The organism is Priestia sp. 53B2, assembly GCF_056099005.1.
Window position 1 is genome coordinate 115343 of record NZ_JBLZXA010000038.1, and the last position, 56388, is coordinate 171730.

65 protein-coding genes and 1 riboswitch (2 of these 66 only partly in view) are annotated in these 56388 nt (G+C 35.2%); of the genes, 36 read left to right on the plus strand and 29 right to left on the minus strand.

Features of this window, described 5'->3' with window-relative positions; genetic code table 11:
• On the minus strand, nucleotides 1-321 hold the 5' portion of the coding sequence (locus tag ACN6NE_RS29625; protein ID WP_474329031.1) for an ArsI/CadI family heavy metal resistance metalloenzyme. 108 nt of this gene lie to the left of the window's left edge; the window shows 321 of its 429 coding nt (coding positions 1-321); the start codon lies at nucleotides 319-321; its stop codon lies off the left edge, out of view.
• Between the two features lie 80 nt (nucleotides 322-401).
• Entirely contained in the window at nucleotides 402-695 is a 294-nt protein-coding gene (locus ACN6NE_RS29630; protein WP_165351647.1) for an ArsR/SmtB family transcription factor, read from the minus strand.
• A 376-nt stretch (nucleotides 696-1071) separates the two neighbouring features.
• Here ACN6NE_RS29630 and ACN6NE_RS29635 point away from each other — a divergent pair, with 376 nt between their 5' ends.
• The 8 genes from ACN6NE_RS29635 to ACN6NE_RS29670 all read left to right on the plus strand — a co-directional run bounded on the left by ACN6NE_RS29635 (nucleotide 1072) and on the right by ACN6NE_RS29670 (nucleotide 7010).
• Complete coding sequence (locus ACN6NE_RS29635) at nucleotides 1072-1560, plus strand: arsinothricin resistance N-acetyltransferase ArsN1 family A (RefSeq protein ID WP_474329033.1); 489 nt, start codon at nucleotides 1072-1074, stop codon at nucleotides 1558-1560.
• A 254-nt stretch (nucleotides 1561-1814) separates the two neighbouring features.
• A complete protein-coding gene (locus ACN6NE_RS29640; protein WP_474329035.1) occupies nucleotides 1815-2165 on the plus strand; it encodes an ArsR/SmtB family transcription factor in 351 nt (116 codons plus the stop codon).
• A 15-nt stretch (nucleotides 2166-2180) separates the two neighbouring features.
• Entirely contained in the window at nucleotides 2181-3479 is a 1299-nt protein-coding gene (locus ACN6NE_RS29645; protein WP_474329037.1) for an arsenic transporter, read from the plus strand.
• A 24-nt stretch (nucleotides 3480-3503) separates the two neighbouring features.
• Nucleotides 3504-3926 carry an arsenate reductase (thioredoxin) gene (gene arsC, locus ACN6NE_RS29650; RefSeq protein WP_349346820.1) on the plus strand — a complete coding sequence of 141 codons (423 nt, stop codon included), beginning with the start codon at nucleotides 3504-3506 and terminating at the stop codon, nucleotides 3924-3926.
• A 117-nt stretch (nucleotides 3927-4043) separates the two neighbouring features.
• Nucleotides 4044-4412 carry an arsenite efflux transporter metallochaperone ArsD gene (gene arsD / locus ACN6NE_RS29655; RefSeq protein WP_474329040.1) on the plus strand — a complete coding sequence of 123 codons (369 nt, stop codon included), beginning with the start codon at nucleotides 4044-4046 and terminating at the stop codon, nucleotides 4410-4412.
• Between the two features lie 13 nt (nucleotides 4413-4425).
• Nucleotides 4426-6198 (plus strand): arsenical pump-driving ATPase, encoded by a 1773-nt coding sequence (gene arsA / locus ACN6NE_RS29660; protein WP_474329042.1) that lies wholly within the window; start codon nucleotides 4426-4428, stop codon nucleotides 6196-6198.
• Nucleotides 6199-6262: 64 nt separating this feature from the next.
• Entirely contained in the window at nucleotides 6263-6691 is a 429-nt protein-coding gene (locus tag ACN6NE_RS29665; RefSeq protein ID WP_474329044.1) for a protein-tyrosine phosphatase family protein, read from the plus strand.
• A 34-nt stretch (nucleotides 6692-6725) separates the two neighbouring features.
• Nucleotides 6726-7010, plus strand: coding sequence for a HesB/IscA family protein (locus tag ACN6NE_RS29670; RefSeq protein WP_129703666.1), 285 nt, complete (start codon nucleotides 6726-6728; stop codon nucleotides 7008-7010).
• An 81-nt stretch (nucleotides 7011-7091) separates the two neighbouring features.
• Here the strand turns inward: ACN6NE_RS29670 and ACN6NE_RS29675 are convergent, their stop codons facing one another.
• Together ACN6NE_RS29675 and spxA are read right to left on the minus strand one after the other, a co-directional pair.
• Nucleotides 7092-7232, minus strand: a complete 141-nt coding sequence (locus ACN6NE_RS29675; protein WP_474329046.1) for a hypothetical protein — start codon at nucleotides 7230-7232, stop codon at nucleotides 7092-7094.
• A 208-nt stretch (nucleotides 7233-7440) separates the two neighbouring features.
• Nucleotides 7441-7842 (minus strand): transcriptional regulator SpxA, encoded by a 402-nt coding sequence (spxA, locus tag ACN6NE_RS29680; RefSeq protein WP_474329048.1) that lies wholly within the window; start codon nucleotides 7840-7842, stop codon nucleotides 7441-7443.
• A 562-nt stretch (nucleotides 7843-8404) separates the two neighbouring features.
• Between spxA and ACN6NE_RS29685 the strand changes: the two genes are divergently transcribed.
• Nucleotides 8405-8614 carry an alpha/beta-type small acid-soluble spore protein gene (locus ACN6NE_RS29685; protein ID WP_013084404.1) on the plus strand — a complete coding sequence of 70 codons (210 nt, stop codon included), beginning with the start codon at nucleotides 8405-8407 and terminating at the stop codon, nucleotides 8612-8614.
• Nucleotides 8615-8749: 135 nt separating this feature from the next.
• Here ACN6NE_RS29685 and ACN6NE_RS29690 read toward each other — a convergent pair whose 3' ends face one another.
• A complete protein-coding gene (locus tag ACN6NE_RS29690) occupies nucleotides 8750-9409 on the minus strand; it encodes an MBL fold metallo-hydrolase (RefSeq protein WP_474329050.1) in 660 nt (219 codons plus the stop codon).
• Between the two features lie 564 nt (nucleotides 9410-9973).
• Between ACN6NE_RS29690 and ACN6NE_RS29695 the strand changes: the two genes are divergently transcribed.
• Nucleotides 9974-10285 carry a hypothetical protein gene (locus tag ACN6NE_RS29695; RefSeq protein ID WP_474329052.1) on the plus strand — a complete coding sequence of 104 codons (312 nt, stop codon included), beginning with the start codon at nucleotides 9974-9976 and terminating at the stop codon, nucleotides 10283-10285.
• 124 nt (nucleotides 10286-10409) lie between these two features.
• Here the strand turns inward: ACN6NE_RS29695 and ACN6NE_RS29700 are convergent, their stop codons facing one another.
• Nucleotides 10410-11417, minus strand: a complete 1008-nt coding sequence (locus ACN6NE_RS29700) for a quercetin 2,3-dioxygenase (protein WP_474329054.1) — start codon at nucleotides 11415-11417, stop codon at nucleotides 10410-10412.
• Between the two features lie 93 nt (nucleotides 11418-11510).
• Nucleotides 11511-12086 (minus strand): TetR/AcrR family transcriptional regulator, encoded by a 576-nt coding sequence (locus tag ACN6NE_RS29705; RefSeq protein WP_474329056.1) that lies wholly within the window; start codon nucleotides 12084-12086, stop codon nucleotides 11511-11513.
• A 168-nt stretch (nucleotides 12087-12254) separates the two neighbouring features.
• On the opposite strand from ACN6NE_RS29705, the gene ACN6NE_RS29710 reads away from it, so the two are divergent.
• The 4 genes from ACN6NE_RS29710 to ACN6NE_RS29725 all read left to right on the plus strand — a co-directional run bounded on the left by ACN6NE_RS29710 (nucleotide 12255) and on the right by ACN6NE_RS29725 (nucleotide 13401).
• Entirely contained in the window at nucleotides 12255-12464 is a 210-nt protein-coding gene (locus ACN6NE_RS29710; RefSeq protein WP_474329058.1) for a YolD-like family protein, read from the plus strand.
• 51 nt (nucleotides 12465-12515) lie between these two features.
• Nucleotides 12516-12665, plus strand: coding sequence for a hypothetical protein (locus ACN6NE_RS29715; protein ID WP_474329060.1), 150 nt, complete (start codon nucleotides 12516-12518; stop codon nucleotides 12663-12665).
• A gap of 73 nt (nucleotides 12666-12738) precedes the next feature.
• A complete protein-coding gene (locus ACN6NE_RS29720) occupies nucleotides 12739-12915 on the plus strand; it encodes a DUF8096 family protein (protein ID WP_474329151.1) in 177 nt (58 codons plus the stop codon).
• A 27-nt stretch (nucleotides 12916-12942) separates the two neighbouring features.
• Nucleotides 12943-13401: an SMI1/KNR4 family protein gene (locus ACN6NE_RS29725; protein WP_474329062.1), complete on the plus strand. Its 459-nt coding sequence runs from the start codon at nucleotides 12943-12945 to the stop codon at nucleotides 13399-13401.
• A 676-nt stretch (nucleotides 13402-14077) separates the two neighbouring features.
• On the opposite strand, the gene ACN6NE_RS29730 is transcribed toward ACN6NE_RS29725, so the two are convergent.
• The 3 genes from ACN6NE_RS29730 to ACN6NE_RS29740 form a co-directional block, all read right to left on the minus strand.
• Nucleotides 14078-14557: a site-2 protease family protein gene (locus ACN6NE_RS29730; RefSeq protein WP_474329064.1), complete on the minus strand. Its 480-nt coding sequence runs from the start codon at nucleotides 14555-14557 to the stop codon at nucleotides 14078-14080.
• Nucleotides 14558-14936: 379 nt separating this feature from the next.
• Nucleotides 14937-15062, minus strand: a complete 126-nt coding sequence (locus tag ACN6NE_RS29735) for a hypothetical protein (RefSeq protein ID WP_474329066.1) — start codon at nucleotides 15060-15062, stop codon at nucleotides 14937-14939.
• A 33-nt stretch (nucleotides 15063-15095) separates the two neighbouring features.
• Nucleotides 15096-15368: a GlsB/YeaQ/YmgE family stress response membrane protein gene (locus ACN6NE_RS29740; protein WP_192100860.1), complete on the minus strand. Its 273-nt coding sequence runs from the start codon at nucleotides 15366-15368 to the stop codon at nucleotides 15096-15098.
• A gap of 699 nt (nucleotides 15369-16067) precedes the next feature.
• Here ACN6NE_RS29740 and ACN6NE_RS29745 point away from each other — a divergent pair.
• Entirely contained in the window at nucleotides 16068-17468 is a 1401-nt protein-coding gene (locus ACN6NE_RS29745) for a sucrose-specific PTS transporter subunit IIBC (protein WP_474329067.1), read from the plus strand.
• Nucleotides 17469-17706: 238 nt separating this feature from the next.
• Entirely contained in the window at nucleotides 17707-17835 is a 129-nt protein-coding gene (locus ACN6NE_RS29750) for a small, acid-soluble spore protein, alpha/beta type (RefSeq protein WP_474329069.1), read from the plus strand.
• A 122-nt stretch (nucleotides 17836-17957) separates the two neighbouring features.
• Here the strand turns inward: ACN6NE_RS29750 and ACN6NE_RS29755 are convergent, their stop codons facing one another.
• From ACN6NE_RS29755 to ACN6NE_RS29765, 3 genes are all read right to left on the minus strand, one after another.
• Nucleotides 17958-18140 carry a YolD-like family protein gene (locus tag ACN6NE_RS29755; protein WP_029324141.1) on the minus strand — a complete coding sequence of 61 codons (183 nt, stop codon included), beginning with the start codon at nucleotides 18138-18140 and terminating at the stop codon, nucleotides 17958-17960.
• A gap of 227 nt (nucleotides 18141-18367) precedes the next feature.
• Nucleotides 18368-18640 (minus strand): HU family DNA-binding protein, encoded by a 273-nt coding sequence (locus ACN6NE_RS29760; protein ID WP_474329071.1) that lies wholly within the window; start codon nucleotides 18638-18640, stop codon nucleotides 18368-18370.
• A 277-nt stretch (nucleotides 18641-18917) separates the two neighbouring features.
• The gene (locus tag ACN6NE_RS29765; RefSeq protein WP_474329073.1) at nucleotides 18918-19178 is read right to left on the minus strand and encodes a hypothetical protein; all 261 of its coding nucleotides are present in this window, start codon (nucleotides 19176-19178) and stop codon (nucleotides 18918-18920) included.
• Nucleotides 19179-19610: 432 nt separating this feature from the next.
• On the opposite strand from ACN6NE_RS29765, the gene ACN6NE_RS29770 reads away from it, so the two are divergent.
• A complete protein-coding gene (locus ACN6NE_RS29770) occupies nucleotides 19611-20840 on the plus strand; it encodes an NAD(P)/FAD-dependent oxidoreductase (protein ID WP_474329075.1) in 1230 nt (409 codons plus the stop codon).
• Between the two features lie 399 nt (nucleotides 20841-21239).
• On the opposite strand, the gene ACN6NE_RS29775 is transcribed toward ACN6NE_RS29770, so the two are convergent.
• The 3 genes from ACN6NE_RS29775 to ACN6NE_RS29785 form a co-directional block, all read right to left on the minus strand.
• Complete coding sequence (locus tag ACN6NE_RS29775) at nucleotides 21240-22319, minus strand: lysozyme inhibitor LprI family protein (RefSeq protein ID WP_474329077.1); 1080 nt, start codon at nucleotides 22317-22319, stop codon at nucleotides 21240-21242.
• Nucleotides 22320-22549: 230 nt separating this feature from the next.
• Nucleotides 22550-22771 carry a DUF3006 domain-containing protein gene (locus ACN6NE_RS29780; protein WP_029324087.1) on the minus strand — a complete coding sequence of 74 codons (222 nt, stop codon included), beginning with the start codon at nucleotides 22769-22771 and terminating at the stop codon, nucleotides 22550-22552.
• A 2-nt stretch (nucleotides 22772-22773) separates the two neighbouring features.
• Nucleotides 22774-23622, minus strand: coding sequence for a ComEC/Rec2 family competence protein (locus ACN6NE_RS29785; protein ID WP_474329080.1), 849 nt, complete (start codon nucleotides 23620-23622; stop codon nucleotides 22774-22776).
• Nucleotides 23623-24138: 516 nt separating this feature from the next.
• On the opposite strand from ACN6NE_RS29785, the gene ACN6NE_RS29790 reads away from it, so the two are divergent.
• Nucleotides 24139-24483, plus strand: coding sequence for a hypothetical protein (locus ACN6NE_RS29790; RefSeq protein ID WP_474329082.1), 345 nt, complete (start codon nucleotides 24139-24141; stop codon nucleotides 24481-24483).
• Between the two features lie 205 nt (nucleotides 24484-24688).
• Here the strand turns inward: ACN6NE_RS29790 and ACN6NE_RS29795 are convergent, their stop codons facing one another.
• Entirely contained in the window at nucleotides 24689-25816 is a 1128-nt protein-coding gene (locus ACN6NE_RS29795; RefSeq protein ID WP_474329084.1) for a 5-methyltetrahydropteroyltriglutamate--homocysteine S-methyltransferase, read from the minus strand.
• An 81-nt stretch (nucleotides 25817-25897) separates the two neighbouring features.
• Nucleotides 25898-25998, minus strand: a riboswitch (SAM riboswitch).
• 332 nt (nucleotides 25999-26330) lie between these two features.
• On the opposite strand from ACN6NE_RS29795, the gene ACN6NE_RS29800 reads away from it, so the two are divergent.
• Genes ACN6NE_RS29800 through ACN6NE_RS29810 form a run of 3 tightly spaced genes read left to right on the plus strand, consistent with a single transcriptional unit; the run spans nucleotide 26331 to nucleotide 28534 of the window.
• Complete coding sequence (locus tag ACN6NE_RS29800; protein WP_474329086.1) at nucleotides 26331-26696, plus strand: hypothetical protein; 366 nt, start codon at nucleotides 26331-26333, stop codon at nucleotides 26694-26696.
• A gap of 12 nt (nucleotides 26697-26708) precedes the next feature.
• A complete protein-coding gene (locus tag ACN6NE_RS29805) occupies nucleotides 26709-27842 on the plus strand; it encodes an FtsK/SpoIIIE domain-containing protein (protein WP_474329088.1) in 1134 nt (377 codons plus the stop codon).
• Entirely contained in the window at nucleotides 27839-28534 is a 696-nt protein-coding gene (locus ACN6NE_RS29810; protein ID WP_474329090.1) for a hypothetical protein, read from the plus strand. The genes ACN6NE_RS29805 and ACN6NE_RS29810 overlap by 4 nt, the downstream gene beginning before the upstream one ends.
• A 372-nt stretch (nucleotides 28535-28906) precedes the next feature.
• Here the strand turns inward: ACN6NE_RS29810 and ACN6NE_RS29815 are convergent, their stop codons facing one another.
• The 6 genes from ACN6NE_RS29815 to hutP form a co-directional block, all read right to left on the minus strand.
• Nucleotides 28907-30238 (minus strand): MFS transporter, encoded by a 1332-nt coding sequence (locus ACN6NE_RS29815; RefSeq protein ID WP_474329092.1) that lies wholly within the window; start codon nucleotides 30236-30238, stop codon nucleotides 28907-28909.
• A gap of 109 nt (nucleotides 30239-30347) precedes the next feature.
• Nucleotides 30348-31331 carry an agmatinase family protein gene (locus tag ACN6NE_RS29820; RefSeq protein WP_474329094.1) on the minus strand — a complete coding sequence of 328 codons (984 nt, stop codon included), beginning with the start codon at nucleotides 31329-31331 and terminating at the stop codon, nucleotides 30348-30350.
• Nucleotides 31306-32601 carry an imidazolonepropionase gene (hutI, locus tag ACN6NE_RS29825; protein WP_474329096.1) on the minus strand — a complete coding sequence of 432 codons (1296 nt, stop codon included), beginning with the start codon at nucleotides 32599-32601 and terminating at the stop codon, nucleotides 31306-31308. The genes ACN6NE_RS29820 and hutI overlap by 26 nt, the downstream gene beginning before the upstream one ends.
• A 19-nt stretch (nucleotides 32602-32620) precedes the next feature.
• The gene (hutU, locus tag ACN6NE_RS29830) at nucleotides 32621-34279 is read right to left on the minus strand and encodes a urocanate hydratase (RefSeq protein ID WP_328247389.1); all 1659 of its coding nucleotides are present in this window, start codon (nucleotides 34277-34279) and stop codon (nucleotides 32621-32623) included.
• 217 nt (nucleotides 34280-34496) lie between these two features.
• Nucleotides 34497-36008, minus strand: a complete 1512-nt coding sequence (gene hutH / locus ACN6NE_RS29835; protein ID WP_328247397.1) for a histidine ammonia-lyase — start codon at nucleotides 36006-36008, stop codon at nucleotides 34497-34499.
• Nucleotides 36009-36320: 312 nt separating this feature from the next.
• Nucleotides 36321-36785, minus strand: a complete 465-nt coding sequence (gene hutP, locus ACN6NE_RS29840) for a hut operon transcriptional regulator HutP (protein WP_028408945.1) — start codon at nucleotides 36783-36785, stop codon at nucleotides 36321-36323.
• A gap of 636 nt (nucleotides 36786-37421) precedes the next feature.
• Here hutP and ACN6NE_RS29845 point away from each other — a divergent pair.
• Nucleotides 37422-38855 carry an amino acid permease gene (locus ACN6NE_RS29845; RefSeq protein WP_474329099.1) on the plus strand — a complete coding sequence of 478 codons (1434 nt, stop codon included), beginning with the start codon at nucleotides 37422-37424 and terminating at the stop codon, nucleotides 38853-38855.
• Between the two features lie 338 nt (nucleotides 38856-39193).
• Here the strand turns inward: ACN6NE_RS29845 and ACN6NE_RS29850 are convergent, their stop codons facing one another.
• The 5 genes from ACN6NE_RS29850 to ACN6NE_RS29870 all read right to left on the minus strand — a co-directional run bounded on the left by ACN6NE_RS29850 (nucleotide 39194) and on the right by ACN6NE_RS29870 (nucleotide 44460).
• A complete protein-coding gene (locus ACN6NE_RS29850; protein ID WP_029325462.1) occupies nucleotides 39194-39418 on the minus strand; it encodes a helix-turn-helix domain-containing protein in 225 nt (74 codons plus the stop codon).
• A gap of 599 nt (nucleotides 39419-40017) precedes the next feature.
• Nucleotides 40018-40911, minus strand: coding sequence for a sigma-70 family RNA polymerase sigma factor (locus ACN6NE_RS29855; protein WP_474329102.1), 894 nt, complete (start codon nucleotides 40909-40911; stop codon nucleotides 40018-40020).
• A gap of 206 nt (nucleotides 40912-41117) precedes the next feature.
• Complete coding sequence (locus ACN6NE_RS29860) at nucleotides 41118-41906, minus strand: ParB N-terminal domain-containing protein (RefSeq protein ID WP_474329104.1); 789 nt, start codon at nucleotides 41904-41906, stop codon at nucleotides 41118-41120.
• 109 nt (nucleotides 41907-42015) lie between these two features.
• Nucleotides 42016-43317, minus strand: a complete 1302-nt coding sequence (locus ACN6NE_RS29865; RefSeq protein ID WP_474329106.1) for a replication protein — start codon at nucleotides 43315-43317, stop codon at nucleotides 42016-42018.
• A gap of 579 nt (nucleotides 43318-43896) precedes the next feature.
• Nucleotides 43897-44460 carry a helix-turn-helix domain-containing protein gene (locus tag ACN6NE_RS29870; protein ID WP_474329108.1) on the minus strand — a complete coding sequence of 188 codons (564 nt, stop codon included), beginning with the start codon at nucleotides 44458-44460 and terminating at the stop codon, nucleotides 43897-43899.
• Between the two features lie 520 nt (nucleotides 44461-44980).
• On the opposite strand from ACN6NE_RS29870, the gene ACN6NE_RS29875 reads away from it, so the two are divergent.
• The 4 genes from ACN6NE_RS29875 (at nucleotide 44981) to ACN6NE_RS29890 (ending at nucleotide 48094) form a co-directional block, all read left to right on the plus strand.
• A complete protein-coding gene (locus tag ACN6NE_RS29875) occupies nucleotides 44981-45238 on the plus strand; it encodes a hypothetical protein (RefSeq protein WP_474329110.1) in 258 nt (85 codons plus the stop codon).
• A 226-nt stretch (nucleotides 45239-45464) separates the two neighbouring features.
• A complete protein-coding gene (locus tag ACN6NE_RS29880; RefSeq protein ID WP_308346158.1) occupies nucleotides 45465-46094 on the plus strand; it encodes an HAD-IA family hydrolase in 630 nt (209 codons plus the stop codon).
• Nucleotides 46095-46180: 86 nt separating this feature from the next.
• Nucleotides 46181-47485, plus strand: coding sequence for a sensor histidine kinase (locus tag ACN6NE_RS29885; RefSeq protein WP_474329113.1), 1305 nt, complete (start codon nucleotides 46181-46183; stop codon nucleotides 47483-47485).
• Nucleotides 47486-47506: 21 nt separating this feature from the next.
• A complete protein-coding gene (locus tag ACN6NE_RS29890) occupies nucleotides 47507-48094 on the plus strand; it encodes a response regulator transcription factor (RefSeq protein WP_474329115.1) in 588 nt (195 codons plus the stop codon).
• Nucleotides 48095-48253: 159 nt separating this feature from the next.
• Here the strand turns inward: ACN6NE_RS29890 and ACN6NE_RS29895 are convergent, their stop codons facing one another.
• The gene (locus tag ACN6NE_RS29895) at nucleotides 48254-48667 is read right to left on the minus strand and encodes a helix-turn-helix domain-containing protein (RefSeq protein ID WP_098563037.1); all 414 of its coding nucleotides are present in this window, start codon (nucleotides 48665-48667) and stop codon (nucleotides 48254-48256) included.
• Between the two features lie 151 nt (nucleotides 48668-48818).
• Between ACN6NE_RS29895 and ACN6NE_RS29900 the strand changes: the two genes are divergently transcribed.
• The 10 genes from ACN6NE_RS29900 to ACN6NE_RS29945 form a co-directional block, all read left to right on the plus strand.
• The gene (locus ACN6NE_RS29900; RefSeq protein ID WP_275212013.1) at nucleotides 48819-49034 is read left to right on the plus strand and encodes a helix-turn-helix transcriptional regulator; all 216 of its coding nucleotides are present in this window, start codon (nucleotides 48819-48821) and stop codon (nucleotides 49032-49034) included.
• Between the two features lie 37 nt (nucleotides 49035-49071).
• On the plus strand, nucleotides 49072-49320 hold the full coding sequence (locus ACN6NE_RS29905; RefSeq protein WP_047933333.1) for a hypothetical protein: 249 nt from the start codon (nucleotides 49072-49074) through the stop codon (nucleotides 49318-49320).
• A gap of 482 nt (nucleotides 49321-49802) precedes the next feature.
• Nucleotides 49803-50267 (plus strand): hypothetical protein, encoded by a 465-nt coding sequence (locus ACN6NE_RS29910; protein WP_474329119.1) that lies wholly within the window; start codon nucleotides 49803-49805, stop codon nucleotides 50265-50267.
• Between the two features lie 28 nt (nucleotides 50268-50295).
• Complete coding sequence (locus tag ACN6NE_RS29915) at nucleotides 50296-50544, plus strand: hypothetical protein (RefSeq protein ID WP_474329121.1); 249 nt, start codon at nucleotides 50296-50298, stop codon at nucleotides 50542-50544.
• Nucleotides 50545-50565: 21 nt separating this feature from the next.
• The gene (locus tag ACN6NE_RS29920; RefSeq protein WP_047933325.1) at nucleotides 50566-50871 is read left to right on the plus strand and encodes a hypothetical protein; all 306 of its coding nucleotides are present in this window, start codon (nucleotides 50566-50568) and stop codon (nucleotides 50869-50871) included.
• A gap of 67 nt (nucleotides 50872-50938) precedes the next feature.
• The gene (locus ACN6NE_RS29925; protein WP_474329123.1) at nucleotides 50939-52066 is read left to right on the plus strand and encodes a hypothetical protein; all 1128 of its coding nucleotides are present in this window, start codon (nucleotides 50939-50941) and stop codon (nucleotides 52064-52066) included.
• Nucleotides 52067-52081: 15 nt separating this feature from the next.
• Entirely contained in the window at nucleotides 52082-52591 is a 510-nt protein-coding gene (locus ACN6NE_RS29930) for a hypothetical protein (RefSeq protein WP_474329125.1), read from the plus strand.
• A complete protein-coding gene (locus ACN6NE_RS29935) occupies nucleotides 52581-55163 on the plus strand; it encodes a VirD4-like conjugal transfer protein, CD1115 family (protein WP_474329127.1) in 2583 nt (860 codons plus the stop codon). Before ACN6NE_RS29930 ends, ACN6NE_RS29935 begins: the two co-directional genes overlap by 11 nt.
• Before the next feature lie 20 nt (nucleotides 55164-55183).
• Complete coding sequence (locus ACN6NE_RS29940; protein WP_029325363.1) at nucleotides 55184-55390, plus strand: hypothetical protein; 207 nt, start codon at nucleotides 55184-55186, stop codon at nucleotides 55388-55390.
• A 23-nt stretch (nucleotides 55391-55413) separates the two neighbouring features.
• Nucleotides 55414-56388, plus strand: partial view of a pLS20_p028 family conjugation system transmembrane protein gene (locus ACN6NE_RS29945; RefSeq protein WP_474329130.1) — the 5' portion only. 1842 nt of this gene lie beyond the right edge of the window; only the first 975 of its 2817 coding nucleotides appear in the window; the start codon lies at nucleotides 55414-55416; its stop codon lies beyond the right edge, outside the window.

Below are 56388 nucleotides of genomic sequence, written 5' to 3' on the forward strand. Positions count from 1 at the left end.
ATCTGTTACCCAAAATTTATCTTGAACAGCATAGCAACAAGTTGTATCCATCTCCTCACGAGCAAAGAATCCTTCTTTCTCTAATCGTTCCTTATGAGCAGTTACTTCTTCTGCGTTATTAACTTGGAATCCAAAGTGGTTGACTTGGTTCCCGTTTACCTCATCACGTACATTTAGAGTAAAGTTAAGTCCTGGTTCATCTAATAGAAACTTCGCATAGTCTTCTTTTACCTTCTCAGGTTTTACACCAAATACCTTTTGATAAAACTCAATTGATTGCTCTAAATTAGTTACGTTAATTCCCACATGAACATATTTCATTTAAAATTCCTCCTTAGTAATATAAGCTCTACATTAAATCAAAAAAAGTTGATGTATATAGTGAAAAAATAAGGATAAAATTATCCTTTTTCATTTTTAAATAAACAACATAGCTCCTCAGACAATAAATGATTTAGCTCTTCGTTGTTTAGATCATAGTAATTCCAAGTTCCCTTTTTTTCTTTTGTAATCAAGTTAGCATCCAATAAAATCTTCAAATGATAGGATAGTTTTGACTGGGATATACCAAAGAATTCAGTTAAATCACACACACATGTTTGACCTCGTTGACAAAGCTCATGCATAATTTCTAGTCTTTTTTGATCCGCAAGAGCTTTAAATTTTTGTTCGTATTGTTCAAATGTTTGCTTCATATCTTTTACTGTATCCATTATCCTTCTCCTTAATCAACTTTTTTTGATCTAATAGGTAAATGTATTGTATGCTTTTTCGAAATTTGTATACGTAGTTTTTCCACGTAACGTTGGATCATTATGAAAAAAACGTTGGAATATAAGGGTTTTAGCTTCGTTTTTGTCTATATTTTGTGTGTTGACGACTAATCGGAAATAAGCATGAAAATACTCTACAGATAGGTTTCCTGAATTGTTAATTCTCATATTTTAACCTCACATTAAATAAATCAAAATTTCTTGATGTATTCATCATATCAATAAAAATTACAGAAATCAATTAATACATCAAAAAAAATTGATATAATAATTAAAGACTTAAGATAGGGGGAGTTTTATGAATGTTCGAATCATGAAAGAAGAGGACTTACCACAAGTTTTAAGTATTTATAACGAAGGAATTGAAGACAGGATCGCTACTTTAGAGGAAGGTGTAAAGGATTTACCTTACATAAAAGAATGGTTATATCATCGCAATGATCGGTATGAGGTTATTGTGGCCGAAAGAGAAGGAGAAATAGTCGGATGGGCTTCTTTAAATCCCTATTCTCATCGTTGTGCATATAATGGCGTAGCTGATGTATCCGTCTATATTCAACGTGAGAGTCGAGGAAAGGGGATTGGAAAAGCTTTATTGCACACCTTAGAAATTATCGCAAAGAAAAATAATTTTCATAAGCTAGTTCTCTCAACTTTTCCTTTTAATAAAGCAGGTCAGAAACTATACCGTAGTTTGGGGTTTCGAGAAGTTGGCATTTTTTATGAACAAGGAGTATTAGACGATCAGCATGTAGATGTGATGGTAATGGAGAAAATTCTTAAATAATTCGTAAAATCCTCTAAGGAATAATCTTGGGGGATTTTTTACATATAGGGAGAGGTTGACGTGAAGATTAGTTATTACATAAATTTATATATATAAGTGAACAGTTAGAGGGGTGCATGATAACAAGATGGGACTGATCTAATTTTTTTAATTAAAGGGGTTGTAAATGTTTTAAAAAGCAAGTATATTAATACACATAAACATATAAGCAAATTATTATATATTAATTCTAGTTAACTAGGGGGTGTATGTACATGGGTGTGAAAACAGTAGTTGAAATTGAAAAAGCAGCTCAAATTCTAAAATTGTTGGGTGATAAGACGCGCCTATCAATGATGAAACTTTTACAAACAAATGAATGCTGTGTTTGCGAATTAGTAGAAATCTACAAGGCTAGTCAGCCATCCATTAGTCAGCATTTACGCAAGTTAAAAGATATTGGTTTAGTGAAGGAAAAACGAAAAGGACAATGGATTTTTTATTCTCTTAACGAAGCGCATGAAAATTACGATTTTATAATCAGTTTGCTTGCTTCATTACCAAGTCAAGATGAACGTTTAACTGAATTAGAAAAACAAGGCTTACGTATTAGTTGTTGTGAGTAATTGGAGGTTTAAAAATTGACATCAGTTGTCCTGGCGTCACTGATCTTTTTAGTGACATTAGTTTTTGTTATTTGGCAGCCTAAAAATCTATCTATAGGTTGGTCAGCCTGTGGGGGAGCCGTCCTGGCTTTGCTGGCAGGAGTCGTTGATTTTCAAGATGTTCTGGATGTAACAAGCATCGTATGGAATGCGACCCTCACATTTATCGCAGTTATTATTATTTCCTTAATTTTAGATGAAATTGGTTTCTTTGAATGGGCAGCGTTGCATATGGCGAGAGCTGCAGGTGGCAATGGTGTTCGTATGTTTGTATATGTTTCGCTACTTGGAGCCGTTGTTGCAGCATTATTTGCGAATGACGGAGCAGCCTTAATTTTAACGCCAATCGTACTGGCGATGGTTCGCGCATTAAAGTTTCAAGATAAAATGGTCTTTCCATTTATAATTGCAAGTGGATTTATTGCAGATACCACGTCATTACCACTTGTGGTTAGTAACTTAGTTAATATCGTATCAGCTGATTTTTTTGGTATTCGGTTTTCTGAGTTTGCATCACGTATGATCGTTCCAGATTTATTTGCACTTTTCGCAAGTATAGTTGTTTTGTATCTATATTTCCGAAAAAGCATTCCCAAAAAGTACAATGTAGCTGATCTGCAAAAGCCAGTTGAGGCAATTAAAGATGAAAAAATGTTCAAGTTATCAGGAATTGTATTAGTTGTTTTAGTTCTTGGCTATTTTGTAGGCGAATTCTTTGATATTCCAGTATCTATCATTGCAGGAATCATTGCTATTTTCTTCTTAGGAATAGCGAGACAAAGTCCAGCAGTGGAAACAAAAAAAGTATTAAAAGGCGCACCTTGGGCTATCGTTTTCTTCTCGATAGGTATGTATGTAGTCGTATATGGCTTACGCAATGTTGGTCTAACGGAAGTGCTAGCTGATGTGATTCAAGCAACAGCCGATCAAGGTCTGTTTGCAGCAACCATTGGTATGGGATTCATCGCAGCTATTCTTTCATCCATCATGAACAATATGCCAACGGTTATGATTGATGCGCTTGCGATTGATGCGACGCATACAACAGGAACCATTAAAGAAGCGCTTATTTACGCTAATGTAATTGGTTCCGATTTAGGTCCAAAGATTACGCCAATCGGTTCTCTTGCCACACTTTTATGGCTTCATGTTCTCTCAACAAAAGGCGTCAAAATTTCATGGGGAACCTACTTTAAAACAGGTATTATCTTAACCATCCCAACATTGTTTATTACGCTTGTTGGTTTATATATTTGGTTACTGATTATTTCATAACACATCATAAAGGAGATTTGACATATGTCTAAAAAAACACTTTATTTCTTATGTACAGGTAACTCTTGCCGTAGCCAAATGGCAGAAGGTTGGGCAAAAAAACATCTAAATAACGATGAATGGGATGTACGCAGTGCTGGTCTTGAAGCACATGGACTAAACCCTAACGCTGTAAAAGCAATGAAAGAAGCTGGCATTGATATTTCAAACCAAACATCAGATGTCATTGATCCTGAAATTTTAAATAATGCAGATTTAGTCGTTACATTATGTGGTCACGCAGCAGATCACTGCCCAGTAACGCCTCCTCATGTAAAACGTGAACACTGGGGATTTGATGATCCTGCAAAAGCAGAAGGCTCAGATGAAGAGAAATGGGCATTCTTCCAACGTGTACGTGATGAAATCGGTGAGCGTATTCACCGTTTTGCTGAAACAGGCAAATAATCATTAAAATTAAATAGGCCGGGAGAATCTCTCTCGGCCTATCCTTTACCTTTTATATAAGTATATTATTATAAACTACTGTTAAAAGGTATGGTCTACATAAAGGGAGATGAAATTATGAAAAAAGTAGAGATTTTTGATCCAGCTATGTGTTGCTCAACAGGTATTTGTGGTCCTAGTGTTGATCCTGAATTAACAAGGGTGGCTTCAGCTGTATTCGCCTTGAAGAAAAAAGGGTTCGATATTACACGTTATAACTTGACAAGCGAACCAAATAAGTTCGTTGATCAAGTAGCAGTTAATAAGATTCTTATGAGTAAAGGTCCAGATGCTTTACCAGTGGTATTAGTGGATGGTGAAGTAGAGAAAACTGGAAGCTACCCAACCAATGAAGAATTTGCTGAATGGTTTGGTGTTAAAACTGAAGAATTAAAGAGCGAAAAACCACGCATGCTGATCAAATTAAACATTAATAACCCAAAATAGGGAGGTAAAAGAAATGTTCAAATCTTTTCAACCCGAAAATGTTGTTCAAACACCCTTTTTATTTTTTACAGGTAAAGGCGGTGTTGGCAAAACGTCCACAGCATGTGCTGTAGCTGTATTGTTAGCAGATAACGGTCATAAAGTACTGATTGTAAGTACGGATCCAGCTTCAAATTTACAAGATGTATTTGAAATGGAATTGAGAAACGAACCTATTGAGATACCGACTGTAAAAAATTTATATGCTTGTAACCTTGATCCTGAAGAAGCAGCAAAAACATATCGTGAGAAAGTCGTAGGACCTTATCGTGGAAAACTCCCTGATGCTGTTATTTCTACTATGGAAGAACAATTATCTGGAGCTTGTACGGTAGAGATTGCTGCATTTGATGAGTTTACAAATTTACTTGCTAATGAGGAAATGGTCAACCAATTTGATTATATTCTTTTTGATACAGCGCCAACCGGGCATACACTTCGGTTGTTACAATTGCCAAGTGCATGGACCGGTTTTTTAGATGAAAGTACACATGGAGCTTCTTGTTTAGGGCCTTTATCAGGTCTAGATGAGAAGAGAGGTTTATATGCAAAAACTGTGGAAGCTTTATCAAACCCAGCCCAAACGACATTAATGTTAGTAGCTCGTCCTGATGTTTCTTCTCTAGAAGAGGCAAATAGAGCTTCAAAGGAATTAAAAGAGATTGGCATTTTAAATCAAAACTTAATTGTGAATGGGTTAATGAGTCAATATGTACAAGGCGATGAAATATCTACTGCTTTTTATACTCGACAACAAGAATCATTAAAGAAAATGCCAGAAGAGCTGAAACAAATGGTTATGTATTCAGTGCCTTATGTATCTTATCCTTTAACAGGCATTAATCATTTACGTCGTTTGTTTAAAGCAGAGTCATTACCAGAAACTGAAATTAAAAATGTAGAGCTTTCTACAGAAAAGTTATCCGAGTTTAAAGATGTTGTAGAAGACTTCTCTACAAATGGAACAAAAGTTATTTTCACAATGGGTAAAGGCGGTGTTGGTAAAACAACAGTAGCATCTGCGATTGCAGTAGGACTAGTTGAAAAGGGCCATCGTGTTCATTTAACTACGACAGATCCTGCAGCCCATTTAGATTTTATTTTTAGTAATAGTGAAGCAAAGGAATTACTAAGCATCAGCCGAATTGACCCTAAAGCTGAAGTAGATGCTTATAAAAAAGAAGTACTTACAAAAGCTAGTGAGGAACTTGATGAAGATGGCATTGCTTATATTCAAGAAGACTTAAATTCACCATGTACAGAAGAAATTGCTGTGTTTCGAGCTTTTGCAGATGTGGTAGTTAAGTCAAATGATGAAATTGTGGTCATCGATACAGCGCCAACTGGTCATACGTTGCTTTTACTTGATGCTAGTGAGTCTTATCATAAAGAGTTGGAAAAAGCTACAGGAGAGGTTCCAGAAAGCGTTAAAACGTTACTACCACGTTTACGCAATCCAAAAGAAACAAGTGTAGTTATTGTAACTCTTGCAGAAGCAACGCCAGTACTAGAAGCGCATCGTCTCCAGGAAGACTTGAAACGTGCTGAAATTACACCAAAATGGTGGGTTATCAACCAAAGTTTGTACGCAACAGATACAAAGGATGCTATTTTAAAGGGAAGATCACAAGCTGAAAAAGCATGGATTAAGAAAATAAGGAATGAATTAACGTCTAATTGCGCTATTATTCCCTGGCAACCAGAAGAGAAAATCGGTTACGAAAAAGTCAAAGAATATATTCAATAATTCAAAGTGGAAAGTAACCTGTTTTAATATTGATTCAGACACTAAAATTATAGAGGTGGACAACATGAGTAACAAAAATTATCAATCATTAATTGACGATCGCATTTTTATCGGTGGTGCAGCCGATGTAAAAGAAATGATGGAAAATGATAAAGTAGATGTCATTTATGACTTACGTGCAGAATCATTAGAACATGATGCTCCAGAAGCACGCGTTCATACACCAATTGTAGATGATGCAGAAAATCAAGATGAATCTATTCAAAATGCAATTAACGAAGTAGTAAAATCGTACAAGGAAGGGAAAAAGATTTACTTCCATTGTGCAGGTGGAAGTAATCGTACTGGTACGGTTGCAATTGGAACTCTATTAGCAATTGGAGAAGCTGATTCCATCGCAGAAGCTGAAGAAAAAGCAAAAGCAGCTCGTGCTAAAATTAATGTTAAACCTGAAATGAAAGCTTCGCTTCAACGTTTATTTCCAGAAGCCTAACCAATAAATATAATTGAAGATAGGGAGAGATTAGATGAATATCACAGATGGAGCTAAAAAGATGTTAGAAGATGTATTCGCTGAACAAGGGGCTAAAGGCATTCGTTTTTACTCTGAGGGTGCTGGATGCTGCGGACCTCAAGTCGGATTATCATTAGACGAACCTACTGAGGATGATACAGTCCAAGAAGTTAACGGTATTCAAGTAGCAATTGAAAATACAGTACTATCTACAACCCAAGGGCTTACACTTGATGTTCAAGAAGGTCCTCAAGGTGCAGGATTTGTATTGGTAGGAATGGATAACAGCTGTTGTTAATTAAATAATTAACTTTAAAACTGTAGAATATATGTGGCTAAAAGAGAGGGTTAAAACCTTCTCTTTTTTATTTACCTTTGTTTACTTCTTTTTAGGACCTGGGAGATATAATTCGTTATGCTGCCACTGATCCTCATTACGTTCAGCCTCAGTCGTTGGAACATCCCCTGCTCTCTTGTCCATTTTATGAAAAATAAAAGCCACTAGTCCAACCTCCAGCATATAAAAACCCATTACTTCTTACATAATTAGCTACCCCTTACCTACTTAGGTAAGGGTTCTTTGTTATTTTTCGATTGGACAGGCAAGTTTACTGCAGCATTTACTCACCTTTAGAATCTGAAATATGTACCTTACTACACTGCCGATGCCTTTTATTACAATCTACTTTTGAAGTTAAGGCATCCGTTGACCACTCTTCTATTACCCTCTACTGATCACCTACTACTGCCTGTTCTGTCATCGTGAAAGTACGAAGTTTCCGAGGAATAAAAGCTCTTATCTCTTCTTCTTTATATCCGATTTGCAGTATTTTACGATCTTGTATGATAATAGGGCGTTTAAGTATAAAAGGATGGCTCTTTATCAAATCATACAGCCCCTGTAACGACAGTGCATCAATCTCTATATTTAACTTTTGAGGGATCTTTGACCTTGTAGAAATAATTTCATCTGTACCCTTTTCTGTCATACTAAGAATATTTTTAATTTCATCTTCTGTAATAGGTTCATACGATAGATTTCTCTCAATATAATCAATTTGATGTTCCTCAAGCCAAGCCTTTGCTTTTCGGCAAGAAACGCAGCTGGTTGTCGTATATAGATTAATCATTTTTTACACCTCGTCTATATGTATTTTTCTATCTTTAATTAATCAATGTAAATAAAAGTATATAGATTTTTAATAAGTAAAAGCCACTTGTATACTACAAGTGGCTTTTTGCTACGTTGAATACACTAGATAATTCACGTATTATTTCCACCACTATTATAACATAGTTTATGTATCTGTTTAATGCATGTGGATCTTATATAACTAAAATATGAAACATATGATTCAGAACGCGAGACTAACCTTCTATGTTTTATAAACTTGTTTCTTCAAATAGATATCCTCCTTGTTATTTAAGTGAGTATGTTCCTTATTCTTATTTAAAAACAGGACTTTGAATAAGAAAAGGGATAACAACTAAAGCTGTCATCCCTTTTCTTACACATGGCAAGTGTATAGGCTTTATAACAAGGAAATGAAACATCTAATCCCACTTTTTACAGTGTCATTTGTTTCTGAGAGTTAGTATGGCGATCACATAAGGTAAAATACATCCACTATTTACCATACATATACCTCTTCTACAATAGGAAACTTAAAAGAAACAAGGAGGTGACACAACATGGCAAACAACAAAAGCAGCAACAACAACGAATTATTAGTATATGGTGCTGAACAAGCAATCGATCAAATGAAATATGAAATCGCGAGCGAATTTGGTGTAAACCTTGGTGCTGACACAACTGCACGTGCAAACGGATCAGTAGGTGGCGAAATCACAAAACGTCTTGTACAAATGGCTGAGCAACAACTTGGCGGTGGACGTTTCTAATAAAATTTTATAATGATGGCCGAAGGAAGAATGGTTTCCCGTTCTTCCTTTTTTCGTTAGTGAAAAAGGAGGATAATAGCATGAGGGTGCAAGAGATTCTTGTATCGTACCCAATAGCCGGGAAAAATTCAGATTTTAAGATGAAATTACTTTTTGAATCTGCTCATCAATATCCCCATTACTTAAGCCTCCGTGATAACAAACCACAGATTCAATATCCAGGTCTAGGTATTTCTTCAAAGAGAGTCGAGCCTCTTTTATATCCAGTACAGTTGGAACATGAATCCCCTCAATTATTCCGTTTACACTGTACATTGAGTCCCCAGCAATCAGTGTTTTACTCTTTTCCAAATAGAGACTGATATGCCCTGGAGTATGTCCTGGAGTATGAATGACACGAATCCCGCCGCAATACGTAAGTTCTTGACCGTCTTTCAAGGTATCGTCCACTTTGCTCTTTGGAGGATTCTCTACGTTCCCGTCTTTCAAAAGAGGTAAATTCCCTTGTATATAAGGCTTATCCAAAGCGTGAGCATATACTTTAATATGATTATACTCTTGTACTATCTCAGGAAGACTACCTATATGATCTATATCCTGATGTGTCAAAATTATAACTTTTAGTTTGTCGAACGATACTCCTACTTTATCCATTGCCACGCGTAAATCTTCCATTTGTCCCGGGAATCCAGTGTCTATTAAAACGGCCATTTCTTGATCCCATAAAAGAGTTGGATGAATAATATATCCATGAAATTCAAGCTGGAGCATTTCTACCCCTTTAGAAATTTCCATAACTTTAGTCTCCTTTATAATTAGATTTTATTGATGTAGGATAATAGGTTTGACTACACCAGAAGATTGAAAGAATACAGCCAATTTTGCACGTGAAATACTACCATTACGTAGTACCAAAAAATATTCATTATCACACTAACCATCTTCAAATTAAATAACATAAACATCATATTAAATTCAGTTTCCTTCTCAAAAGTTCCTGCTATTTTTTATTGTTGAATGAGACATAAGGAAGTAAAAAAGAGAACACCATCTGAAGAAGGGTTCTCTTTTTTGGGAGCTTCCAATCAGCTTACATGTTTATTGCAAGTTTTTTTAGATATTTAATCGAGTTGTTTAGATATTTTCCAACCTTTCATCCATTTCATGAAAAAATGGGCTGTTAGGACAACCCCTAGTATCTAAAGAGCCTTAACTTCATTATCTACTTAGAATCGCGTAACACATTAACATTGCGTAATTGAAGCTACTCTAAATGAGTGGCTTTTTTAAAAGGATTTTAGGTTTCTAAGTCCAAATAATAGGTAATATTGACTTATAAAGCAATTGAAGAGTGTAGAAATGGAGGGGAGTAAATTACCTAACAAAGAATATCCATACTACCTTATAAAATTAGGTAAGTTATATTATGTAAATGAATCATGTAGAAACGTAAAAAGGAAAGAAATCTCTAGTTATGAATTTACAAATGATGAATTGGTCGCATTTCCCTTTGACACACAGTCCATTGCAAAACAAACCGCAGATGAATGTGGTGGCTATATTGTAACTAGAATTGCTACGTTTGAAGATTATATTAACCAGGGAGAACGTTGGAGTAATTATATAGATTATAAAGAGAAAAATATATGGAAACTCTATAACGTTAAGTAGATAGTAAAAGCAGTCCTTTGAACATTTAAGGACTGCTTTTCTAATTGTGATAATAAGGGTTATGGATAATAACGGAATTAATTCCATTAAAATAACACAACGTCTAACGTTCCATTTACTCCTTTTAATCGGCCATCTTTAAATCGAGATTGTGAATATTTGCAATTACTCTATCAAAACGTAGTGGCTGAGGTTCAGTTGGGAAAATATGATGTTCATATTGATCTCCCAAAGTACGGAAGAATGGTTCAAACAAGCCAGAAACCAGTAAACCTACCAGCTTAGTGTACGGAGAATCTAAACGGTATGAGTGAATGGTATTAGCCGGTACATGAAGGAAATCTCCCGGATTTAACACAATCTCTTCTCTATTTGCCCACATGGTCATTTGCCCTTCTAAGCAGTAAAATGTTTCCGTATGATGTTCATGGTAATGATCCACAATACGATCTCCTTTAGGTCCTTCAGATGAAACTACAATAAATTGTCCATTTGTATTTGTCTGTGCTGCTACTATTCGGTGAAGCTGGTCACCTGTTAAGAGACAATCACCTTCGCCAGATTCAAGAACATAGGGAACTACTTCATCAGGACGTTTTGAGTTTGTTACAAGTTTAGTTTCAGTTTCTAAAGGTTTTTCGTTTGAAACAAACTCAATATCAGAAAATGCTGCAGCTTGTAAAAAGCGCTCATAAGATACTTTTTCAGCATATGGAGGATGTTCTACATACTGATAAGGCGTGCCTATTTCAGCATAAAGATTCGCAACTTTTCCTTTCATTGTATAGGAGACAAAACGAGTGCGATGACTTCTCATTTCATAACTGTGCACTGTGCCAGCCGGAATGTGAGCGTAGTCACCTGATACAAGTAGGTGCTTCTCTCCATTAAGGATAAGTTCTACTCTTCCGTCTAGAACTAAAATGCCTTCATGAGTTTCTTTATGAAAATGAAGTGGGAAAGAGTCTCCTTTTCCTCCTGAAAGCAAGACGATTTCAAACATATCCCCTGTACTTTCAGCGTTAGCCATAATGGTGGCTACTTGTCTGCCAAATAAGTATTTAGGACCTTGGCCATTTCGTAATAAATAAGGCGCTTGTTTTTTCGGTAGATTACTAGTAATTATTGTCATACTATTTCCTCCTTTATGGTAGTAGACCAATCTACATATAAAATGGACTGGTCAGTCTACTTAAATTAATATAAATGAAAAGATAGCAAAATGCTATCCTTTTTTATTTATAATCAAGGGTATTTGTTGAGCAATAAGCAAAAGTGGCTGTTTATCTTTATGAGCAAGTGAAAACATTATGCCACCTTCAATCATCGAATTTATAGTCATTCCAAGTGCTTCAGCTTCTTCAGCGTCAAAGCCATGTTGAATGAGCTTTGTTGCAAACACATTTGCCCAGGCCTTAAAAACGTCAACACATGTTTGGCGTAGTGGTTCACTTATTAAAGCTGTTTCACTTGCTAATAATCCTACGGGTATTCCTTCAACGCTTTCTGGATCATTGAACTGTTTAGACGTTACCTCAATAAAATGTTGAATAGCTTCAGCAGGATCCAAGACTTGAGCCATACTCTCTTTAATTTGTCCTTCAACGAATCTACCTGTATATTTTACTGCTTCAATAGCCAATTCTTCTTTACCATTTGGAAAGTGATGGTAAACAGATCCTCTAGGGGCTTTACTCTCCTTGATAATTTGATTTAGACCTGTAGCATGATATCCTTGCAGTTGAAAGAGGTGTGCTGCTGTTTTAATAATTCTTTCTCTTGTTTCGCCTTTACCGTTCATTCTGTTTCCTCCTAATGGTTATGAAGACCAATCGGTTTAATTATAGAAACTGATGAGCTAAAAGTCAAAATTTCATTTACAACTTTATTATCTAATTATGAGCTCTTTCACCAGTGTTAGCTCGCTTATACAATTCGGGTATCATAACTTGTTTCAACAGAAGAGCAAATGGAAAAGATGAATTTCACCTTAATTGAAGCCTTATATACAAATAAACAAGTTTATCTTACATATTATAAGAAAGGCCAATGCATTACAGAGACGGGGTTCATTCAGTTTGTTGATTCCCTTGGAGATTTATTCATTTTTATTGATGACGTATTTGAGTTAAAAAATAAAATGAGGTTAAGTGATCTAATCGATGTTCGCTTGGCTTAGTCCCTCAAGAAATCGTGTCCAGGGATTATTTAATTTGGTGGAGGTACATTCATGTACAGTTTTAGAATATACACGTTACGTGACGGTTCGAAGAGAATCATTAAGCTAAAAGAAGGAGAATCATTTAAACAAGAACTTCAACGAGCAGGTATTCAAGAAACGCAAATTTTCCAGATGCAACTAGTGGAAAAACCAGAGTAATTTCAACATAAGCCTTTTATATGGATGTAATTGTGTTAGTCTAATAAAAGCCAAATAGAAAAGAGTGATCAACCTGGAAGAAATAAAGGAGCAAGAAATCGATCTTGATAAAGTGTATGACTATGCTGAATTTCCGGATAAGGTTAGTGGCAGATGCGATAACTGCAACTCAGCTTACTTCAAAAGTCCCGTAAAAGGTGGCGTTTTCTTACGTGAATGCCGCGAATGTGGGATGAAAAAGAGTATTTAGTTGGTACTGATTGAAAGGGTTGGGGAAATGAGAGATATTTGGGATGATGGATACAGTCAATCAAAAAAATTAACAGAAGAAATGGTCAATGAAGCAGAAAAGAAGTTGGGTGTGAAGTTACCAAAATCCTATATTGAATTATGTAAAATACAGAATGGGGGCTCTTTAAAATATTGTGACTACCCTACCTCCGTTCCAACAAATTGGGCAGACGATCATGTAAATGTCCCTGAGATTTATGGAATAGGGAAAGAAGGCATTTTATCCAGTGATTATTATATAGAAGAATGGGAGTTACCAAAAGATATTGTTTTATTATGTGGAGAGGGACATTGGTGGGTTGCATTTGACTATCGGGATACAAAAGATAACCCTCCTATAATTTATATGGATTTAGAATGGGGAACAGACATGCTTATTTTTGAATTAGCTCCTGATTTTGAGGCCTTGGTAAATGGCTTATTTATTTATGAAGATGAAGAATGACTACATTTATACAATACAAAGGAACTGGCATTCAATTGTCGGTTCTTTTGTATTAGTTTCCTATGATTTGATTCACCAAGCTCTCCCTTTTCCTCATTACATTCTACTTTTGTCCTTATGTCTCGTCCATTTCATGAAAAAGATAAGCTATTAGGCCAACCACATATTTTTTATGTAAGATGTTTGAATTTTATTTTTTGGGTTAAAATCTATAATCAACTAACTTTTTTTTAACAGTATGTGATCCATGTGACCTTCTACTCTCTATGGGTAGAAGGGTTTTTTATCTGTTTAAGTTCTTTCCTTTTGGGTATAAAAATAAATGTAAAGTTATCTAAGTTACCTACCTTTGTTTATAGTATGTTTTATCTTGCCTTCTATCTATAGGATAGAGGGTTTTCCTATGTACTCTGTTTAAATTATGATTTTATTGGTAATGAATAAATGTGTTACCTTTCTCGCAGGGTGTACAATGACATTTCAATCACACAAATGACCTTCTACCTGACAGTAGTAGAAGGTTTTTTGATATCAATTATTTATCAACATCAACACTAATTGCTGGATTAACCATATTATTTAAAGTAATTTTATTTTTATCATCTACTTCATTACGTAAAAGTGAATCCCATGTAGCTTCGCAAACCTATCGCTTCACATCATTATTTCAGCTTTATTAATCAGGGTTACATGTTATTTTTCCATATCTCAATGCATCATAAATAGCACGCCCATCGCTTGAAGTTGTTTCTGTAAATTTAATAGGCAGTAGTGAGAAGACAATATAATAAACAGAAAAATAGACAAACTGGTAAGAGAAGAGACTTGCTGAAAGGATGTCAGCCATAACTAAGCCATTTATAAGGAAAATAGAGGATAAATTGGCAATGGCACCTCCAGCATAGACACAGGCATGGGTAAATCGGTTATCGTATTTTAGTTTCTCATATACACAAAAAGAATCCAAAAAGTAAACTGATTTTATTTTAACTTTCTTCCATTTAAAAATGGTTTTTCCTTTTCCAATTGTAAAATCCACTCTCCCTCCGAAAAAGATTGCCATGATAGAATGACCTAATTGGTGAACAAGAGATACAAGTGGTAGTACAAGTAAGAAAGAAAACAAGAACTTAGGCATATCATTGAATCCAAACACACTTCCATCTCCTTTATTATAAAATGATTTAATAAACAGTTAGCTTATTAAGGTAGATAAATTCTTTTTGATGGTGGACAGACTTTTCCACACAGAGGAGGCGCCTTTTTAATCATATGTACAGTCCTTCGTTTCGCACTTCGAAAGGTCTTTAATCAAAATATAGGACCAATAGATTTTTACTAAAGCAGCAGTTAAAGTGATTAATAATCTTTGAGCATTGCCTATAGAGAAGGGTATCTTCACTTTATTTTTAAACATTCTCCATAACAATAAACGACCCTATATATTGTAAACAAAGTTAATAAGGTCGTTTATGTTATATTCTGATTTATTATTTTTTTCTCTTTTTCTTTATAATAAAATATCTGGTTTCTCATTAAGCTTCTGACAGAACTTCGATATCATTATTAATTTGATCGAACAAATAAGTAAGGTAAGAATCTAATTCAAATTGATTATCTTCAACAAAATCATCTAACACACACTTACTTTCTTCTCTCATTTTTAATCACTCCAATTTAATTTTTTCGATTTATCATGCATGATGACCATGATTCTTTTTTTGTCCCATTTTCCTTAGAACAAAGCTTACGATTAACACCAAAATGATTGCTCCAATAATGGCTGGAATGATTGCAAAACCACCAATAACTGGTCCCCAACTTCCCAAGATCAGCCCACCTAACCAAGAACCAATAAAACCAGCGATAATATTACCAATAATGCCTCCAGGAACATCACGTCCTGTAAGTAATCCAGCGAGCCACCCAATAATTCCACCTACAATTAGCATCCATATAATTTCCATACATAGTACCCTCCTTTTAAAATAGTTAGTTGACTTTACCCTCGACTAAAATTCATTAACCCTGTTATTTTTTTCCTTAATAAAGTTTTTATCTTTTTGGACATCTACTAGTGTCTCGTACATTTTATAAAAGGAACAAACGGTTGGGACAACCCCTGGGATCTAAAAGCCTAGAACACCTTACATCATTACCTACTGCAGTAAGGGTTCTTTTTTATTTTTCGACTGGACAGGCAAGCTTACTGAAGTAGCTACATAGTATCTAAAGAATCTTAACTTTGTTATCTAATTAGTATCTAGTTCAGTATCGCTACCGCGTTAATACAAGCTCTACATGCGTAATGACGCCTTTCAAGTACCTTCTTTTTTATATAGCTATGTTTGTTTTTAAAGATCTGGAATTTAGCATCCCTGACTAACAAAAGAAAGCGTTGACATTTTCTTATTTCATAAACTATAATAAGCGAAAGAAACCGGTTCCAATTTGACTTCTTATTTAACGAAATTGGCTCCTATGAAAGGAAACATTTAATTATATATATGTTGTTTTTTTTAGTTTTTTGGAACCGGTTCTTTTTTTTGTTCGGTCTATATCTTTTATAGATAGCAAGAAATATAGTCGCGATCGAATCAGGAATATTAGTTTTTTCTTATTACAATTTCATTATATTATCATCACCAAAGGGGTGTTATCATCAAGTGGAAAAGGGTTACAAAGACATAGCTAGCAAAGTAGTTGAGGCAATAGGTGGAAGAGAAAACATTTCATCATTTGCTCACTGTGCAACAAGATTGCGTATTATGGTACATGATCAAACAAAAGTAAATCAAGAAGCAGTTGAAAATATAGAGAAAGTAAAAGGTGCATTTTATAATTCAGGACAATACCAAATTATCTTTGGTACAGGAACTGTTAATAAAGTATATGAAGCAGTGAATGAGTTGGGTATTAAAGGCACGTCTACCTCTGAAGTAAAAGCAGAAGCTAAGAAACAAGGAAACGCTTTTCAACGAGCTATCCGAACCTTTGGTGACGTTTTCGTTCCAATTATTCCAGTTCTTGTTGCAACCGGATTATTTATGGGTTTACGTGGGGTACTAACGCAAGAAGCAGTGTTAAATTGGTTGGGTTATACACCCAATGATATCCCTGAGAACTTTATAATGTTTACACAAGTTGTCACAGATACAGCTTTTGCATTCTTACCAGCATTAATTGCATGGTCAGCCTTTAAAGTATTTGGTGGAAGCCCTGTTCTAGGAATTGTCTTGGGATTAATGTTAGTAAATCCAGCACTTCCAAACGCATATGCAGTAGGTTCAGGAGACGCACATCCTATTCACTTCTTTGGATTTATTCCAGTTGTAGGGTATCAGGGTTCTGTTTTACCAGCTTTCTTTGTAGGTCTTATAGGAGCAAAATTAGAGCGTTGGATTCGTAAAAAAGTGCCCGATTCAATTGATTTAATACTCACGCCATTTCTAACATTGTTGATCATGATTACATTAGGTCTCTTCGCTATCGGACCAGTCTTTCATTCATTAGAAAACATAATTCTAACAAGCACAAAAGCAATTTTAGATTTACCGTTTGGTTTAGCTGGTATTATTATTGGTGGCCTACAACAAGTTGTTGTAATTACTGGCGTTCATCATATATTTAATTTACTTGAAATTCAATTATTAGCTGATACAAAATTCAACCCATTCAATCCATTAATTACCAGCGCAATTGTAGCTCAAGGGGCTGCAACGCTAGCAGTTGGATTGAAATCTAAAAATAAAAAAGTGAAAGCATTAGCATTCCCATCAGCATTTTCAGCCTTTTTAGGAATTACAGAACCGGCTATATTTGGAGTAAACCTAAGGTTCTTTAAACCCTTTATAATGGGCCTTATAGGAGGAGCAGTAGGGGGATTCTTAGCCTCAATTTTTCATCTAAAAGCAACAGGAATGGCTGTTACAGCTATTCCAGGGTTACTATTGTACTTGAATAATCAGATTTTTATCTATATTTTCGTTAATTTGATTGCCTTTGCTGTATCATTTATTCTGACATGGCTGTTTGGTTATAACGATAAGATGCTTAAGAATCGATAATTATATATAAATTGTAATTAATAAACTATAATGAATGACATTAGAAAAAGCTTAATCATTGATGTTGTAGGAAAAGAGAAGGTTAAAAACCTTCTCTTTTTTAGTTTAACTGTGCTTTAACCTTTTTTCTAATTTATCATATTATAACTTTTCTCTTAACGATGTATTTTTATCTAGCGAAATAGGGGAACTTCCTGGTTAGTAGGTGTTCCCTTGTTTCGCATAAGCAGTTAATCAAATGAAACAAGAAATGGAAGTACAGCTGGGACCTGACACAACTGCTCGTGCTAATGGCTCCGTTAGTGGAGAAATTACAAAAAGCCTTGTAGCATTAGCTGAAAAACAACTTGGTGGACACAAGGAATAGTACTAATAAGGTAAATAAATTATAAAAAAGAGGAAGAGAGTTCTCTTCCTCTTTTTTATAGCGTTATCATTAACATTCCCTGTAATAAGCATATTAAATAATGTAACTATACGATGATAGACTTAATGAATTTCAGTAATGCCCGATAAACGAATAGAGAATATATTGTGTTGTTCATCCTCTAGAGAAAGAGTTTGATCATGAAGATTAAGATCGTTTACACGTCCCTTACATGTTTGTAATAAACCGTTTTGATAATAGTTAATGGTAATGACACCTTTCTTTCTTAATGCTTTCAATATCATGCTCCGTTATCCTTTCTTCCCAATAACTAATGTAGGAATTTGTTATTCAAATAAATAATTAGCATGCAGAATTTGTTAGGAAATCATACAAGTTAAAAGTTATATTGTTTTATATTATTTAGTATACAACAACCTCATAGGAAACGCTTACATTTTATTGTGTAAACTTTGTGAACTTTCAAAAGGAAGAAAGCTCAAAGAATAAATCTAAGAGCTTTCTAAAATACTTATTTAACAGCTTCTTTTAACTCTTTACCTGGTTTAAAAGCAGGAACCTTCGAAGCCAGAATTGTCATTTCTTCACCTGTTTGAGGGTTACGACCTGTACGCTCTGCACGATTGCGTACCTCAAATGTACCAAATCCAAGTAGTTGGATTTTTTCTTCTTTTGACAGTGTATTAGAAATCGTTTCAAACAACGCATCTATTGCTTTTTTAGAATCTTGTTTTGTTAGTTCTGTTTTTGTTGCGACTGCATCGATTAATTCAGCTTTTTTCATATTTAACTACCTCATTTCTTACTGGATATAGTATGTATAGGTGAAAAATATATCATATTTTCGTCATTCTGGTCAAACATACGTTCTTTATTTAAAGTAATTTACAAGATACATTATAAAAAACGTGTCTGAGATTAGCTCTGTGGTGAAATGAAATATGTTTATGTTGGACAATTTGTTTATCCACTGCAAAATTCAGCCCTATATTGTTTTAAAAACATGTATGTATATATTATGCTTAGCTTAAACTGATAAAATATTTCCCAATCGCTGAGTTTTAAAAAAGCCCTTGCTCTCGTGGAGCAAAGGCTACTTTTTTACTATTTTTTATAAAGACAATCATAGGCATGAGTATTAGTGGACGAGACAATAGATGTTGGTTATCCCCTTTGATTTTATGAAAGACTTTCACACGACAACCTGAACAAGCAAAAAATCCTCTGAAATGCATGTAGCTGAATGTTGTGATTTCTTCGGGTTTAAAAACGCCCATTTTCCTTCCACAATGAATATATACAGCTTCTTTTACACTTGGCATTGGATCACTACCCTATATACGTTGAGTAGCTTTCTATTTTAGTATATAAAAAACGAGTGGATAATTTAACCTTTTTCAACTTAATTAATGTAAAATACAGGAAAATTTATCAATTAGAAGTCAAAGAATAAAAGAGGAAAAGGAATATATGTCTAGAATCTATATCTATGTTTCAATCCATCTATTATATCTTCTTGTAAATGAGCTTCTATTCAATGCTTAAAATATCATTCCGATTTTTAGCGCAAATTCTTTTTAATTGTTTAACAGATGAAATTTCCCTGTACTTAATTCGTTTTAACTTCCATACTTTATGTATGTAGCATACCCTTATCAATTTACCTCATTGCTTTAACTCGTAAGAGCATTAGTTTTAGAATCCTTCTAATGGATACGCAAATTAATAATTGTACTTGGAAACGGAGCGATACGATGAATAAGACGTATGATGTCATCATTACCGGTGCTAGAGTTGCCGGCTCTACCCTTGCTATTTATCTTGGGAAGGCAGGTTTCCATGTGTTGTTAGTAGACCAAGCGACCTTTCCAAAGGATACATTATCAACCCATACTTTTTTCAATAATACTGTCGCTCTTCTTCGAGAAATCGGTGTCATGGACAAATTATTGGAAACAAACGCCCCACCGGTACAGGATATTAAATTTCAATTTGAGGATACCGTGATAGAAGGACTCATCCCTAAAGTTGACGGAGAAGAAAGTTGTTACTGCATTAGAAGAACTTATCTCGATCAAATCTTACTTGAACAAGCCAAATCACAAATGAATGTAACCGTTCTAGAAAGATTTCGTGTGACGGATGTTATTCATGCTGAAGATACAGTAGTGGGAGTGGAAGGTCTAGATGGCAATAACGAGAAACAAGAATTTTTAGCTCGCCTGGTAGTCGGGGCAGACGGCCGATCCTCAATTATTCGCAAGCTGGTAAAAAGTGAACTCAAAATAAGCATTTCGGCAAAAGTCGGCATCTATTTCGGGTACTTCTCTGAATTTCGCCATGACAATGTCCCTAAATTTGAAGTATACAAGATAAAAGATAACACAGCCATTCTCTTTCCAACGAATGATAATTTATATGTTATCGCCGGCATTTTCCCATTAGAAAATAAGGAATTGATAGGACGGTTGAAATTAAATTCAGAAAGCTGTCTACGCAATTTCTTAACAGATAACTTTCCGAATACAACAATAGGGACGCGTTTAAAAAATGCGGAATTAGTAGAACCGGTTAAAGGCATTCTCAGATATGATAATTACTGGTATAAAGGAATGGGAAAAGGGTGGGCGTTGGTTGGAGACGCAGTTTGTTTTAAAGATCCTGGCATGGCACAAGGTATCCATGATGCTATATGTGGAGCACGTATATTATCCAATATTCTCTCAAAATATAAGGGACAATCCAATCAATCAAATCAAATATCTGAAGAATATCAAAAGGCAATAGAAGACGAGTTTATGGTTCGGTTTCACATGGGATGTCAAATTTCGCAGAACGAACGCATCTCTGAACAACAGAATGCTATCAATAAGCTAATCAGTTCTCATCCAGAGGCTATAGAGAAGTTTTTAGGGATTTATAATTACTCAAACGAGCCCGATGCTTTAGAAAAAGAACTCACACGAATTATGCAGTCAATCTAGCAATAATTTTGAAATTGACCTAAGAGTTTTCAAGAATTAGCAATGAGGGGAAGGTAAACCGAGGGCAGGAAGGGATATATCGAAAAAAAAGATTTTATTCTGTTACGATTAGTACATTTTATCTAAAACATACTCAATATAAAAAGCCACTTGTTTCATACAAGTGGCTCTTTGTTACGTTGAATATATTAAATTATTCCCAACATTATTAGAGAAGTTTATGAATCTGCAAAGAATGGTGTTAGCTAATAATAGTCAGATAGAAATGGAAGAGAAATAACAGCAAGAAATAGCAAGAGCAAATGTGTATGTGTGTAATTTATAGGATGGTATATACACACATAATAATGAAGATAGCCAATACATAAAGTTCCACCATGTAAATATAGTACTTTCTCATTATTTCATATAATAAGTAACTAGCTCGTAGCAACGTTCTCTAGTCATTTCGTGTAAAATACGAGCTTCTTCAGCATAAGCTAAAGTTCCTCCTCCAGCTTCTTTCAACTCTTTTTGAGAAGCAGCATCTCTATCTTTAATCCATTGACGTTGTTTGATTTTTAGATCATTCATTTCTGATGCAGGTAATTGGGTTTTTAATTCACCATAGATATCGTTTAACACCTGATCCCACATTTGATAATTGGCTCCAGAAGCTTGTCTTCTGTCACCATCAATCTGATCATTAACTGGCTGTACTTCACTAGCTCTCGTTTGCTCTAGTAAATCTAAATAATAAGCTTTTTTGCTATTAGTTATTGTTGTAGCTGGACTATTTGTTGATGGAGTGCTTGTAGTTGGACCAGTCTTTGATACAGTAGTAATAGGCCCATTTTTAGCTATATCAGTTAAGTATAATTGATTATTGATAAGCACGGCTGTGTACATCCAATTGTATTTATTTGTTTTTTGAGATCCATCTGGTTGTATAACAGATACGGTCTCTACAGTTTGTATTTTATAAAGAGGCCCATCAGAAGAGTTACCTGCTTTCGTAAAATTCACTACAGAATAATCTATCCAGTTCTCTTTAATACCCTTCTTATATAAATTGCTTACTAATGATTGTTGGTCACTATATAACGAACCTTTTAAAACATGCGCAACGTTACTGAACTGGCCTGTATTAATCGCAGCTGTTAGTCCATTTATGTAGTCAGCCATTACTAAAGCTGCTGTATCTTTAGTAACAAAAGCGTCATCGGAGACTATATTTGAATTAGTTGAGTTTTGCTGATTACTATTTTTGTGAACAGCACTCGCATGATCGCTACCTTTTATAGTTGAAGGTTCTCCAGTATTATTTTCTGTAGCGCTATTACTATCTTGATTCGCTTTATTAGCACTATTATCACTGGTCTCCTGGCTACTAACCTCCCCAGTTTCCCCTGATTTTGAATCAACCTTTTCTTCTTGTTGACAGCCAGAAACCAGTAAAGAAGTTACCGTAATTAATAAAAAAACACCTTTTTTATACATAGCTGTTCTCCCCTCTAAAAGTTGTTAATTTTGTGTGTATTTTACCAATATTAAAAGATAGTATAACAACGTTTTATTCCTTAATAATGATATTATTTAATAGTGAAATATTATAAACTTTTCGAAACAGTTTATTAATAATTAATTCGTAAAAAACAGTCTCAAAGTAAGAAACTGTCATCTTATCCCTTATGCCAGAGCAAGAATACTTTATAAATAGGAATTAGTTTTTAATCTTCCCATAGCTCATTCATCAGGTCTTCAATTTCTTTTTCTCTTTTCTTAGTTTCTTGCCTATCAACCGTCACTTTATTTCCTGTAATGTAAACAACATCTCCAACTTGTGTATCCTCAGGAAAGATATCTTTTGGATAATCTTTTGTTATGCCTTCAATTTCAACAACAGCAAATCCCTCTTCAAACCGATCAATAATACCTTTTATCTTTTTCATAATTACCTCGATTTTTTAACAGAATAAGATGTTCCATCGCCCGTGATAATAATCGTACCACTTTGGTCTGTTCGGAGAATACTTGCTTTAGAATTTTTTAGTAAGTTCACAACCTGAGAAGTAGGGTGTCCATAACTATTTTTACCCACGCTAATGACTGCATACTTAGGCTTTACAGCGTCTAAGAAGTTTTTACTTGTAGACGTTTTGGCTCCATGATGGCCTACTTTAAGTACATCTGCACGTAGTGTTTTCTTCGCCTTAATCATGTCTGATTCTGCTTTTGTTTCAGCATCACTTGTAAATAAAAATGTATTCTTCTTATAAGCCATGTGTACAACAGCACTCCAGTCATTTAAATCACTGTTGGCATAGGTTTTGGTAGGCCCTACAATTTGAGCATTTACATCTTTAACAGGTAGCTTTACGCCTGCTTGTGCCGTTTTAATCGTTAATTTTTTCTTTTTCACAGCATTTAAAAAGTCTTTGTAAGCTTGCGTGTTATTACTTACTTTTGGTGCATAAACATTTTCTACTTTGAATGCATTAATGACTTCATCTAACCCACCAATGTGATCAGCATCAGGATGAGTAGAAATTAATACTTCTATATCATCGACTTTTTGTTTCTTTAAATAACTTACAACTGCATTTCCTTTACCTTTGTTTCCACCATCAATAACAATGTCCTCACCATTGGGAGCTTTAATATAGATACTATCTCCTTGACCAACATCAATGTAATGTACTTTCATGGTTTTAGGCGTTGCAGCGTATGAGGAAGCTGGAGCTGCAGAAATTCCTATTCCTATAGCTAGCGAAGAAACAATCTTGATAACACGACTTTTCATTGTTTTATCCCCTTTTATAAATGTATTTTCATATGTAGTGTTCTTTTATAGCAAAATTAATTTTACTACACGAAACCATACGTTAATATAAAATAGATTGAATATTTTTACTTATAAAGGTGTAAAAAGTCATGTTATATATGAGAATTAGTAGTAAAATGGAGGTAAATAGTAATGAAATGTACTATTTTAGGAATTTTAGTAGATTGACATTTTAAAATGACCTTATCTTTTTATCTCTAAGATACAGAAACATTAGTTTCAAACAGTCATTCTTAGCTTTTTTTTATATTGAGACCGAAACTCAGAACAAAGAGTTGTTTGCCTTTCTCAAATGATTGCACTAATAGATGATAAGGAATCAACGATGGTCAAATAGAGAGAGAGGGGTAGTGGTGATGGAAAAGTAGCAAGAAACGCATTTATGCATTTGATGTATACCTAGGCAGGCACAGTGAACCGCAGGACAACTATAATTTAACTTATTTTAGAAGTCCTATAAAAGGAGGAATGCACATGGAAAAAGAGCTCATATTTAAGCCTTATATGTTGCTATTTGAAATTGAAATAACAATAGTAAGTATCATCGAACACGAGATGATTACACAATATGGACCATTATGGCGACAACTTTTTTTTGTTAAGTGTGGAACTGACCTATATGACAATCTCCCATTACTATTCAGATTGAACCCCCTTCAAACTATCTTCACTGATCATGAATTACATGACTTATGTATATTAACAGATATTAAAAATACTCTAGTACAACTTTTACCCATTTCTCAAGATGACGTGAATCACCTTATTAGTGTCTTGCAGCACTTAAACCAGAAGAAAACTCTCTTATTATTTATCTAATTATATTCAGTAATGGGTTATTAAGAAGATCTTGTACCTAATAGAGGAACAAGTTTTTCAATGTGAGCGTATCGAATTAGAACGTGTGATATAGGAAGAATGGATATCCATTCTTCCTTTTTCCGTTTATAAGATTCGCCTGTTTATCGTATTTCAACACATCTAGAATGCTGCTTATATAAAATTAAGAAACAAATCTCCCTTTTTAGTTAACTCCCCAGACATCTTGAGCAATTTTAATTATGTGACTAATTTTATTCCATTGTTCCTCTTCTGTTAACACATTTCCTTCTTCTGTACTTGCAAAGCCACATTGAGGACTCAGCGACAAGTTTTCTAGAGGAATATATTCGCTTGCTTCTTTAATTCTTCGCTTAATAATCTCAGCATCTTCTAATGTAGGAAACTTAGATGTTACTAATCCTAATACAACGCTTTGATTATTACGTGTAAAGCTTTTTAATGGTTCAAAATCTCCTGAACGGTTATCATCATATTCAAGGAAAAGCCCATCTACATGTAAGTTAGCAAAGATTGCATCGGATATAGTATCGTATCCACCACTTGTGATATACGTAGATCTAAAATTTCCGCGACAAATATGCATAGTAATGAGCATATCTTCAGGCTTTTTAGAAATAGCATCATTTAAGCAACTTACTCGCGTATCAATAATGTCCTTTACGTTCATACCAAGCTTCTCAACAACCGCATTGATACGTTCTTCAGAGACAAAATCAATCCAGGAAGTATCATCTAATTGTAGGTAACGGCAGCCTGCATCATAAAAAGCTTGAATGGCTTTTTGATAAGCAGCTACAGTATCATGATAAAATTGATCTCTGTTCCCCTTGTAATATGTATCTTCTTGAACTCGAGTAAATAACATATTTGGACTTGGGATAGAGAATTTAGCAACTTGGCTTCCATCACCATACTGTTCGACAGCTTTTTTTAAGAACGTGAAGTGTTCCAGCATATAATGTTGATTGAAGTCTACTTTACCTACTACCTTAATCGCTTTATTTTTTGTTTTTGCGCCTTTGAATTGGCTAATATATTCTGTCTCAAACTCCTCTACGCCTTCTAATCCTGATAAGAAGTCCAAATGCCACCATGAGCGTCTAAATTCACCATCAGTGATGGATTTAAGCCCCACCTCAATTTGTTTCTGGACAAGTTTTTCAATTTCTTTGTCCTCTATAGATTTTAAATCGGCCTTATTGATTCTTGCATTCGCATACGCTTCTCTTGCTTCTTTAAGGGGAGCTGTTCTTAAAAAGCTGCCTACGTGATCAGCTTTAAATGGAGCTTTCACTAATGTCTTTGTCATGGTTTTGTTTCCTTCTTTCTTTTCAAAATAAAAAACCTCTTCTTACAAATAAGAAGAGGTTAATAATCGTTATGAGCGCTCTTCTTATCTTCAAGCAAATTGCTACTGGAATTGGCACAGTACTTTAACAGTCTGTTGCCGAGGCTTCCAAGGGCCAGTCCCTCCACCTCTCGAGATAAGAATATTCAATTTAATTAAAATTTAATTAACTAGAAAAAAGGTTACACCTGTTTTCTTAGCTTGTCAACAAAATTTTGAAAAATCAGAAACAACACACCTCTTATTCCATTACTTACTCATTACCTAATGCAGTAAGGGTTCTTCTTTATTTTTTGTTTGGACAGGCAAGCTTACTGCAGTAGTTACATAGTATCTAAAGAATTACGACTCCACTACTTAATCAGTATCTAGTTCAGTAACGTTACTGCGTTAATACAAGCTGTATACGCCTAGTGAAGCCCTTCGTGGAATCTGTAAGGGAGCTGAGCCGAAGAGGCGAAGGGGGCGACCGGATGTGTTGAGCCGAAACAATTCATACCTGAAAGGCAAAAAATTAAAAAGAATGAAAGAAGGTACCAACATGAGAAAAACACAAAGGTTTTCTTTTCGAAAGATCTTTCCTTTAATCCTCAAATCATCTCTTACGAGACCTCGTCCTTTCAGGGCTTATTCCTTTGTTCCTTTTAGTCCACTCGCCATGCTTGACCCCACTATTCTAACCATAGGAGGTATTATCTTAGGAATTGCCATCATCGAACGAATATTAGAGAGATGGGGTGTTATTGATCTTGTGGATCAGTTTGGAAAAATCATGCGATTTATCCTGCCTGTCACCTTCTATAGCGCCTTAATTTACTTTTTTGCGACTTTTATATTCTAAGGAGGAATGTGTATGTTTGAGAAACTAAAATTGCGTGGTCAATTGATTAAAGCGTTTCGTACGGCAGAGATTTATCGCGTGGTGAAACATGGAGACCGAACCTCTTATCTCTTTCCTAAAATTCATCAGATTGATCACCATCATACGTACACTCGGTACGCTTTTTCTTTATTGAATGGCATTGATCCTGAGCTTTTACACAAAAAAAAATGGGCCTTACGACAAGTATTAGGCAGCAACATTGAGATAAATGGCAGCTTAAAGAATTTTAGCATTACCGTTCATCACAAAAACTTACCTAAGATGCTCAATTATAGGTATGAAGTCGTTCATCCTCATATTGAGAAAATGGAGCTTCCTGTATGCATTGGTCAAGATATTTATGGAAACCCCGTTTCATGGGATTTTGCGGATTTGGAAACCTTACTGATTTCTGGCGAAATTGGAGCTGGAAAAAGCAGTCTGATGCGGGTCATCCTCACAACATGGGTGAAATATGCCTCTCCTGAAGACTTGCGTTTGGTGTTAGTAGATTTGAAACGAGCTGATTTAGGGCTTTTTCATGGCATTGAACATGTGGATGCGCTTTGTTTTGAGGCAAAGGACATGAGAAAACCTTTTGCCTTATTACGAGCTGAAATGTACAGAAGAGGCGATTTATTGTTAGAGCATGGCGTAACACATATAAGCAGGCTTCCATTTAAGCTGCCTCGTATCGTTGTGGTAATTGATGAAATGTCCATAGTGAAGAGAGAGACGGATCTTGTGGAGATGATTCAACAGTTTGCCAGCCAAGGCCGTGCTCTAGGTGTTCATACGATTATTGCCATGCAGCGTCCTGATGCTGATTTATTGAATTCAGCACTCAAAGCAAACTTACGGGTTCGGATCTCTGGAAGACAGGCCGATGCGATAAATGCGAAAGTTGCCGGAGTCATCGGTGCCGAAGAAATCGATGCTGCAGCCAGGGGGCGCATGAAAATTAAGATTGATGAGGTCAAAGAGTTTCAAGCCTTTTTCTTAGATGAAGGTGCTTGTAAGGAAATACTCTCTTCTTATAAAACGCTTGTGAAAGATCCCGAACCAGAACTCGAAGTTACATCACAATCCATCTTTGGTTTATTAGAGAAGGAGGAGCAGCGATGAGTTTCCATTTATCTCAACGTGATAAAGACATCATAGCGTTTATCAATCAATTTAGAGCCGTGGATCGAGACTCATTAGTTGACCTGTTCTTTAAACAGCTTAAATCGCCCGTAAATGCGTGTAATAGTGTGATGGTACGTTTATATCGGTTAGGACTCATTGAACGCACCCAGCAGTATTCTCCTACGGTCTACTTACCTGTAGATGCCAAAATTAAAAAGAACTCTCAAAAAATATTACATTTCCTTTCTATCTTGGATGTCTATAAACAAATGTGTACGTATAGCACACCTAAACAGGTCATTGTCGAAGATAAGCCCACCGGACGAAAAGGAGGGATTGAACCGGATCTGTTTTGTATTTTTAAAGGGTCTCCTTTTTGGATTGAAATACAACGCAATCAGTATACTGAGCAGAAAATGCAAGCGAAGATTAACCTCTATGAAGAGTTTTTCTTTTCGGATGAATGGAAGGCATTGCATTGGCAGCCAGAGGGTCGATCGTCCATTTTCCCTTCAGTCATGTTGATTACACCTGTTCGGTATGCGGTGTCTTCAGAACATATCCGCATTTTACAGGTAGCAAGCATTCATGAATTAATGGAGAAGTATAAAAGTTCTGGGAAACACCAAAAAGAAGGAAGACCAAGAACCCCAGCGTCGTCTGGTGGAATTAAAATTAATCTTACGTAATGACGGACAACATAAAAAGCTGCCTCAACACAGGGAATGAGACAGCTTTCTTACTTTCACACTCGTTGAGATGTGAAAATTATAAAAACTAAATAATAACAAATTCATTGCGAAAATTCTATATTTTTCATTTAATATTTAAAAAACAAAAAGAATATTAGACCTTTATAGGCGTATTTTATGACAAAATATACGCATTACAAGATGTACAACTAACACTTCCACATGCTTACTGGTGTTATATAAATAGATACCTAACTAGAGTAGGACAAATGAAAAGCACTCCAAAAGAGAGGGAAGTCTTCATGAAATGTGCACTATACACAAAGATAATGGTCATTAATAAAAGGCATTACGCTGTATTAATGGCTACTATAATATGATGTTTTTCTCACTATCCATATCCGATATATGACTTCGTTGTCCTGGTTTTACAAATATCATAGATACCATTCCAATTATTACGGCAATGGCAGCAGCAGTAAACATCGCATTATATCCATGTGCTGCAACAAGCCTTCCCGTTAATGTAGGCGCAATAATAGTAGCCAGGTTTGCAATAAAATGAGTTACTCCCCCAAAAGTTCCTGCTTTATTAGGCTCTGTATCAAGAACAACTGTCCAATAGATCGAATTGGGTAGGTAATTAAAGGCATTACCTATACACATTAACAAAAGTACTGAGGCCGCACTTCCAACTGTTGGGATTAGCATAAAACAAATAGCTGTGAAAAATAAGCAAACTACTGTGAACCAGGATCTGGCTATACGTAAATTCCCAGTTTTCTCACGTAACTTATCCGAAATTTTCCCTCCTATTAATCCTGTAACAATAGCACCTACCCATGGAATCATACCTATATACGAAAGAGATGCTAAAGAATAGTTAAATTCATCTTGCAAATATTTTGGAGTCCAAGTTAGTAATAGAATATTGACATACAAAAATGCAAAGTACCCAATGGCATTCATTACTAATGTAGGGTTTTTAAAAAAATAATACCAAGGAACATTTGTGGAGTTTGTTTTTTCTAATTGTGATTCACCTTTTATTAAACTATCTATACTTCGAATTTTTTGTAGTTCAATTTTTGAAACTCTCGGATGATCTTCGGGTAAATTTGTAAATATTTTTCTCCATATTAATACCCAAACAAAACCTAATAGGCCAAGAATAATAAATGTTACCTTCCAATTAGTAAACGTTAAAAGGCCCACTACGATAGGTGCGGTGATCAATGCTCCAATTGGAGTTCCAACTAAGCCAAGTGCTACAGAAAAACCTTTTTCTTTCGGAGATACCCAATTTGCCATGGTTCGGTTCATTGTAGATAAAGTAGGTCCTTCAGCCAGTCCAAACAAAACACGAAATACCGCAAAACCAGCTAATGCAGAACCCCCAAAGAACGCTGCACCTAAGTGACCAGCAAATATAGTGCCAATTTCAAATATAGACCATGTGGTTCCAGCAAGAATCCACATAAACTTAGGACCTTTCTTATCTGCCAACGCTCCTCCGAATAGTGCACCGAAAATATAACCATAACCAAAATATCCTAAAATCACTCCCCAGCTTACTGGATTTAAGTTGAATTCTTGAATAATTTCAGCCTGAGCGTATGAAAGTGCTCCCCTATCTATGTAATTTATGATTGTTATAATAACAATCATAAAAATAATAAAGTAGCGATAATTGTTTTTCATCAATTACTTCTCTCCTCTCTCATTTGGTCACTTTTCTTCCTGAGAAAGAAAGTTTCGTAACAAATCGCTAGAGATTTGTCACTTTCAAAAGGATAAGTAAGTTAATATTTTATCTTCTATTTGCAAAGCCTGTTAAAAAATTCAAGAATACATGAACTCCTGCTTTAACAGTAATTCCTGATTTATCGCGTAAGGGATCTAAACATACAATATCCATTGCTTGGACTAATGGGTGTGAACCAGCAATATATATCGCTTCAAATAATTCATCCGTTCTCATTCCTCCTGTTGTTCCTGCTGGTACACCAGGAGCATAAGCCACATCAAGAACATCCATATCTACTGTTAGATAGATGACATCCACTTTCTTGGCTAAATCCTCTAAGGCCCTTTCAACTATACATGAAATCCCCGTTTTTCTAGCTTGAAGTAAGGTCACGTAATTAACCTGGTGAGTATCTGCATACTCTTTGAGAGATTTCGAGTTATAAAACCCATGCAGGCCAATATTCCAAACGTTTTTGCCTTCAACCGTACCACTCTCAATCAAGTTTCGAATGGGTGTTCCATTTGATGGTCCATTATCTTCTAAACTGCGTAAATCAAAATGTGTATCAAATTGAAGAATTCCTATACGTTGTTCTAGATGTGATGCTTTCCAGCCTTTTACTAACATAGCCGTAATCGAATGATCTCCCCCTAACATGATAGGCAGTGTATGAGGGTGATATTTCCGCATTGAAATCATGGCTTCTTTAACATACTGATGAGAAAGTGAAATATCTGTTACATGCTGTTTGACATCACCTAAATCTAAAACCGATAAGGGGGTCAAATCCGTATCATATTCAATATGATACGGATTAAACGATTTCCATAGTTGTCTCATAGCAAGGGGCGTTTCACTTGCCCCGGAGGCACTAATAGAAGATCTCGAAAGAGGGACTCCCAAAATGGTTACATCTACAGCTTGAAAATCTATTTCATCTTGCACTTCAAAAGTCTTGATCCAATCACTTACCTTAGGTTCAGTTGAACGCTGTCTTTCCCAATGAAAAGAGGGACGATTAAGCTGTGGGTACGGGTACATCACGTAAAACCCCACCTTCTACAATCACTTGTCCTTTTTTAATGACAGTATCTACGAGGTTCACTGCATAGTTATACTGCAACGTTTGATAATTCGGTGCATCAAATAAAACAAGGTCCCCTTTCTTTCCTACTTCGATGCTTCCAACTTCATCAGCTCTTCCAATGGCATGAGCTGCATTAATTGTACATGCTGTTAGGACTTCGGCTGGCGTCATCTTCATCGTAAGACAAGCTAGATTCATAATAAATGGTAACGATTCAGTAGGTGATGACCCTGGATTACGATCCGTTGAAAGGGCAACCGGAACTCCAGCTTCAATGATCTTTCTTGCATTCGCAGGCTTCTCCATTAAAAAGAATGCTGTACCTGGTAACAGGACTGCAATAACACCACTTTTAGCCATTTGCTTAATACCTTCATCCGATGCTTGTAATAAATGGTCGGCCGAAACAGCTCCCACCTTGGCTGCAAGCTCTGCACCGCCAAATTGAACAATTTCATCCGCATGTATTTTTGGTTTTAAACCATATCTTTTTCCTGCCTCAAGAATTTGCTCCGACTGTTGAATTGTAAAAACTCCTTCTTCACAAAAAACATCGCAAAACTCAGCCAAATTTTCTTCTGCAACTCTTGGAATCATTTCCTCTATCACTAAACGAACAAATTCGTCTGGATTTTCTTTATATTCAACTGGAACAGCATGAGCTCCCATGAAAGTAGAAACTAAATCAACAGGATGTTTTTCGTTTAACTTTTTTGCTGCCCTTAGCTGTTTCAATTCATCTTCTAGTGTCAAACCATATCCACTTTTCGCTTCAATCGTCGTAACTCCATATTGTAGAAAACGATTCAGGCGTTTGGAGGTTTCTTGGATCAGTTGTTCTTCTGTAGCTTCTCTTGTACTTGTTGTTGTTTGGAGAATTCCGCCGCCTGCCTTTAAGATATCAATATATTTAGCTCCGTTTAATCGCATCTCTAGCTCTTTTTCACGACTTCCCCCAAACACAATATGAGTATGAGCATCGATTAGACCTGGAGTAACAATTTTTCCTGAAGCATCAATCGTATTAATATGTCCATTCAACGTATGAACATAACGTTCTGCTTCAACATCTGATCCAACAAACGTAATCAGTCCATTTTCCAATACAACACTGCCATGTTCAATAATACCAATATCGGACATATCTTGAGCACGTTTTGGTTCTTTAGTTCCGCCTCTAACTGTAATCAGTTGTGAGGCGCGTTTAATATACGTAATAGATGACAAAATACTCACTCCGTTTCCTTTAGTCTAATGTTGGAATGTTCATGCCTTTTTCCTTGGCTGTTTGAATGGCTAACTCATAGCCTGCATCTAAATGACGAACAACCCCCATACCAGGATCTGTTGTTAATACGCGTTCAAGACGTTTAGCTGCATCTTCCGTGCCATCTGCTACTACAACCATACCTGCATGAAGAGAATATCCCATACCTACGCCACCACCATGGTGAACAGATACCCAACTTGCCCCTGCAGCTGTATTAACTAGTGCATTTAAAATAGGCCAATCTGCTACAGCATCACTGCCATCTCTCATTGCTTCTGTTTCGCGGTTTGGCGAAGCAACAGATCCTGCATCTAAATGATCTCTACCAATAACAATAGGTGCTGAAAGTTCTCCAGATGCAACCATTTCATTAATAATTTTTCCAAATCGTGCACGTTCTCCATACCCTAACCAACAGATACGTGCCGGTAATCCTTGAAATTCAATTTTTTCTCTCGCCATTTTAATCCAGTTACAAAGATGAGTATTATATGAGAATTCACGTAAAATAACTTCGTCTGTTTTATAAATATCTTCTGGATCACCTGATAAAGCTACCCAACGGAAAGGTCCTTTTCCTTCACAGAATTGAGGACGGATATAAGCAGGTACAAAACCTGGGAAGTTGAACGCGTCTTTTACGCCTTCATCTAACGCTACTTGACGAATATTATTTCCGTAGTCGAAAGCAATGGCTCCTTCTTTCTGCATATCTAACATAGCCTGAACATGAACAGCCATACTAGCTTTAGATTTCCTTACATATTCTTCAGGATTTTCAGTACGTAATACTTCCCCTTGCTCTAAGGTAAAGCCTAATGGAAGGTATCCATTTAATGGATCATGCGCGGATGTCTGATCCGTTACAATGTCTGGAATAAATCCACGTTTAATCATTTGAGGAAGCACTTCAGCTGCATTTCCAACCAAACCAATCGAGAGCGCTTTTCCTGAGTCTTTTGCTTCTTGTGCTAAAGCAATGGCATCATCTAAGCTTTCTAACACAACGTCACAATAGCGTGTTTCAATTCGTTTTTCAATACGTGTTCGGTCAACATCAATTCCAATGACTACGCCCCCTGCCATTGTAACGGCTAATGGCTGAGCCCCTCCCATGCCTCCTAATCCAGCTGTTACGGTAATGGTACCTTCGAGACTACCATTAAAATGTTGTTTCGCACATTCAGCAAATGTTTCATACGTACCTTGTACAATGCCTTGACTTCCAATATAAATCCAGCTACCGGCTGTCATTTGCCCATACATCATTAATCCTTTTTTATCGAGTTCATGGAATTTTTCCCAATTTGCAAAGGCCGGAACAATATTGGAGTTAGCTAAGAGTACACGTGGTGCATCTTTATGAGTTTTAAACACAGCTACTGGTTTTCCAGACTGTACTAATAGTGTTTCATCTTCTTCTAGATCTTTCAAAGTGGCTACGATACGATCGAATGCATCCCAATTTCGAGCTGCCTTCCCTATTCCCCCATATACAACTAATTTCTCCGGATGTTCTGCCACTTCTGGATCTAAATTGTTCATTAACATACGAAGAACTGCCTCTTGTATCCAACCTTTTGTATTTAATTCTTTTCCATGAGGCGCCTTAATTACTTTTTGTTCAGTAGTCATATTTCTTCCCCCTGTAAATAAATTCAAATAATTTTAAACTGTTTTTTAAAATTTGTTCCTATAGATAATTACTTATACTCCGGCCATATTTCATACGGGTTTACTTTACGAAGGAAATCTCATAAAGCTTTATAATTGAGAAAAAGAAAGATTGGTATCCTAATATTTTAATGAGTCTATGCTAGAGTTTTATAATAAAAACGACTTCACACGTTTATTAACGTACCATTTCGTAATTAACTTCTTTTACAACTCCTTTTAAATCAGCAGCCAATTTTTCAATATCACGTGAGAAGATTCGATCTTTTGTAATTGTTGGAACAGATTTTCTAATTCTCGAATAAAGTTTCGTTGTTTCTGGAGCTAACTTACTTACACCTCTAATATCAGCAGCCTGAGCAGCACAGATAGCTTCGATGGCAAGAACCCTTCTACTATTTTGAATAATTTGATAAGCATGGCGAGCAGCAGTTGTTCCCATACTCACATGATCTTCTTGATTAGCAGAAGATGGAATAGAGTCTACACTAGAAGGATGAGCTAATGTCTTATTTTCCGAAACTAATGAAGCAGCAGCATATTGAGTAATCATTAAGCCTGATTGAAGACCAGGGTCAGGACTTAAAAATGCCGGTAAATCACTTAGTTGGGGATTCACCAATCGTTCGATACGTCTTTCAGAAATATTTCCTACTTCAGACATTGCAATTCCAAGAAAGTCCATCGCAAAAGCGATAGGTTGTCCATGAAAGTTTCCACCAGAAATAACATTTCCACTGTCCGAGAAGATTAGTGGATTATCTGTTGCTGAGTTTATCTCAATCGATAGTTTCTCTTTTACATAATTTAAAACTTGTTGAATAGCACCATGGACTTGTGGGATACATCGTAATGAATACGCATCTTGAACTCGAATTTGTCCTTGGGTAGTGGTTAGTTGACTACCGTCAAGGTAAGAAAGAATTCGTTCAGCCACTTGTTTCTGTTCAGGATAAGGTCTTACAGAATGAGATTCTGGTGTGAAAGCGTCAACAATTCCTTGTAAACCTTCTAATGTTAGGGAAGCAATTCCATCTGAAAGGTCAGCTAACTTTTGAGCCTCCATATAAGCAACTACACCTACAGCAGTCATAGCTTGGGTTCCATTAATTAAAGCAAGACCTTCCTTAGCTTGCAATTTGATTGGTTGAAGGCCTGCTAATTTCAATGCTTCTGCACCTGACATTTTTTCACCATTAAAGACGGCTTCTCCTTCTCCAACTAATAATAGGGCTAAGTGTGATAGAGGAGCTAGATCACCACTTGCTCCTAGCGATCCTTGACTAGGAATAACTGGAACGATATTTTGATTTAAGCAATCTATTAATAACTGAAGTGTTTCTAGACGAATTCCTGAATAGCCTTTAGCTAATGCATTAGCTCTTAGAAGTAACATAACCTGGCTTACTTCTATAGGAAATGGCTCCCCGAGCCCACAAGCATGGCTTCGAATTAAATTGATTTGTAAGTCAGCTAAATCATCCTTTGAAATAACTGTGTCACTGAATTTCCCAAATCCTGTGTTCACACCGTAAATTACCTTGTTATTGGTAATGCTATCCTCCACTAAAGCTCTACTTCTTTTGATATTTTCTAGCGCGTGATCACTAATTTTAACAGCATAACCTTCATAAATAACTTGATGAATTTGTTCATACGTTAATGAGTTACCGTCTATTTGAACAAACATTCTAATCACTCCTTTTTAAATTAAAAAGTCTTATTGTTTTTTGAACATAAAAAGGGGCTATATCAAAAAAGAAACAAATCTTTTTTGATATAGCCCCCTATAAACTAAACTGAATAAACTATGGGCTTTAAATACAATTTTAAATATCTAAAACAAACATAACTAACAATGCTAAATGAATCTATACTTTAAGGTCTAAAGCTTAAAGCAACTAATGTATCTGAAACCAGTATCTCTTTATCTGAATACTTTGTCAATTGTTTTTTTAAAAAATTTAAAATTATTTATTTGAATTACTTTGAATAGATTTTTTTAGATATGGTTAAAACCAAAACCTAATGCATCATGTTCAAACCCTTTTTTGGGGGCTCCTATAGTTCCGTAGACACATACACTAATCCATTCTCCACCATAACCAGAGGAGTCAATATTTCCTCTGACAATTGAAAAAGTTAAACCAACTGTACGTAAAATATCCCCTAACTGTAAAGTCCCCCTACTTACTCCCTGAATTGCTTCCAATATGGCATGATAAAGAGCGTGGACTTCCCTATATGAATTAGCATTTATAATATGGTTATTTTTGGCACTTGTTTCAACAGCAGCAACTACTTTTGATAGCTCCATAGCCCCAACTTTTCCGACTGTATAGTTATAACCCCTTGAGTCCAGTTCTTGTTCAACTTCTTTCACCAGTTCAGTATTATGCAAGAGAACCAATAAAGAAGTTAACTTACCCATTGAAAAATTATTCTTTTGTTTAACCTGATTGCTCATAAGATGTTCCCCCTTTGTGCTTCCCTTACTACTAGATTAGTATATACTGAAGGGTATGTTAGGTGTCAACCTAGCTTTTGGTAGCGCATACATTTCTGCGTTGACAACTATTTATTCGGTAGATATACTGAATATAATTCTGAAAATTCTAGATAATCTAGCCTTTAGTGGATGAATTAAATTTTAGTTAATGGAGGATCTTAACAAAAAGATGGAAATATAAAAATCAGGTATGATGTTATTTTTTAGAATAGGGTTTTCTCCAAGAGAGTAGATCAGATACCTATCAAACTTAAAAATATTACTTATATAAGTTTATTTAGGTGTAGTTAAGTAAATAAGACAAGACTCCAATTTAGTTATTAGTTTATAGAATGGAACTTGGCAAAAAGGATATTATTATTTTTGCGAAGTTTTTTTGTATTGGAAAGACTTATAGTAACTTGGAAAGAAAAGTTAGATTATATTTTTTGAGATTTTAATAGATATTTTAAAAATCATAAAAAAACTATATTCATTCAAAACATATTTTAAATTATCTCCAACCGATCTGCTCATTTAAATTTTTAGTTTAAAGGAGAACTCTACTTATAACATAAAAATAATTAAATCATACTATTAGGAAGAGGGTTATACATGCATAGTAAAAAAACAGAAGTATCCAATGAGCTTCAAAGAAATATGAAAAGCAGACATTTATTTATGATTTCAATCGGTGGAGTAATTGGAACAGGCCTTTTTCTAAATTCGGGTCATATTATCAATGAAGCTGGTCCTGGTGGGGCTATATTAGCTTACCTCGTTGTGGGTTTCTTAATGTACTTAGTTATGCTTTGCCTTGGTGAATTGACCGTATCTATGCCGGTGACAGGGTCATTTCAAGCCTACGCAACAAAATATATAGGACCTGGAACAGGTTTTACTGTGGGATGGATGTACTGGTTAAATTGGGCAGTTACAGTAAGTGTTGAATTCACAGCATCTGGATTATTAATGCAGCGCTGGTTTCCTGATATTCCTGTTTGGGTTTGGTGTGCTATTTTTGGAACTTCTTTGTTTATCATTAACTCTCTGTCTACTCGCAGTTTTGCAGAAACAGAATTTTGGTTTTCAAGTATTAAAATCGTAACCATTTTATTATTTATTATAATTGGGGCAGGTATAATTTTTGGATTTCTTGATACTCATGGGGCAAAAAATCCAGTTCAAAGTGTTTCTACCATAATGAATAATGGAGGACTTTTTCCAAATGGATTTAGTAGTGTTTTCTTTGCCATGATTGGAGTTGTTTTTTCTTTCCAGGGAACCGAATTGATTGGTATTGCAGCTGGAGAATCTGAAAATCCACATAGGGAAATCCCTAGAGCGATTAAAAATACAGTTTGGCGAACGGTATTTTTTTATGTAATTTCCATGCTTATCCTCGTTAGTTTAGTCTCCTGGCAAAAAGCAGGATCAGTGGATAGCCCATTTGTCTATGTTTTCGACAATGTTGGGATACCGTATGCAGCAGATGTGATGAATTTTGTTATTCTCACTGCGGTTTTATCGGTTGCGAATTCAGGGTTATATGCATCCACACGAATGCTATGGGCTATGAGCTGCGAGGGATTTGCTGGAAAATCTTTTTCAAAATTAAGCCAAAAGGGAGTACCATTACGCGCATTAAGTGTAACTTTTTTAGTAGCATGTCTATCCCTCTTAACAAGCTTCATTGCTGCTAATACTGTTTTTCTCATTTTAGTATCAATTGCTGGCCTGGCTGGTATCACTGTTTGGATGTTAACTGCCTTATCTCAATTAAATTTCCGTAAAGCTTATATTGCCGAAGGAAATGATATTAATCAATTAAATTTCCGTACACCTCTGTATCCTATTGTTCCAATTACCTGCTTTATACTCTGTTTAGTAGTCATTGTTAGTATGGCTTTTGTTGATTCTCTCAGGGCTGCTTTATATTGTGGTATCCCATTTGCAATTGGATGCTATGCCTACTATTACTTACGTATTCATAAGAAAATAGATATGGAAAAAGATACAATAATATTAAAGAGAAGTTCTGGGGAATAGACCTAGTAGGAATTACATTCTTCCTTTACACAATGAATCATCGAGTAAATCACGGTATTTTTATCACTTCTTTTTGATTTTTTAGCAGGTTTTATCCTTCGATAAGATCTGCTTTTTAATTACAATAACAGACATGGAATCTTTTTTATGTGAAGTGAAAATAAAATATATATTAAATTGAAAAGTTTAGATTATGTTTAGGTTGGATAAGACTAGAGATGTCACCTTACAAGAGTTGACTAGTGACAGGCAGGCATAGTTTGTTGCCCTTCTATTGATATAGGGGGGCACTCTTTTTAACAGAAAGCAAGTAAGTAAAGGCACAATAATTATACCTTTTATATATCGAAAAAGTCTTCAGATTTCAATTTAGGATCAAGCTTCTTTAAAGCTTTCATTACTTTTTTTATAGTAACTATAGAAGGAGTATAATTTGAATCATTGCAAATTCTACTTACTGTATTCTTATTAAGTTTAGAAACTTTACCTAACTCAGTCTGAGAATAACCCTTTCTATCTAGAAATCTGCCAAGCTTACTTCTTTTTTTACCAGCACTCCACATTTTAAAAACCTCCTTTTTTAAAAGGCTTGCCACTTTTTCCTAAAAGTATTCGAATTTTTCTTAAAGAAATAGGAAATATAATTTAAATGCATCATATAATAAAGTACAAGAGAAAAATAAATAAATTTTAGTCTATATAATTATTTAGAATAATGTCGATATTTTGGGCATAATCATATAGCATGAATACAGTTAAGACCGCCTTATAAACTAATAAGTAATGGGCGGTCTTTGTTATAGGTATGAATAGTTTTTCGGTATCACAGAAAATAAAAAACAACCTGTTATGAAGCAGTCTGCTCAAGAGAAAGTAAGAACATCGCTAACAACAGCAATTCATAAATTATCAAGCCAGAAAAAACAATTTAATCCGTGAAGGAGAAAAGAGAACTCCATCTATCCTTATAGGGTCCTCTCCTTTACGGAATAAAACAATAGATAATAGTAAAGTATAAAACATAACATTTTCAAGCATAATATAAATTTCTATGCCTCTATAGAGCTACCTTTCTTATAAAAAAGGCTGTTTCACAAAATGAATGTGTAATGGAAAGGGCTAATAGGTGGGACCAGTAAGAACAATCACAAAAAGGTAGGATTTATTGAGGTAACTTCTTTTTCCGTAGTCGGTGTAATCTCCTTTGAATTCCATGGGCTGATCTACCGATTAGTTGGCCAATTTCTTGTTGAGTACGACCTTCTTGATAAAACATGTACCATAGACGGGCATCTTCCTCTTCGGTCCACTTTTTATTTTCATATTTAGGCCGATTAAAATAATCATATTTTCTTTGTTCCTTTACCCAGTCGGGTTCTGGAATAAGAGTATTCAGGGATACCTTAGAAAAATTAATCAGTTCCTTATTCTGTTGTGCCCACTTCCAAAAGGCTATTACATCAATTCCTAAAAATGTTCGTGTGTTTGCTCTCAAGATGTTATAGGGCAATTCTCTTTTCTGAATCCAGTTATAAATGGTATGAACATCAACTTGCAGGCACTCTGCTAGTTCATATACTGTAACATTTCCCAAATGAGCTCTTACGCCATGTATACCTAAACGATATAATCTAGACTCTAATGCTTGTATACTTCGCTGTAAGCGTCTAGATATTTGGTCAAGTGACTTTACTCCATACCATTTTACCAAGTATTCATCTTCTTTCTTTGTCCATCTACGTAATGACGTTTTTCGTACTAATTTTAACAGCCTAATTCGATTCGCAACAGAAGAAGGGCTCTTGCCTAAATGTTTTCCAATCTCTCGATTGTTCATCCTATTAATATTTACCTTTAAGAAAGTATCTTGGTCAGGGGACCATTTTTTGCGTATGCCATTCTGGTTGTTGCGAAGTTGTAGTCGTGAGACCCGTTTATTAACCGATTCTTTACTACGATTTAAACATTCGCCAATTTTTTGGAGTGTCATCCGCCCATATTGTTCTTTTAGAAATAAATCTTCTTCCTTCGTCCACAGTTTTTGATTTTTAGTCACTATATCTCCCTCCAATTCGCGACTTAGATGTATAGAAAGCTACGTATAGAGAATAGTAGTGAAGATGTTCATCTTACCTCAACAGAGATTAAATCCTGTTTCCTTTACCTTTTTATCCATTGGACATAGGTTATCACTTTGTTTAGTCTGTTTTTGTCTAATTTGTCAGTGAAACTATAAACAATAGTTACTTTTTCTTTGAGTTCTTATTTTTGATACTCATATACAACAGGAACTTGATCCATTTTGACCGTTTTGGCCACCACATAACGACGGTATCCATCTTTTAAGATCTTTGACCCTTTTTCAATCGTCAACGGCTCATCGAGGCGCCCTGTACGCTTCACAAAATCGATCACCTTTTGTGTTTTTTCAGGGTTTGGGCGTGTCTTTAAGAACGCTTCAGGAACGATAATATCATCAAAGTTCAATAGATCCTGAGTTCCCTTCGGTTGGTTGGATAGTGTTGTCTTTTTTTCCTCAGTCTTTTTCTCTTCTGTAGGCGCTTGTTGTACTTCTGGCTGAATAGGCTTTACTTCTTTCTTCTCTTCTTTTGCTACAGGTTGAGAAATAGGTTCTTGTACTTCTTCCTGTGCAGTAGATTCCTTGTTCTTTTGGGCTTCAGAAGGCACAGATGCTTCTTGTTTAGGTTCTTTTTTCTCTTCTGGCTGATTCTTCTCTTTATCATTTTTATTTGGAAGAACGGTAATTTGAAAACAGATGACCCCTACTTCACCAGGGCATTCATCAATGGGAATGTCTAACGTTGGTTCCCCTTGAATTAAAATCTTTTCATGCATGATGCTTTTCTTCGTGAGCCCCGTTTTATTAAAGGCTTTCTTCGCAACAAACACCGTATACGAAATAAAGGTACTCTTCTTTAATCCTTTAGGCGCAGATGGTGATCCTTTTTCACGCATATCAAAGGCAACGTAGCGATCGTACTCTCGTAGTGGTCCTGTGGCTGATCCGGTTAACGTAATTTTGTGTGGCATAATAGTCTCCTCCTGCGTAGATTATTAGTTATTGTTTATTTAGAACACAGTTCTAAATAAACATATTCTATTGAAACATCAGCTTCTAAGAGATTTCTACTTTTTTTGATTAGGAAGCTGTGTCTTTTAACTGATTATGGTTATGCAAACATTCTTGTTCCTCTGGTGTCAAAGCTTGTCCTAGGTCTTGTTTTACCTGAGCTATTTCAAACAAACTGTACGTAGAACTGTGTTCTTGCAGCAAGTCCCCTTCTTCTGGTGTTAGCTCTTGTCCTAAATCTTGCTTCAACTGAATTATTTCAAGTTGTTGCTCCACTGTAACGTCTTTTTCTTGTTTAGGTTGGTCTGGCTGCTGTTCTTCTTTTAACCAATCTGGAACAAGTTCTTTACGGATAATTCGTTTTGGTGTAGCCAATAGTGTTTCTTTGCTTTCGTTATGTATAACTTCTTGTTGGTTTGCGTATACTGATGAATAATCCTGGTCTTTAGGCTTTGTTAATTCATAGAATTGATTTTTCGCAATTTGATAGATTAATCGACACATATCCCGTAGGGATAATGGATTGCCTTGTTGATTGGCTTCATGGACATATTTATCTAATCCAACAATGGTTGAATACGCAATTTCATGTACTTGATCTTTCTCAATGTTAATCTTCGTATCTCGTTTGACTGCTTTTGCTGCATTTTGAATACGAGCATAAAAGTCTTGTAGTTGATGCCCATATTTACCTGCATAGACTTGATTGACTTTTTTAGGCACACCTTTGATATAAGTGAAGGCCTGTGAAACAGATATTAAATGATTATTTATATGATTTACAGGTAAATCAAGGTTAATAAAGGCATCAGGTGATTTATCCGCCTCTAAGCTTGGTATATCAACGTTTTCAGCACTTTCTGGAGACGTCACAGGACGTGTCACAGGAGTGGTCATTTCTTCTTGTTGAAGCGTTTGTATACCTGTTGTATCATGAGCAAAAAAGATTTCGTCGCAAATTTGCTGAAAGTTTTTATGACTTTTAAGGACAAATACATAACTGTCAGGATGAGTACCTGTTGCATCCTCTTTAATGTATCGGGCCACGAGTATAAAAGGTGTCGCTTTTAACGAACGTACAAAACGAGAAACGGTACTTTTTGAGACGTTAAATTTCTTCATGAGCGTTTCAGACCGTATGGCTTGAATGCCCGTTGCCACTAGGTTATAGATGACGTGATCGAGCATTTCCATTCTTTTTTTAGGAAATTCTTTATGTATAGCTGATTGTTGTTGTTTAAAGTGGATACGAAGATTTTCTAAAAACTCTTCTTTCTTTTTACGTAGTATGGACTTGTTGGTCCATAACCATTTGAACCGTCCATTGAAGGTGTCTACATCTTTTAAATAACAGGTTAATATTTTTGTCATTTGTTCATCTTCTCCTTTAAGGAACACAAAAAAGACACTGTTTCCCTGGGAAAAGGAAAACAATGCCTTGATTTTGATGAACTAAGCCCTTGAAATAGATGTCAATTTCGTATAAAATAAAAACATAAGTTTTATTTTATAGAAAAACTAACTCTATTAACAAGAGACTTCGACAAGTGTTTTCCCTACCGTAATTAGGGTGAACGGTTTAAGAGTGTTGCTGCACTACTTAAACAGTTGAAGTCTTTTTTCTATTCCGGACATTTTTGTTAGTTTAATTATAGCGTTAAGTAGTCTTATAATTCAATAAAAAATTAGTAAAATATATCAAAACAAGTATATTTAGCTACGCAGATGCCATATTAGTGTAGATATTGAGTCCATCATATATGAGATTTTTAGTTTTGGGGAGGGGAAATTTTTTTCCCCTCCCCAATTAGCTTAGAATGTGTTAAAATTGTTTTTTTACGCCAAAAACATTTAGATTATGTAAATCTTCAAATGATAACAACCGTTTTAGTAGATGGAGACCGACCATATAAATAAAAGAACCCTAACGATTAATTCGTTGGGGTTCTTTTATTTACCAAATAGTTTTGAGAGGAAGCCTTTCGGTTCTTGTTGTTTGTCAGCATGAAGCTGTCGCATAGTATCTATTAACATTTGATCACGTTCAAGTTGTCGTTTTTCACGCTCTGCTGCTTTTTCTTCATTAGTTGCCGCGGTTTGTCGCATTACTTCAGCCATTGCCTGCATAGCATTTGCCATTTTTTCATTTTGACGTGCTAAATCTTCATTTTGCGATTCCAGCATTTCAACTTTCGTTAAGATAGTTTTATATGCTTCAGTTAATTGTGTCAAAACTGGAGCATTCTCATTTGTTTCCCCTTCAACAACAATATCATGACCTTCCGAAGCAAGCAAAGCACGAATATAGTCATTAGGATGACCTTCGGCTTTCAGGTCTTCTATAAGTGACAACACAGGAAAAATAGATTCTCTGTATTTCTTTGTCCGGCCTTTTCCGACAGTGTGCGGTTCTACAAATTCCTTATATGTATGCAGCCAATCATAGACACTAGACCTTGAACGCCCTAATTTGTCTGCTATTGCCGTTAAGGAATACACTTTTTCGTAATCCATTGCAGAAAACCTCCTTTGAAAAATACATCATGACATAATGATAACATAATAGAAACGTTTTATACCGTACAAAACAACATTTTGAACAAATAAAGACATTAAGAAAACAAATAGATTCGTACAAAACGACATCTTGTACATCTTTCTGGCGAACCTTCGGACAAATGACATCTTTAGTTGAACTTGTCGGAGTGATGGTTTAACTTGTCCGGGATGTAGTGTGCATGTCGGGTGAGTTAAGTTCACCTTAAGTTAAACTAAAACTACCTTTAGTTTAACTTAAGGTGAACTTATTTAGGGATGCAAAACGTAGTTTATATTCTATAGCGATATTTATCTTTATTAAATGTGAAATTGACACATCTTTAAGTACAAGCTTCGGATTAAACACAGGTTAGTTAATGTACAAAAGATAAGTAGTAGGCTGTTGGAATATGGGATACTGTAAGTTAAGGTTAGGTTGTAATTAGTTATTTCTGTAAATAAGTATAATTATAGGTATGTTAGAGGAGGGAGCTACATGAAATTACTGAACAATAGTATAACTAGAATCATTACATTTTCTCTTATAATTGGTTTGATCCTTGCTTTTTTATTTACCATAAAAGGTTTGCTGTTACAATTCTTAGGAGCAGCACTGCTTATCGTTGTAGCAATTATTTGTATTCTTTTATTTTTTACTATCTTCGGCCCAATAATATTGGGAGTTATTGCAATTGGAGGGGCAATCTTAGGTTTTTTCTTAATTATCGGAATAATATGGTGGGTTTTTATGTGAAAAACAAGACTATTGAACGTTATTTGTTTGGTATAAAAAGTAAATTAATGAATAATATTCATTTTTGTGTTAATAAAAAACATTTATTTAGGTCAAATATAATTATCTAACAACTATAATAAATGTAAATAAAAGGATTTATGTTCTATTTGAAATTAAATGGTAGTTTGATACGATAAAACAAAAACTAATGTTCTATAAATTTAAAAAGTTCTAGGAGAATTATATGAAAAAAGTTATACTATTTAACTTCAATGGCACTATTGTAAATACGAAGCTTTTAGCAATTGATATTTTTAATGAAATTGCTAAGAAGCAAGGTTATAAGAAAATTAGCGAAGAAGAGGTATTACACTTAAGTACATTATCAATACGTGATCGTTGTAAGACGCTCAATGTACCTATATATAAGATGCCTCTGGTTGGGATTGCAGTAAAAAGAAGATATCAAACGTTTATTCCTAATTTAACACCTGTACTTGAAATAAGTGAAATGCTCAAAGAACTAAAAAAACAAGGTTATAAATTGGGCTTTTTAACAAGTAATAAGAAAGATGCAACCAGTAAATTTTTAATAAATAATTCCATTAATATTTTTGATTATAGTCAATATACATTTAACCCTTTTTCTAAATCAAAAGATATTTCAGTGTTCCTGAAAAATAACAAATTAAAAAAGGAAGAAGTTATTTATATAGGAGATGAGTTAAGAGATATTAAAGCTGCTAAAAAAAATGGACTTCTTTGTATAGCAGTATCTTGGGGGTATGACTCGTTAGACCTTTTAAGCACAGGTAATGCAGATTTTGTGGCAAAGCAACCAAAAGATATTTTAGACATTTTGTCTGGCACTTAAGAATGTTATTTATATTTGTTTTTAATTTACTATTTGCCATTATTCTGTTCATTACTCAACCTAAAGAAAATGAAGCAAACCGATGGATGATTACTTTTGCAATGTCTGGGGGGATAGGTGCATTATCAGAAGCCATATTGACTGACATTATACCAGGTGTACATAAATTTGGAGTTGAGAGTATATCCCATATATTATTTACAGCACATATCTATTTGCAATTTTTAGGTGAAGTTATTTCTCCCTATGCTATTCTAATGTATTCAATTGTTTATTCACAAATAGTTAAAGGGAAAAGGAAAAAAGCTTTAGCTTATCTGCTTTCTTTACCAATGGTTTTTATGATATTTTTCACTGACTTTCACCCAGATATAGATATTAACTTTCGCATCCTTTTAATTTGGTCTGCTCCATACTTTTTGATTGCTAGTTTTATTATGTTTTGTACATGGCGTGACGAGATAAATGTTTATCAAAGAGAGCAAAAGTTCCGAGTCTTTATCGTGCTCGTCCCTGCATGGTTAGGTGTGTTTATATTTAATTACGTTCTTAGGGCTATTGATTCACAGACAGAGTTGTTTCGAATTGTACCTATGTTTTTCTTTGGGGCTTATATATTCTTTATTGGATATATCTTTCTAAATGGTGCCTTTGGAATTAAGGTGAAAGTAGAACAACAGCAAATATTAGATAAGTCCATTCAAATAATGAATGGGGGAACAGCTGTATTAAATCACACTATTAAGAACGAAATAAGTAAAATAAAGTTTTTCTTTAATATTGCTCAAAATTCTATTGAAAAAAGAGATCTAGATGAGGCTGAGAAAGCAATTGATTCAGTTTTTTCTGCAATTGAAGGAATAGATAACATGGTGGATCGTATTAGAGCAAAGACAGAAGAAATTGTTCTGAAAGAAACAAATGTAGAAATGGTAAACTTAATCACAGATTGTGTACGTGGAGTAGAGAAAATTTTTAATGCCAAAGGTATCAAAATAAAAACTGAATTCACAGTTGATACAATATTATATGGTGATCCAATTCTTTTAAAAGAAGTAGTAAACAATATCTTAAACAATGCTATGGAAGCAATTGTTGTGACAGAAGGTTTAATTCATATTCAAATGTTCAAAATGAAAAATGGTGGAATTAGTATTGAAATTACTGACAATGGAGTTGGGATCTCTAAAGAAGAATTAAATCGTATTATGGAACCCTATTTTTCTACAAAGAAAAACATTAAAAATCATGGTTTAGGACTTAGCTTTTGTTATAAAACAATTAGAGCGCATGATGGTGAACTTTCAGTACATAGCGAAGTAGGAAAAGGGACTTCAATGATTATTAAACTTCCTAAATCTAGGATGATTTCTACAAAACTTAGCTCATAACCAAATGGGAGGTAAATCTACATGAAAGATAAAAATATAAAAGTAATTCTAGTAGAAGATGATCCTTTTTGGCAAAAAAATATATCCATGTATATTGAAAAAGAAGCAGATGATATTGAGGTTATAAAAATTGTTGATTCTAAAGAGAAAGTTCTAGAAATTGTAGAAAATGAAAGTCACATTGATATAGTTCTTATGGATATCAATTTAACAGCAGCTAATCTTGATGGAATTGAGATTATTGAAATATTAAGTAAGCAAAAAATCAAAGCAATCGCACTTACTTCAATTAGTGAGCAAGATGTTATTGTTGACTCCTTTGAATCAGGAGCAGTTAATTATATAAATAAGAGTAGTATTTATGATATTATCTTGGCTATACGTGAAGCAGTTGAAGGTAGGAATCAAATACACTCGGATGCTGCCGGAGCTCTATTAGGGAAAATGAGAGAAGAAAAGAAATTGCGTAGTCTTACATCTTCTGAAAGAGAAGTATATAACCTTGAAAAGAAAGGTTATAAAAAAAGCGATATTGCTGAACGTCTATATAAAACTATAGATACTATAAAAAAACATTCTCGGTCATGGAGACGGAAACTAAATGCTTAAAAGGGATCTTAGTATTGATACTAAGATCCCTTTTTTTGTTGAAATTAAATCCAAAAAGAAAAATAACTTTTAAGTTTAGCACATTCTTTTGTATTTGAGGAGGGGAAAAAAGTTTCCCCTCCTGCAAACGAATAAATTCCTATAACATATATTTAAGGATTATTTATCTGATATTGAATGAATGAATTTTGTTAAGTATTCTTTCGCTTCAGGAGTTAGATTATTAAACTCTTTCAAGAACGACATGTGATTAAGTAAAAGGTTCTCTGCTATTTCAATATCTTCTGGCGCCATAGTACTTAATATGATATTAATTCTTTCATCATTACGATCGAGGAGATTTAAATCTAAATTCTTAGTAATTTCAGAAGGAAGCACATCGTATAAAGTAATTCCTAAAACCTCGCAAATCTTTATCATTACTTCAAAAGAAGCAAATCTGTCTCCACGCTCAATACCACTAATTGTGGTTTGAGACGTATTAGAGAGCTTTCCTAACTCGACAGAAGTTATTTTAAGTTCTTTTCGATAATCTTTTATTTTTGTACCTATATACTTCTTTAATTCATTCATATTATCTACTCTCTTTAAGTTTTTTTTTAATTTTATCAAAGACTGAAAGTAATGTGAAATCAACAAATTAAACAAAACTAAAAAAATATACGAATTTGGTTAAAAATTTATTTACAAAATATTCGAAAATGAATATAATGTAATCAAGGAGGTGCTAGAAATAAATACCATACGAGAAAAGAGGTTAGCCAAGAAATGGAGCCAGACCTATTTAGCTCAATTATCAGGAGTCCCGCAACCAACTATTTCTCAAATTGAAAATGGGACTCGTCAATATCCAACGTTTGAAAATATGAAGAAAATCGCAGAGGCATTGGATCTTAGATTAGAAGATATTTTCTTACCAGGTCAGAAGGATATGAACTAAGTTTTTAAATACTTAACAGCTTAAAGGGGCGATGAACATGGAAGCACAAAAGCGACTAGCATTCTATGATATATCAGATGCACGGGCGAAAAGTGCCAAAACCTTTGATGGAAAGTTGTATACGTTAAAAGGAGGGATAGCAGTAGAAAAAGGCACAGGCGATGTCAAACGTGTAGCTGATATCTATTATGAAGTACGCTCAGTGATGGATCAGGCACATACCATCGTCGCCAAGCGAAGAAAAAAAGATGAGGAATTGAAGGAAGTTTTACAAAAGACCTGCTAGTTCTTAGATGCAGCATACAAGCGATTTTGAAACGTGCCGAGAGCACGAGTAAGGGAACCTTGACAATTACATATTGCGTGCCTCCCCTAAACGGATCACAAGGGGGTTAAGGTATACGATAACGATAAGGTTCGATGAGTGCGTCCTAAAACTCATCGGTGATCTAGCACCAAAACAGTGACGGTGTATCCATGATCTGTGAAGAGTGGTGGCGTGAGGATAAATCCGAAGAAGCGACAACACTCCAAACAGTAGATACACGAGGTTCTTCGTACATGCCGAAAACGTTGTGCATTATTGGGCTTAGTAAAAACTATGCATGCCAATATAGGGTTTGCCCTTCCAGCCAGAAACGGGTATATATTTCCTTTCATAGCCTTGAAAAGACAGAGATGATCGTTAAACCTATGGTAAAATATTACTCTCGTCAGGTTTCAGAATCGCTTGTTATGTCTGAATATTAAGAACAAAGGAGAATGGTTATGAAAAACAAAAAATGGTTAATTTCTGCGGTGGCAGGAATCGTTGTGGCTCTTGGAATAGGCACAGCGTTTGTCTCTTCCCAAAATTCAAGTGAAGTGAAAGGAAATGGTGAACTAGAAGAATTAAGTCCTCTTCAAATGAAGAAATTTATGAGAGAAGATGGTACAGGATTTATTATGTTCTCTTTTAATAAGGCGAATCGTGATATATACATGAATGATGTCAAACATGCAATGCAACAAGAGAACGTTGAAGGAAAGGAGCTAGATGGACATCATCCTAAATTTGATGGTTCAAAGAGTCAAAATGATTATGGCTTAGATCAACATGCTGATACTTTAGCTGCCTATAAAGATGGTGAATTAAAACAACAAATTGAGTTAGATGAATATGATCCATCACAATTAGAAACAGAACTTTCTCATTTTATTGAAACCTCAAAAGAACTGTATTTTGAAGAATAAGAGATACGCTTTGAAAGGTGGTGGTATCTTGACGATCTCCCAAAAGGAATTAAAGAAATCAAAAGACCTCGTGGAAAAGTTGCTAAAAGTGAATGGAAACAAATACAATGACTGGCTACATCAACAGCACCAACAGTTTATTGAAGAAAATCAAGATTTAATTCTTCAAGCATTAAGCGCTTTTACAAGTGAAGAAGAGGAGGAGGAAAAAAACGAACCAAAAGTAGCTGAACAAGTTCCTGTAAGACCACAAAGTATTCCTGTAACGCAAAATTAATGAAAAAGAGGAGTGAAACATATGTTAGATTTATTGAATAGCGTGGATGTAACGCAGTTAACTTCCCATTTAACCCTTGGTGCAGCTGATGGTATGAATGGCCTCATAGAAAGTGGAAAGTCTATTATCAAATGGATGCAGCGTATTGCGATGGTTGCCGCAGCTCTTGCCTTTTGTGTAGGTGGGTATCACTTAATCTTAGGTGGAGAACGAGGTCGTCATAAATGTATCGCGTGGTTTGTTGGAGGCGCAGTTGGGTTAGTGGTTGTCATGGGTGCTTATGCATTAGCTGAAGGTGTAAATACAAATATCCGATTCGGAAGTTAAGAAAGCTATACAGTCGATTGTATAGCTTTTTTCTATGCTCATTTTTAGAAGAAAGGAATGGAGAAACATGCTGTCTGTCATGTTTATGAAAAGTGAGACGAAAGAGTTGAAAACATTTCAAAAGTTATCAATTGAAGATGCATGTGAAATAACATTTACATTAGAAACTCATTATCAACGTATCAACAAGAAGGCAAATGCTGATTTTTTTATCCTAGATGAAGAAGATAATGAGGTGTACAGTGGAACGCTATCCCTTGGATCGGGGCGTGCTCTTCATGTAGTCGATCATATTAAACAAAAGTTAGCTCTTTTAAAAATGGATGATATACAGGAGGCTCGAAAGAGAAGTTTTCTTGAACAGCTCGACAAGGAAGTACCGGACCATCTGAAAGTAGTAGATGATCCGCCTTCTTCCTTAGAGGAAACAACAGAAAATCATATGCAAATGAATGAAACACCTATTCTTTCTACTCGTAATCGTAGGTTGATCTATGGAGGAGGGATTTTATCCCTTCTTATCCTTTCGGCTACATGTTTTTCAACTGTAGCTACTTCTCAAGATCGAGCTGAAACGATTCAAGATTTACAAAAGCAAGTCATACTGAAACAAAAAATAACAGGAACATATGAAAGAGCACTCTTAGGGGATTCAGAAGGGGCTTTAAAACGACTTTCTTCTATCGATGAACAAAGTCTCACGAACGAACAAAAAAAGGTCTACATGAGCCTTCTCATCGATCAAAAAAAGTATGAAAAAGCTATTCAGCTTCAGGGAAACCATCCAGAAGTAGTGGAAAGCATGATTTCAGAAAAGGGAGATATCAATGCGCTAAAAGAGTTTCAACAAACGTTTCCTTCCTCAAATGGTGCGTTTGATCTTGCCTATTACGAACAACGATGGGAAGATATGATGCGCCAATCAGGGGTAGAAATGACAAATAAACGGTATGAAATGAAAGCTTATGGTTATTTAAAGCTTAATAAGGTAAAAGAGGCCAAAGAAGAGGCAGCTCATATTCAAAATCAAGGGTTGAATCAAAAAATAGAAACCTATGAGAAAACAAAGAAGGAGGTAGAAGAGACGAAAAAACAAGTGGACGAGGAAAAGAAGAAAGATCCAAAAGATGAAAAGAAAATACAATCTTTAACGGATCAACAGAAGAAACAAGAAGAACTCCTAAAAAATCTATAAGAAAGGATGAACAGGATGTATACACAAGAGAAAGTGAAAAACCAGAAGCAAGCCTTTGTCGTAGGGGTTGAGTACTATGAAGAAGATTTATTTTTAGAAATCGAATTAGGCACGTTTCACACAACTCAACTCCATGCCCAACGCATTGCGAATAGTGTTCATAATGTTATTCTTTTAGAAAATCAGATTGTCATTATTTTTAAAAATGCTGATTCAATCACTCTTACAGATGATTTTATTAAATATGCGTTCAAGTTTCGATTATGCACGAAACCAACTATGCCACCTCTAGATATCTCCAAGCTCACTCAACAAGAAAAAGACGACTTAGTTTTTAATGAAGCCTATATGGTGACAGAAGAGGACATGAAAGAGGTGCAATGGGACATTAACACGGCTTTTCGTTATCTTCAACATCAGTATGAGGCAAGAGATCAAACATTCTTTTCCCTTTCATCTAGTGCCTATTATGTGATTCCTACCTCTGAACAGATTGACCAGGAGGGAATGAGAAATGCAACCTAATAAATCCATCAAATATGTGGTCGCTGAAAAACAAGTACTTATTCCTTTAAGTGCTTGTTTTTTTGTGTCTATTCTACTCATCTTAAACTTTCTGTTTAACATGATGCTAAACCTTGTTCAAACAACGTTTAGCGATGTATTTGAACCGCAGCCTTTTCATTTGGACACATCTTTTTTGACAGAGATTCATCTTCAACAGTACTCGCCTTTATATGGGGCCATGTGTCTAGTAGCTGCCTTATTAACGGCCAAATTCGCTTACAATATTCGATCCAATTTCAAAGATTTAAACCACAATCAAAAAGGGTCGGGACGTTTTACAACAAGACGCGAATTGAAAAAACAATATCGAAAAGTACCTGAAAAAACGACAACCTATAAAGGTGGAGGTGGCGTACCTGTTTCACGCATTCAAACGTATGATCTGATTCAAACATGGAAAGAGTATAAAGCTTTAAAGGGAATACAGAAGCTTCTCCACACCCATCGATTCTTTACGAAGAAAAGTTACATGCTGATTGATGACACACCCGTTAATAATTTAATCATCGGGATTACACGATCAGGGAAAGGGGAAACCTTTGTTTTTCCAACGATTGATATCTACTCACGAGCTGAAAAACAACCTTCCCTAATCTGCAATGATCCAAAAGGAGAACTCCTCGCAGCTTCTAAAAACACGCTAGAGGAAAGAGGCTATCATGTTGAAGTTCTAAACTTACTCAATCCATTAGAATCGATGAGTTATAATCTGTTGGAAATGATAAAAGAAACGTATAAAGATGGCGATTACTCAACAGCTCAGGCTTTATGTAATACGTTATCGTATACGCTTTACTACAATCCAAATGCGAAAGATCCGTTTTGGCAACAATGTGCCATGAGTTTATGTAATGCTATGATTCTTGCTGTAACGGATAAGTGTATTAAAGAAAAAGAAGAGGATAAAATCACCATGTATACAGTGGCGAATATGTTGTCAGAGTTAGGCTCGAAAGAGGTTGTGATTAATAAAAAAGGAGATACCCAAAATGCGTTAGATTTATACTTTGATGGGCTGCCAACAGAGAGTGTCGCCAAAATGCAGTATGCGACTTCAAACTTCTCAAAAGGTACGACAAGAGGGGGGATTTTCACCCAAACGATGAATGGACTATCCATTTTTACGTTTGATGAAATCGCCAAAATGACCTCTAAAAATAGCGTAGATTTAAAGCGTGTTGGCTTTGGAAAAACAATTAAAGGAACAGCAGCACCTCTTACTCGCTTAGAAATCATCTTTCCAGATGGCCAAACGGAAACGATTAAAACCGATGCAAAAGGGTTATTTGAAGTCAACTTTACAAGCAAAGTAAAGCAGAATGATGAAATTATTCTAGCTGAAAAGTTGAGTGATAAAATTGTTACTTCCTCAAGGCTTGAAACAGTTATATCGATTAATAAAATCACGAAAGAAACAGGAGCTACCACGTTTACAGTAGAGAAACAGCATCCAACCATTCATGTAAAGGAAGTGACGTATTTTACAAAACCAATCGCCATTTTTATGGTCACACCCGACTATGATTCAAGTAACCATGTAATAGCCTCTATTTTTGTTCGACAGTTATATTATGTGCTTTCTAAGAATGCTTCATTGGCAAGAGGAAACAAGTGTCATAGGGAAGTGGTTCTAATTTTGGATGAATTTGGAAATATGCCAGCCATTCAAGATATGGCGAATATTATCACGGTTTGTTTAGGGCGAAATATACGCTTCAACTTAGTGATTCAAGCCTATGCACAACTAAAAAATAAATATGGGGATGATGCTGAAACGATTGAAGGGAACTGTGGAAATACGATTTATATTTTAAGTAATAACTATGAAACAGCTAAAACGATATCACAAAAATTAGGAGACGGTACCATCAATTCTACCTCTCGAAGTGGCAAAGGATTATCAACAGATAAAAGTAAAACAGAGGGAGTGGACGGAAAACCGTTATTAACACCCAATGAATTAATGGAATTGCAAGAGGGAGAAAGTGTCGTCGTTCGTGTGGTTAAACGTCAAGATAAAGCACGTCAGAGAATTAAAGCGCATCCGATTTATAACACCGGAAAAACAGCGTTGAAATACCGTTGGGAATACCTTGAAGAGGACTTTAACACGGATCGTTCGATTCTAGATATTGATATTTCGTCCTTACATGAACAAGTCAATCCACGATCCTTGGTCATTCATAATTTCTTTCCTTTTCAATCACAAGCTCCAGAAGTGGAAAAAGGAGAGGAACTAGCGAATGATCCGTTTACTCCTCTAACGTATGAGAACTATAAAACTAAAACAGTCAAAGAGTTTTTTGGTGGAGATAAAAACGTTTCTACTGCTCTAAAAGTACACTTACCAAAAGCAATGAATAAAACGGTAGAAGAGATTGAGAAGCAGTCCATGAGTGATTTTGAAGAGGAATTAACGATGTTAGGAGTTAGTGACCAACTGAATAAAAATGTCCACAAACTTCTTGAAGTAAAAATAAATACCATCATTAAGAAGTTACAACATGAGATGGAAGAACAAGAAGCTTAATATCAAAAGGAGGAGAAAGAATGACAAGTATTTCGAAGGAATTAGAGCGTATTTTAGAGGACTATGCACCGATTGTGAAGGAAGGACATCAAGTGTTAATTGGCTTACTAGATGGCACTATACACTTGGAAAAAGGACAGGAAGGAGAAGCACCTGTACAAATACGTGTTTCTCCTCTGGATGAACGATTAGAAATAACCGTTGATACGTTGTTTCAAGGCATGTAATACCTTCGTAAGGAGATGAGCAGATGAAGGATGAAGAAATTCTTAAAAAGCTACATGAGTTTTCAGATTACTTAGATGTTGGAAATATCGTCACCTATATGTTACGGAAAGTTGGGTGGGCGTGTATTCAACTTCTTTCGTTTCTAGTGGATGGATTGGAAGGAATTACAGATAGTATTTTAGGAATCAAATCGTTCTTTAATTCACCCGAAATTCAAGACTTTATTACCAAGATTCAACCCTTTTTATATGTGTTACTGGCTTTTTCCTTTCTGTATATCGGCTATATGTTGATTATTCAGAAGAAAGTCAATCGTGAACAGATTATGATTAACATTTTTATTTCGATGGCAGTCTTACTTTTATTAAACACAAGCATGTTAAAGGCTGATAAATTCACCGATCAAGCCATTGAAGCCGTTGATTTGAATGAAAAAGGCACGGTAAGTCAAAAGATTATTAAAAGTAATCTAACAGATGTAGCACAATTTGATCTTACGAAGTGGAAGAGTCCCAAATTAAAAGAATCGAATAAAGTGCCACAAAAAAATATTATGATGATTGATATTACTGAGAAGATTGATGATAAATTTAAAGTTTCTAAAGACAAAGAATTAAGTGCTGATGGAAAAGACATAATTACGCATAAGACTGCTTTGACACCAGATGGAAAAGATGGAGTTGCAGAGCTAGATAATGGTTGGTTCGATTTCTTTCCAGAACTATATTATCGATGGTCATGGAACTTCTGGACAATTGCCATTTCTCTTTTTGTTATAGGGATGACGCTGTTATTTACGTCTATTAAGTTGGCAAAATTATGTTATGAGCTAGGATTCAATGCGATTTTAGCCCAACTAGTCGCGCCTGCCGATGTTGCAGATGGACAGAAGTTAAAAGCCGTTCTAAAGAATATCGTGAATACGTTCCTTGTGACGATCATGATTTTTATATCCATGAAGGTCTATTTAATGGGAACCGTCTTTATTAGCGATAAG

What these genes read in the sequence shown, in the direction of transcription:
- ACN6NE_RS29630 (WP_165351647.1), bottom strand. Translation starts at nt 695, where the DNA reads ATGAAGCAAACATTTGAACAATACGAACAAAAATTTAAAGCTCTTGCG.
- ACN6NE_RS29635 (WP_474329033.1), top strand. Translation starts at nt 1,072, where the DNA reads ATGAATGTTCGAATCATGAAAGAAGAGGACTTACCACAAGTTTTAAGT.
- ACN6NE_RS29640 (WP_474329035.1), top strand. Translation starts at nt 1,815, where the DNA reads ATGGGTGTGAAAACAGTAGTTGAAATTGAAAAAGCAGCTCAAATTCTA.
- arsC (WP_349346820.1), top strand. Translation starts at nt 3,504, where the DNA reads ATGTCTAAAAAAACACTTTATTTCTTATGTACAGGTAACTCTTGCCGT.
- arsD (WP_474329040.1), top strand. Translation starts at nt 4,044, where the DNA reads ATGAAAAAAGTAGAGATTTTTGATCCAGCTATGTGTTGCTCAACAGGT.
- arsA (WP_474329042.1), top strand. Translation starts at nt 4,426, where the DNA reads ATGTTCAAATCTTTTCAACCCGAAAATGTTGTTCAAACACCCTTTTTA.
- ACN6NE_RS29665 (WP_474329044.1), top strand. Translation starts at nt 6,263, where the DNA reads ATGAGTAACAAAAATTATCAATCATTAATTGACGATCGCATTTTTATC.
- ACN6NE_RS29670 (WP_129703666.1), top strand. Translation starts at nt 6,726, where the DNA reads ATGAATATCACAGATGGAGCTAAAAAGATGTTAGAAGATGTATTCGCT.
- ACN6NE_RS29675 (WP_474329046.1), bottom strand. Translation starts at nt 7,232, where the DNA reads ATGCTGGAGGTTGGACTAGTGGCTTTTATTTTTCATAAAATGGACAAG.
- spxA (WP_474329048.1), bottom strand. Translation starts at nt 7,842, where the DNA reads ATGATTAATCTATATACGACAACCAGCTGCGTTTCTTGCCGAAAAGCA.
- ACN6NE_RS29685 (WP_013084404.1), top strand. Translation starts at nt 8,405, where the DNA reads ATGGCAAACAACAAAAGCAGCAACAACAACGAATTATTAGTATATGGT.
- ACN6NE_RS29690 (WP_474329050.1), bottom strand. Translation starts at nt 9,409, where the DNA reads ATGGAAATTTCTAAAGGGGTAGAAATGCTCCAGCTTGAATTTCATGGA.
- ACN6NE_RS29695 (WP_474329052.1), top strand. Translation starts at nt 9,974, where the DNA reads ATGGAGGGGAGTAAATTACCTAACAAAGAATATCCATACTACCTTATA.
- ACN6NE_RS29700 (WP_474329054.1), bottom strand. Translation starts at nt 11,417, where the DNA reads ATGACAATAATTACTAGTAATCTACCGAAAAAACAAGCGCCTTATTTA.
- ACN6NE_RS29705 (WP_474329056.1), bottom strand. Translation starts at nt 12,086, where the DNA reads ATGAACGGTAAAGGCGAAACAAGAGAAAGAATTATTAAAACAGCAGCA.
- ACN6NE_RS29710 (WP_474329058.1), top strand. Translation starts at nt 12,255, where the DNA reads ATGGAAAAGATGAATTTCACCTTAATTGAAGCCTTATATACAAATAAA.
- ACN6NE_RS29715 (WP_474329060.1), top strand. Translation starts at nt 12,516, where the DNA reads ATGTACAGTTTTAGAATATACACGTTACGTGACGGTTCGAAGAGAATC.
- ACN6NE_RS29725 (WP_474329062.1), top strand. Translation starts at nt 12,943, where the DNA reads ATGAGAGATATTTGGGATGATGGATACAGTCAATCAAAAAAATTAACA.
- ACN6NE_RS29735 (WP_474329066.1), bottom strand. Translation starts at nt 15,062, where the DNA reads ATGAGAGAAGAAAGTAAGTGTGTGTTAGATGATTTTGTTGAAGATAAT.
- ACN6NE_RS29740 (WP_192100860.1), bottom strand. Translation starts at nt 15,368, where the DNA reads ATGGAAATTATATGGATGCTAATTGTAGGTGGAATTATTGGGTGGCTC.
- ACN6NE_RS29750 (WP_474329069.1), top strand. Translation starts at nt 17,707, where the DNA reads ATGAAACAAGAAATGGAAGTACAGCTGGGACCTGACACAACTGCTCGT.
- ACN6NE_RS29755 (WP_029324141.1), bottom strand. Translation starts at nt 18,140, where the DNA reads ATGATATTGAAAGCATTAAGAAAGAAAGGTGTCATTACCATTAACTAT.
- ACN6NE_RS29760 (WP_474329071.1), bottom strand. Translation starts at nt 18,640, where the DNA reads ATGAAAAAAGCTGAATTAATCGATGCAGTCGCAACAAAAACAGAACTA.
- ACN6NE_RS29765 (WP_474329073.1), bottom strand. Translation starts at nt 19,178, where the DNA reads ATGCCAAGTGTAAAAGAAGCTGTATATATTCATTGTGGAAGGAAAATG.
- ACN6NE_RS29770 (WP_474329075.1), top strand. Translation starts at nt 19,611, where the DNA reads ATGAATAAGACGTATGATGTCATCATTACCGGTGCTAGAGTTGCCGGC.
- ACN6NE_RS29775 (WP_474329077.1), bottom strand. Translation starts at nt 22,319, where the DNA reads ATGTATAAAAAAGGTGTTTTTTTATTAATTACGGTAACTTCTTTACTG.
- ACN6NE_RS29780 (WP_029324087.1), bottom strand. Translation starts at nt 22,771, where the DNA reads ATGAAAAAGATAAAAGGTATTATTGATCGGTTTGAAGAGGGATTTGCT.
- ACN6NE_RS29785 (WP_474329080.1), bottom strand. Translation starts at nt 23,622, where the DNA reads ATGAAAAGTCGTGTTATCAAGATTGTTTCTTCGCTAGCTATAGGAATA.
- ACN6NE_RS29790 (WP_474329082.1), top strand. Translation starts at nt 24,139, where the DNA reads ATGGAAAAAGAGCTCATATTTAAGCCTTATATGTTGCTATTTGAAATT.
- ACN6NE_RS29795 (WP_474329084.1), bottom strand. Translation starts at nt 25,816, where the DNA reads ATGACAAAGACATTAGTGAAAGCTCCATTTAAAGCTGATCACGTAGGC.
- ACN6NE_RS29805 (WP_474329088.1), top strand. Translation starts at nt 26,709, where the DNA reads ATGTTTGAGAAACTAAAATTGCGTGGTCAATTGATTAAAGCGTTTCGT.
- ACN6NE_RS29810 (WP_474329090.1), top strand. Translation starts at nt 27,839, where the DNA reads ATGAGTTTCCATTTATCTCAACGTGATAAAGACATCATAGCGTTTATC.
- ACN6NE_RS29815 (WP_474329092.1), bottom strand. Translation starts at nt 30,238, where the DNA reads ATGAAAAACAATTATCGCTACTTTATTATTTTTATGATTGTTATTATA.
- hutU (WP_328247389.1), bottom strand. Translation starts at nt 34,279, where the DNA reads ATGACTACTGAACAAAAAGTAATTAAGGCGCCTCATGGAAAAGAATTA.
- hutH (WP_328247397.1), bottom strand. Translation starts at nt 36,008, where the DNA reads ATGTTTGTTCAAATAGACGGTAACTCATTAACGTATGAACAAATTCAT.
- hutP (WP_028408945.1), bottom strand. Translation starts at nt 36,785, where the DNA reads ATGAGCAATCAGGTTAAACAAAAGAATAATTTTTCAATGGGTAAGTTA.
- ACN6NE_RS29845 (WP_474329099.1), top strand. Translation starts at nt 37,422, where the DNA reads ATGCATAGTAAAAAAACAGAAGTATCCAATGAGCTTCAAAGAAATATG.
- ACN6NE_RS29850 (WP_029325462.1), bottom strand. Translation starts at nt 39,418, where the DNA reads ATGTGGAGTGCTGGTAAAAAAAGAAGTAAGCTTGGCAGATTTCTAGAT.
- ACN6NE_RS29860 (WP_474329104.1), bottom strand. Translation starts at nt 41,906, where the DNA reads ATGCCACACAAAATTACGTTAACCGGATCAGCCACAGGACCACTACGA.
- ACN6NE_RS29865 (WP_474329106.1), bottom strand. Translation starts at nt 43,317, where the DNA reads ATGACAAAAATATTAACCTGTTATTTAAAAGATGTAGACACCTTCAAT.
- ACN6NE_RS29870 (WP_474329108.1), bottom strand. Translation starts at nt 44,460, where the DNA reads ATGGATTACGAAAAAGTGTATTCCTTAACGGCAATAGCAGACAAATTA.
- ACN6NE_RS29875 (WP_474329110.1), top strand. Translation starts at nt 44,981, where the DNA reads ATGAAATTACTGAACAATAGTATAACTAGAATCATTACATTTTCTCTT.
- ACN6NE_RS29880 (WP_308346158.1), top strand. Translation starts at nt 45,465, where the DNA reads ATGAAAAAAGTTATACTATTTAACTTCAATGGCACTATTGTAAATACG.
- ACN6NE_RS29885 (WP_474329113.1), top strand. Translation starts at nt 46,181, where the DNA reads ATGATTACTTTTGCAATGTCTGGGGGGATAGGTGCATTATCAGAAGCC.
- ACN6NE_RS29890 (WP_474329115.1), top strand. Translation starts at nt 47,507, where the DNA reads ATGAAAGATAAAAATATAAAAGTAATTCTAGTAGAAGATGATCCTTTT.
- ACN6NE_RS29895 (WP_098563037.1), bottom strand. Translation starts at nt 48,667, where the DNA reads ATGAATGAATTAAAGAAGTATATAGGTACAAAAATAAAAGATTATCGA.
- ACN6NE_RS29905 (WP_047933333.1), top strand. Translation starts at nt 49,072, where the DNA reads ATGGAAGCACAAAAGCGACTAGCATTCTATGATATATCAGATGCACGG.
- ACN6NE_RS29910 (WP_474329119.1), top strand. Translation starts at nt 49,803, where the DNA reads ATGAAAAACAAAAAATGGTTAATTTCTGCGGTGGCAGGAATCGTTGTG.
- ACN6NE_RS29920 (WP_047933325.1), top strand. Translation starts at nt 50,566, where the DNA reads ATGTTAGATTTATTGAATAGCGTGGATGTAACGCAGTTAACTTCCCAT.
- ACN6NE_RS29925 (WP_474329123.1), top strand. Translation starts at nt 50,939, where the DNA reads ATGCTGTCTGTCATGTTTATGAAAAGTGAGACGAAAGAGTTGAAAACA.
- ACN6NE_RS29930 (WP_474329125.1), top strand. Translation starts at nt 52,082, where the DNA reads ATGTATACACAAGAGAAAGTGAAAAACCAGAAGCAAGCCTTTGTCGTA.
- ACN6NE_RS29935 (WP_474329127.1), top strand. Translation starts at nt 52,581, where the DNA reads ATGCAACCTAATAAATCCATCAAATATGTGGTCGCTGAAAAACAAGTA.
- ACN6NE_RS29940 (WP_029325363.1), top strand. Translation starts at nt 55,184, where the DNA reads ATGACAAGTATTTCGAAGGAATTAGAGCGTATTTTAGAGGACTATGCA.